This is a genomic window from Thalassoglobus neptunius, from assembly GCF_007859735.1.
In the GTDB taxonomy this organism is placed as follows: Bacteria; Planctomycetota; Planctomycetia; order Planctomycetales; family Planctomycetaceae; genus Thalassoglobus; species Thalassoglobus neptunius.
In genome coordinates, this window is sequence record NZ_SIHI01000001.1 from 152519 (window position 1) to 210189 (window position 57671).

At 52.6% G+C, this 57671-nt stretch carries 43 protein-coding genes (2 of these 43 running past the window's edge); 15 read left to right on the forward strand and 28 right to left on the reverse strand.

Going from position 1 to position 57671, the window contains the following annotated elements:
* From KOR42_RS26380 to KOR42_RS00605, 3 genes are all read right to left on the reverse strand, one after another.
* Positions 1 to 902, reverse strand: partial view of a sigma 54-interacting transcriptional regulator gene (locus KOR42_RS26380; RefSeq protein ID WP_197440735.1) — the 5' portion only. Its footprint begins 2137 nt before the window's first position; only the first 902 of its 3039 coding nucleotides appear in the window; its start codon is at positions 900 to 902; its stop codon lies off the left edge, out of view.
* A gap of 709 nt (positions 903 to 1611) precedes the next feature.
* Positions 1612 to 2388, reverse strand: coding sequence for a 3-keto-disaccharide hydrolase (locus KOR42_RS00600; RefSeq protein WP_146506692.1), 777 nt, complete (start codon positions 2386 to 2388; stop codon positions 1612 to 1614).
* A 283-nt stretch (positions 2389 to 2671) separates the two neighbouring features.
* A complete protein-coding gene (locus KOR42_RS00605; RefSeq protein WP_146506693.1) occupies positions 2672 to 3235 on the reverse strand; it encodes a DJ-1/PfpI family protein in 564 nt (187 codons plus the stop codon).
* Positions 3236 to 3398: 163 nt separating this feature from the next.
* Here KOR42_RS00605 and KOR42_RS00610 point away from each other — a divergent pair, with 163 nt between their 5' ends.
* Positions 3399 to 4916: a PQQ-binding-like beta-propeller repeat protein gene (locus KOR42_RS00610; protein ID WP_146506694.1), complete on the forward strand. Its 1518-nt coding sequence runs from the start codon at positions 3399 to 3401 to the stop codon at positions 4914 to 4916.
* 169 nt (positions 4917 to 5085) lie between these two features.
* On the opposite strand, the gene cydB is transcribed toward KOR42_RS00610, so the two are convergent.
* The 9 genes from cydB to KOR42_RS00655 form a co-directional block, all read right to left on the reverse strand.
* A complete protein-coding gene (gene cydB, locus KOR42_RS00615) occupies positions 5086 to 6102 on the reverse strand; it encodes a cytochrome d ubiquinol oxidase subunit II (RefSeq protein WP_146506695.1) in 1017 nt (338 codons plus the stop codon).
* 293 nt (positions 6103 to 6395) lie between these two features.
* A complete protein-coding gene (locus tag KOR42_RS00620) occupies positions 6396 to 7844 on the reverse strand; it encodes a cytochrome ubiquinol oxidase subunit I (protein WP_231740549.1) in 1449 nt (482 codons plus the stop codon).
* Between the two features lie 298 nt (positions 7845 to 8142).
* Positions 8143 to 8679, reverse strand: a complete 537-nt coding sequence (locus tag KOR42_RS00625) for a hypothetical protein (RefSeq protein WP_146506696.1) — start codon at positions 8677 to 8679, stop codon at positions 8143 to 8145.
* Positions 8672 to 9226 (reverse strand): RNA polymerase sigma factor, encoded by a 555-nt coding sequence (locus KOR42_RS00630; RefSeq protein WP_146506697.1) that lies wholly within the window; start codon positions 9224 to 9226, stop codon positions 8672 to 8674. Before KOR42_RS00630 ends, KOR42_RS00625 begins: the two co-directional genes overlap by 8 nt.
* A 105-nt stretch (positions 9227 to 9331) precedes the next feature.
* A complete protein-coding gene (locus KOR42_RS26385; RefSeq protein WP_197440736.1) occupies positions 9332 to 10270 on the reverse strand; it encodes a hypothetical protein in 939 nt (312 codons plus the stop codon).
* Positions 10271 to 10556: 286 nt separating this feature from the next.
* The gene (locus tag KOR42_RS00640) at positions 10557 to 11684 is read right to left on the reverse strand and encodes an aldose epimerase family protein (RefSeq protein ID WP_146506698.1); all 1128 of its coding nucleotides are present in this window, start codon (positions 11682 to 11684) and stop codon (positions 10557 to 10559) included.
* A gap of 96 nt (positions 11685 to 11780) precedes the next feature.
* Positions 11781 to 12386, reverse strand: a complete 606-nt coding sequence (locus tag KOR42_RS00645) for a hypothetical protein (protein ID WP_146506699.1) — start codon at positions 12384 to 12386, stop codon at positions 11781 to 11783.
* Between the two features lie 171 nt (positions 12387 to 12557).
* Entirely contained in the window at positions 12558 to 13457 is a 900-nt protein-coding gene (locus KOR42_RS00650; protein ID WP_146506700.1) for a hypothetical protein, read from the reverse strand.
* A gap of 314 nt (positions 13458 to 13771) precedes the next feature.
* Positions 13772 to 15184 (reverse strand): trypsin-like peptidase domain-containing protein, encoded by a 1413-nt coding sequence (locus tag KOR42_RS00655; RefSeq protein WP_231740551.1) that lies wholly within the window; start codon positions 15182 to 15184, stop codon positions 13772 to 13774.
* Between the two features lie 257 nt (positions 15185 to 15441).
* Between KOR42_RS00655 and KOR42_RS00660 the strand changes: the two genes are divergently transcribed.
* The 3 genes from KOR42_RS00660 to KOR42_RS00670 all read left to right on the forward strand — a co-directional run bounded on the left by KOR42_RS00660 (position 15442) and on the right by KOR42_RS00670 (position 17664).
* Positions 15442 to 15747, forward strand: a complete 306-nt coding sequence (locus KOR42_RS00660) for a tetratricopeptide repeat protein (RefSeq protein WP_146506701.1) — start codon at positions 15442 to 15444, stop codon at positions 15745 to 15747.
* Positions 15748 to 15769: 22 nt separating this feature from the next.
* The gene (locus tag KOR42_RS00665; RefSeq protein WP_146506702.1) at positions 15770 to 16363 is read left to right on the forward strand and encodes a pyroglutamyl-peptidase I family protein; all 594 of its coding nucleotides are present in this window, start codon (positions 15770 to 15772) and stop codon (positions 16361 to 16363) included.
* A 305-nt stretch (positions 16364 to 16668) separates the two neighbouring features.
* Complete coding sequence (locus KOR42_RS00670) at positions 16669 to 17664, forward strand: ROK family protein (RefSeq protein ID WP_146506703.1); 996 nt, start codon at positions 16669 to 16671, stop codon at positions 17662 to 17664.
* A 124-nt stretch (positions 17665 to 17788) separates the two neighbouring features.
* On the opposite strand, the gene KOR42_RS00675 is transcribed toward KOR42_RS00670, so the two are convergent.
* The 5 genes from KOR42_RS00675 to KOR42_RS00695 form a co-directional block, all read right to left on the reverse strand.
* Positions 17789 to 19213: a proline dehydrogenase family protein gene (locus KOR42_RS00675; RefSeq protein WP_146506704.1), complete on the reverse strand. Its 1425-nt coding sequence runs from the start codon at positions 19211 to 19213 to the stop codon at positions 17789 to 17791.
* 256 nt (positions 19214 to 19469) lie between these two features.
* Positions 19470 to 20714: a lactate racemase domain-containing protein gene (locus KOR42_RS00680; RefSeq protein ID WP_146506705.1), complete on the reverse strand. Its 1245-nt coding sequence runs from the start codon at positions 20712 to 20714 to the stop codon at positions 19470 to 19472.
* A gap of 302 nt (positions 20715 to 21016) precedes the next feature.
* Positions 21017 to 22414, reverse strand: coding sequence for a sodium:calcium antiporter (locus KOR42_RS00685; RefSeq protein ID WP_146506706.1), 1398 nt, complete (start codon positions 22412 to 22414; stop codon positions 21017 to 21019).
* A gap of 297 nt (positions 22415 to 22711) precedes the next feature.
* A complete protein-coding gene (locus tag KOR42_RS00690; protein ID WP_146506707.1) occupies positions 22712 to 23161 on the reverse strand; it encodes a tellurite resistance TerB family protein in 450 nt (149 codons plus the stop codon).
* An 85-nt stretch (positions 23162 to 23246) separates the two neighbouring features.
* Positions 23247 to 23690, reverse strand: coding sequence for a tellurite resistance TerB family protein (locus KOR42_RS00695; protein ID WP_146506708.1), 444 nt, complete (start codon positions 23688 to 23690; stop codon positions 23247 to 23249).
* A gap of 377 nt (positions 23691 to 24067) precedes the next feature.
* On the opposite strand from KOR42_RS00695, the gene KOR42_RS00700 reads away from it, so the two are divergent.
* Positions 24068 to 25471 (forward strand): outer membrane protein assembly factor BamB family protein, encoded by a 1404-nt coding sequence (locus KOR42_RS00700; protein WP_231740553.1) that lies wholly within the window; start codon positions 24068 to 24070, stop codon positions 25469 to 25471.
* Positions 25472 to 25625: 154 nt separating this feature from the next.
* The gene (locus KOR42_RS00705) at positions 25626 to 26459 is read left to right on the forward strand and encodes a hypothetical protein (protein WP_146506709.1); all 834 of its coding nucleotides are present in this window, start codon (positions 25626 to 25628) and stop codon (positions 26457 to 26459) included.
* Positions 26460 to 26507: 48 nt separating this feature from the next.
* Here KOR42_RS00705 and holB read toward each other — a convergent pair whose 3' ends face one another.
* Entirely contained in the window at positions 26508 to 27509 is a 1002-nt protein-coding gene (holB, locus tag KOR42_RS00710; protein WP_146506710.1) for a DNA polymerase III subunit delta', read from the reverse strand.
* A 201-nt stretch (positions 27510 to 27710) separates the two neighbouring features.
* Between holB and tadA the strand changes: the two genes are divergently transcribed.
* Positions 27711 to 28199, forward strand: a complete 489-nt coding sequence (gene tadA / locus KOR42_RS00715; protein ID WP_146506711.1) for a tRNA adenosine(34) deaminase TadA — start codon at positions 27711 to 27713, stop codon at positions 28197 to 28199.
* Between the two features lie 108 nt (positions 28200 to 28307).
* Here the strand turns inward: tadA and KOR42_RS00720 are convergent, their stop codons facing one another.
* Together KOR42_RS00720 and KOR42_RS00725 are read right to left on the reverse strand one after the other, a co-directional pair.
* The gene (locus KOR42_RS00720; RefSeq protein WP_146506712.1) at positions 28308 to 29129 is read right to left on the reverse strand and encodes a DUF3379 domain-containing protein; all 822 of its coding nucleotides are present in this window, start codon (positions 29127 to 29129) and stop codon (positions 28308 to 28310) included.
* Positions 29130 to 29341: 212 nt separating this feature from the next.
* Positions 29342 to 29923 (reverse strand): RNA polymerase sigma factor, encoded by a 582-nt coding sequence (locus KOR42_RS00725; RefSeq protein ID WP_146506713.1) that lies wholly within the window; start codon positions 29921 to 29923, stop codon positions 29342 to 29344.
* A gap of 523 nt (positions 29924 to 30446) precedes the next feature.
* Between KOR42_RS00725 and KOR42_RS00730 the strand changes: the two genes are divergently transcribed.
* Positions 30447 to 31850, forward strand: coding sequence for a DUF1501 domain-containing protein (locus KOR42_RS00730; RefSeq protein WP_231740555.1), 1404 nt, complete (start codon positions 30447 to 30449; stop codon positions 31848 to 31850).
* 102 nt (positions 31851 to 31952) lie between these two features.
* Here KOR42_RS00730 and KOR42_RS00735 read toward each other — a convergent pair whose 3' ends face one another.
* Together KOR42_RS00735 and KOR42_RS00740 are read right to left on the reverse strand one after the other, a co-directional pair.
* The gene (locus tag KOR42_RS00735) at positions 31953 to 35201 is read right to left on the reverse strand and encodes a UvrD-helicase domain-containing protein (RefSeq protein WP_197440737.1); all 3249 of its coding nucleotides are present in this window, start codon (positions 35199 to 35201) and stop codon (positions 31953 to 31955) included.
* Complete coding sequence (locus KOR42_RS00740) at positions 35198 to 37972, reverse strand: PD-(D/E)XK nuclease family protein (protein WP_146506716.1); 2775 nt, start codon at positions 37970 to 37972, stop codon at positions 35198 to 35200. Before KOR42_RS00740 ends, KOR42_RS00735 begins: the two co-directional genes overlap by 4 nt.
* 235 nt (positions 37973 to 38207) lie before the next feature.
* Between KOR42_RS00740 and KOR42_RS00745 the strand changes: the two genes are divergently transcribed.
* Positions 38208 to 39140: a sugar nucleotide-binding protein gene (locus KOR42_RS00745; protein ID WP_197440738.1), complete on the forward strand. Its 933-nt coding sequence runs from the start codon at positions 38208 to 38210 to the stop codon at positions 39138 to 39140.
* Between the two features lie 28 nt (positions 39141 to 39168).
* Here the strand turns inward: KOR42_RS00745 and KOR42_RS00750 are convergent, their stop codons facing one another.
* The gene (locus KOR42_RS00750) at positions 39169 to 40410 is read right to left on the reverse strand and encodes a PDZ domain-containing protein (protein ID WP_197440739.1); all 1242 of its coding nucleotides are present in this window, start codon (positions 40408 to 40410) and stop codon (positions 39169 to 39171) included.
* Between the two features lie 436 nt (positions 40411 to 40846).
* Here KOR42_RS00750 and KOR42_RS00755 point away from each other — a divergent pair, with 436 nt between their 5' ends.
* A complete protein-coding gene (locus tag KOR42_RS00755) occupies positions 40847 to 42307 on the forward strand; it encodes a sulfatase family protein (RefSeq protein WP_146506719.1) in 1461 nt (486 codons plus the stop codon).
* A 166-nt stretch (positions 42308 to 42473) separates the two neighbouring features.
* Here the strand turns inward: KOR42_RS00755 and KOR42_RS00760 are convergent, their stop codons facing one another.
* Both KOR42_RS00760 and KOR42_RS00765 read right to left on the reverse strand, forming a co-directional pair.
* The gene (locus tag KOR42_RS00760) at positions 42474 to 43685 is read right to left on the reverse strand and encodes a hypothetical protein (protein ID WP_197440740.1); all 1212 of its coding nucleotides are present in this window, start codon (positions 43683 to 43685) and stop codon (positions 42474 to 42476) included.
* A gap of 128 nt (positions 43686 to 43813) precedes the next feature.
* Positions 43814 to 46366, reverse strand: a complete 2553-nt coding sequence (locus tag KOR42_RS00765) for an MMPL family transporter (protein WP_146506721.1) — start codon at positions 46364 to 46366, stop codon at positions 43814 to 43816.
* 463 nt (positions 46367 to 46829) lie between these two features.
* Between KOR42_RS00765 and KOR42_RS00770 the strand changes: the two genes are divergently transcribed.
* The gene (locus KOR42_RS00770; RefSeq protein WP_146506722.1) at positions 46830 to 47162 is read left to right on the forward strand and encodes a DUF971 domain-containing protein; all 333 of its coding nucleotides are present in this window, start codon (positions 46830 to 46832) and stop codon (positions 47160 to 47162) included.
* Positions 47159 to 48163 carry a GTP 3',8-cyclase MoaA gene (moaA, locus tag KOR42_RS00775; protein WP_146506723.1) on the forward strand — a complete coding sequence of 335 codons (1005 nt, stop codon included), beginning with the start codon at positions 47159 to 47161 and terminating at the stop codon, positions 48161 to 48163. Before KOR42_RS00770 ends, moaA begins: the two co-directional genes overlap by 4 nt.
* A 111-nt stretch (positions 48164 to 48274) precedes the next feature.
* Here the strand turns inward: moaA and KOR42_RS00780 are convergent, their stop codons facing one another.
* The 3 genes from KOR42_RS00780 to sppA all read right to left on the reverse strand — a co-directional run bounded on the left by KOR42_RS00780 (position 48275) and on the right by sppA (position 52034).
* Entirely contained in the window at positions 48275 to 49690 is a 1416-nt protein-coding gene (locus KOR42_RS00780; RefSeq protein ID WP_146506724.1) for a sulfatase, read from the reverse strand.
* Between the two features lie 197 nt (positions 49691 to 49887).
* Positions 49888 to 50175 carry a YbeD family protein gene (locus tag KOR42_RS00785; RefSeq protein WP_146506725.1) on the reverse strand — a complete coding sequence of 96 codons (288 nt, stop codon included), beginning with the start codon at positions 50173 to 50175 and terminating at the stop codon, positions 49888 to 49890.
* Between the two features lie 41 nt (positions 50176 to 50216).
* Positions 50217 to 52034 carry a signal peptide peptidase SppA gene (sppA, locus tag KOR42_RS00790; protein WP_197440742.1) on the reverse strand — a complete coding sequence of 606 codons (1818 nt, stop codon included), beginning with the start codon at positions 52032 to 52034 and terminating at the stop codon, positions 50217 to 50219.
* A gap of 507 nt (positions 52035 to 52541) precedes the next feature.
* On the opposite strand from sppA, the gene KOR42_RS00795 reads away from it, so the two are divergent.
* The 3 genes from KOR42_RS00795 to KOR42_RS00805 all read left to right on the forward strand — a co-directional run.
* Positions 52542 to 53171 carry a hypothetical protein gene (locus KOR42_RS00795; protein WP_146506727.1) on the forward strand — a complete coding sequence of 210 codons (630 nt, stop codon included), beginning with the start codon at positions 52542 to 52544 and terminating at the stop codon, positions 53169 to 53171.
* 269 nt (positions 53172 to 53440) lie between these two features.
* Positions 53441 to 55285, forward strand: a complete 1845-nt coding sequence (locus KOR42_RS00800) for a chloride channel protein (protein ID WP_146506728.1) — start codon at positions 53441 to 53443, stop codon at positions 55283 to 55285.
* A gap of 197 nt (positions 55286 to 55482) precedes the next feature.
* Positions 55483 to 57671: the 5' portion of a hypothetical protein gene (locus tag KOR42_RS00805; RefSeq protein WP_146506729.1), read on the forward strand. The gene runs 457 nt beyond the window's last position; 2189 of the gene's 2646 nt are visible here — the first part of the coding sequence; the start codon lies at positions 55483 to 55485; the stop codon falls past the right edge of the window.

Consider the following 57671-nt stretch of genomic DNA (forward strand, 5'->3'; position numbering starts at 1 on the left):
CGGAACACAGCCTCCAACGATTCCGCGAACGGTCCAGTTCCCCAATCCGCTGTCAAAAACCAGGTCATTGCAATCAGAGTTGTCAGCACAGCACTGACCACCAACGGAATGCCGTACATCGCCACGAGACACGCCCCCCGATGCCGCCGATAGAAACGGGCTGGGAACGGATAGACGACAAAGAAATTCAGTAAGACAGCCGGAAGAAAACACCCTGAAATCGCAAACACTGAAATCAGGAACGGGCTGGAAGCAATGACCCACCAGTGACTCCCTCCCAGAAACGCAAACGTCGTCACTGACGCAAGAGCAAAGAACGTCCGAACAGGTTGATCAAACGGACGATTCCAATACGCGACTCCTCCAATCACAACGACGAACATCTGGAGTACAAACCAGAACAAGACCATCGAAATTCCGGAGATCGGCTGCGGAATCAACGGCACCCATGTCTCCAGCGGCCGTTCGTCTCCACTTCTCAACAGCCAACACTTCACATAGCGCGACTTGTCGGGATATTCCACGACAGAAAGATTGCCAGCGTACTTCTCCTCCGAAGGATCAAGCCCGAACTCAATCGTTCCTTCCGATCCCACCGTTAAGTTGCGCCACTCTCGCTGAACACGAACGAAGTCGACGAACGAATGAATGCGTCGACCACCCAGTTCGATGATGTGATCTCCGACTTCGGGAATATTGCCCTTCCATCGATCTTCATCGGCGACATAGCGAATTTCGGCGCCAGGGCGTTCGAACTGGTCATCGTTCGAAACAAGACAATTGAACGGAAGGGCAGGTTGTGTCGGGACATACCACAATACGACCAACCCGTAAAGCACCGAAAATGCTGCGAGGGAGAAGATCATCCGAAAGCGGATTGTGGACTGACGAAACACATCCATATTGTTGAATCTTTCGTTGATTCGGCGCCGATTCGGCGCTTCTGTGCGTCACGTTACCGTGAATTCCTCAAGATCACAACCCTCAGAACACATCGATAATCACGGTTTTCGAGCCACTTGAGCGAAAACCCATAAAAACGATGTAATTCGACGGATGATTGGTCCGCTAGTTGCATATCCATCGATCACCCAACCATGCCCCTTGAGCTGGTGAGGTTCCAAACTGCTCGTTTTTGATTGCAGCTTCCCACTCTGCAACCAGCCTCTTTTACCCACGAGCCAACGGCAGTTTACCTCACCCTCAGGGGTTTTTTCTTTTGGTCGATCCGATCGATCGAATAATCTCGCGACCAGCAGCGGGACTGACTGCCCAAGCTTGCAAAGAACGTACGGAGCTATCGCTTCGTGACAAAATGCTCAACAAGTTCCAGAGCGGTCTTGTAGCGTTTACTCTGAGTTCACTTGCTTATTGGGTGAACGAACCATAAATCTTCGCTCCACGAGTTTTCCTTACGGCGATTCTCAAGCCAGCAAGACCTCAGCTGAATTGTTCGAGTTCGTTAGCGCCATCGCTTTGGACAAAGACTTTCAGATTCGGAACCCGCAGCTTCACCGAGACCGCAGTGTCGCCATCGTTCGGAAATGCTCTCATCCCTCGAAGCAGTTTTGATCGAGATTCAGCGATGGCGCTTGATTCGGCGCCACAGAATCAACGAAGACTGGTCAATTGACGGGCCAATTTCTTCAGTTTCCGCCGTGGTCGATGAGCCTTGGCGCCAATTGCTTCAACTTCCTGTGGCGCCTTGAGTTCCCTCACCCAGATCTTGCGAAAATGGACCTCTGAGCCTTCGCTTTGGAGGCCAATGGCTCCGACCTGAGGGTCGCATTCCGTCACTTCCCCAACAGCGGTGTCGTTAATGGTGACCGTCACTGTTCCATTCTGACAGCGGATGAAACATTTGTTCCACTGATTCACCGGTCGAGCCAGCATCTCGACGTTGCGGACTTCGTTCGCCGATTTCGCACTTCCACCTGGAAAAATGCTCCCCGCCACAGGCTGATGAAGTTGAACCTGAACTGCCGTTGGCCAGACTCGATCTTCCCCGGTGGTGAATAATAAGACGCCACTGTTGCCGTTTTCGTCCTTCGGGAAACGCCATTCCAGGCTGAACTCGAAGTCCGAATAGATCTTCTTCGTCCGGATGTAGCCGTAGGGTTGGCCTCGGCAGATGATATAGTCGAGATTCGCTTCCTCGTCGGTAGCCAGACTCCAGGTCTCTGAAAATGGAGCCCCTTTTTTACCAGAGACAAACTTCCAAGCTTCTCCGGGGAAGTCTGAGCTGATTAGGGAAACTTTCGAGGGTGCTTCCTCTGGGCCATCAATTTCAGTGGCTTGGGCAAGCAGCGACTGAACGCCAAGGAAGGCAGTCACAAGGCAAAAGCGACCGGCTCGAGTCAGAACACGATAAGAAATGGAGTCAATCATAGATGTCTGCGCACGGGAACCACACTGAAATCAAGCCTTTTCCCACGCCAACAGTCATAAAGTAACCGCCATTTCATCAAAACGCAAACATCTGACGGCTTAAAGACGAATCTCGATGAAACGTCACTTCCCACGCAGAACCTGTTGAGGCGTTTTTCTCCCGCGACAAAGAGGACTTTTCATTGTCAGCGGGAGAATGCGCAGCCACAAATCAAACAGATTGCGAGAAACAGCCAGCTCCGAGAAGAACTGACGCTATACGCTCAACGAGACGACGAAACGACTACAGTGCCTGTCGTTGCTCTTCGAGAAGTTTGATCCACGGACCAACGTAGTGTCCGTTGTCGTGGAACGTTCTTCCGCTCACGAGATTGCCGTCGATGACACACGGTTCGTCAACAAAAATCCCTCCGCAGACCTCAAGATCAAAGCGACATTTCGCAACGGTCGCCATCTTTCGACCTCGAACGCAGTCCGCATAGGCGGGAATTTCCACCCCGTGACAGACGCAACCGATCGGCTTGTTCGCCTCGAAGAAGTGCTTGGTAATGCGGACGAGATCAGGATCGTAGCGAATGTACTCTGGAGCCCTGCCTCCCGAGTAAAGGATCCCCAGATAGTCGTCCGGATCAATGTCTGAGAAAGCGACGTCGGCGTTGAGCGTGTACCCTTCCCACTCTTTCGTGATGGTCCATCCCGGTTTTACCTCGTGCATCACCATCTGATACTGTCGTTTTTCGGGAGCTGCCACAACCGGCTGAAAACCACTCTCGATGAGTCGATAGAAGGGATACATCGTATCGAGAGTTTCTGCAGCATCTCCAATGACAATCAGTACCTTATGCATTCCAGTTTCATCCTGTTTGGTGGAAAAGAAAAACCTGCCACGCGGTCATGTCTGTTGTTGAGGCTCGGCAAGGTGTAAGTTTCGGCTGATCTTGAAATTCCCGCGCGTTGTCAGTTCAATTTGACAAGTGGCCCCACGACTTTCCTCTCGCCAGAATACCACTATGACATATCCCTTTCTGCAGTTGAACCAACTCCGATCATGGAGCTTTCTCTTCTCTCCGTTTCTTGTCTGCATCCTCTGCTCCGCATGCAGCAACGGACAGGAAACTACGCAATCGACAGAGACTCAACCATTCAAGACAGAAGCAGATGCCCCCGCTGTTCCAAGAACCGGCAACGACTGGCCACACTTTCTTGGCCCAACCCACGACGGAATCTCGACCGAAACCGGACTGCTCGATGAATGGCCGGCCGAGGGACCTCCACTTGTCTGGGAACGTGAAGTCGGAACCGGATACAGCGCCCCTTCGATCCGAAACGGCTGGCTCGTGCTTCATCATCGAATCAACGATGAGGAAGTCGTCGAATGCTTCAATGCCGAAACGGGAAAGCAACGATGGACGTATTCCGCGCCAAGCCGTTTCCGCGACCCGTATGGATACAACAACGGACCACGCTGCTCCCCGATTCTGACCAACGAACATTGCTTCACACTGGGGGCTGAAGGACGACTCCTGTGTCTCAAGCTGGCTGATGGTTCCCTTTGCTGGGAGCATGAACTTCGCAACGAATACGACATCCCCGACGGTTTCTTCGGTGTCGGCTCCACTCCGATTCTCGAAGGCGATCGCCTCATCGTTCCGGTCGGGGGACAACCCAACTCGGGGATCGTTGCTTTCGACAAGAAAACCGGTGATCCTCTCTGGAGTGCTGTTGGCAAAAACACCTGGGACAACGTTCCCACAGGCTGGAGATCCGATGACACTTATAGCTGGACCGGCGAGGAAATGGTGGTCAGCTACTCATCGCCGATTGCAGCGACGATTCATGGCCAACGTCACTTTCTCTGCCTGATGCGGCATGGTCTTGTTTCTTTGAACCCGGAAACCGGCGAAGAAAACTTTCATCACTGGTTTCGATCGAGAACTCACGATTCGGTCAACGCAGCCCGGCCCGTTGTCGTGGACGATACCATTTTGCTTTCGGCAGCGTATCGAGTCGGCGCCACGCTTCTGCGCGTCGCCCCCGATGGAAAGAGCTGCGAAGTTGTCTGGAGTGATCCGCGAAATCTGCTCACTCACTGGTCGACAGCGATTCCCTTAGATGGATGTTTTCTCGGATTTAGCGGTCGGCATGAGAACGAAGGGGAACTTCGCTGTATCGACGCAGAAACAGGAGAAGTCAAATGGTCAACGACTGGTGCCTCAGAAGACGCCTCCTTTCGGCGAGCCCCTGACGAATCGATTATCGACGTCAAGACCGGGGAAACAGTTCCGTTCCCGTTCTATGGTCGAGGTTCGAAAATTCTGGCCGACGGAAAGTTCATCATCCTCGCCGAACGTGGAACGCTGGCATTGTGCAAAGCGACAACAGAAGGCTGGGAAGAAATCTCACGCTGCTCAGCCCCCAGAATGAAATACCCAAGTTGGACAGCTCCGGTTCTCTCACACGGACTTCTCTACCTCCGCTGCGAAGACGCCCTCATCTGCCTCGATCTGAAGAAACCAAATCCACAGTAGTATGTTCCGTACCCAGATCGTGCCTCAGGAAGTGCTGCACTCGATCCGCAGTCTTGCCATTCAAACCAACTTCAGAGGAACTCAGTCGCTCATCGCATTCCATTGCATGGATGGTTCGAGAGTGAACACGAGTTTCAACCTCGGCTGCGACGCGATCGACTGAACTTCTCTAGTAGCTGTGCTTGTCCAATTCGACTCGGCCTCGAAATGTCCAATAGACGGCTCCGGTGTAGCCCAGCACGAATGGCATTCCGATCACTGCGATGAGGGTCATCAGCTTGAGAGTTGTCGTTGACGAAGCAGCATTGTAGATCGTGAGGCTGTTTTCCGGATGCGGGTCGGAAGCGACCAGGTTCGGGAACAGGGAAACTCCAAAAAGAAAGACGAGTGCGGCAATGGTGCAGGCAGAGGACAAGAACGCCTGGCCGAAGGCTTCCTTCTTGACCGTTCGCGAGATATTCAAGATCGCTAAGACATTCAAGATGACGACAGCGTAGGCAAATGGAAATTCATGGAAGTTGTGAAGTGCTTTCGGAATTGTCGTCAATGTCGCGACCGTCAGCGCCAGGTAGAGAGCCAGAAATGCGAAGTAGCCGATCCAGATCCATCTGCGGGCACGTTGTCTGAGTTCTCCTCCAGTCTTCAGGGTCAGATAGATCGCTCCGTGCATTAAGAACATTGCGATCGTGAGAAAACCGGTCAGCACCGGATACCAGTCGATTTGATCGGCCACGCTTCCTCGGAAAACACCTCGACCATCAAGGGGAACTCCGGTCATTGCCCCTCCGACAGCCACGCCGAATACAAACGAAGCAGTCAGGCTCGAAACAAAGAAGACCTTGTCCCAGATCCCTCGCCAGGCTGCGACTTCCAACTTGCTCCGAAATTCAATTGAAACCGCTCGAAAGATCAGCGCAGCGAGAATGACCATAAATCCTTCGTAATACCCGGAGAAGACGGTCGCATAGGCTTCCGGAAAAGCAGCGAACATGGCCCCTCCGAAAGTCACCAGCCAGACTTCGTTGCCGTCCCAGATCGGGCCGATCGAATTTAGAATGATCCGCTTTTCTTTGTCGGTCCTTCCCAGCGGAGACAGCATTCCGACTCCGAGGTCGAAGCCATCGAGAATGGCATAACCGGTAAGCAAGACCCCCAAAATGACAAACCAGAGCAGATTCCAATCCATCTCGAAATCTTCTTTCTAGAGCAAGTTGCTCTTACCTGTGCACTCGCTTGTGCTATTTCATCAAGCAAAAGGCTGTGTTGGCTCGTGCGAGAGAGTGAAAACCAAATCTGAAGGTGCTCTTTCCACGGTGACAGTATGGATTCCCAAGTATCTCTCAACCTGTGACTCGCTGTGACTCGCTGTGACTCGCCCCCCTAAGCAAGCCGCGAATGGTTTCATTCCCGTTTCGACAATGCTTGCGATCATGAATAACGCTCAGCACCCGTCAAGCCGACATTCGAATCGTTGGCAGGCTACGCCAATGACTCTTTACGACGCAGAACGGATTCTTCTTTTGACTCTTTTCCGGATGGGGGCCAGTCCGGTCCCTGTTTGATTTTCTGGTGCAACAGCATGATCCAGAGCACAAAGAGCAAGCTGTAAATCATTCCGAAGAAGATAATCGACGTCAGCACCTGACTCGCTCGAACAACCTCTGACAACGCCTCACTTGTGCGAAGCCCACCCACCGGTTCTCCATCGACAATGGTTGGATAAACGATCCACGGTTGCCGTCCGACTTCTGCGCTCACCCAGCCGACTTCATTGGCGACGAATGCCAGAATGACCGCGAAGACGAAGTACCACAACAGCCACCGCGTTTCGAACAGCGTTCCGCGCCAATGCAGAAACGACGCATAAAGCGTAGACACGATAAAGAGCATTCCGATCCCGACCATGAGATGGAATGCCTGGAAAGTCAACCAGACGGGCGGTCGACCCCATGTCTCTTCCAGATCGTTCAAGCCCATGACGTGGGAGTCCGGATCGCCGGAGATCAACATGCTCAGACCGCCTGGAATTCCCAAGCTGTACTTGACGGTCTCGGTCTCATCATCGGGCCAGCCGAAGATGTATGACTCGGCCCCGTTCGTGGAATGATAAACACCTTCCATCGCGGCCAGCTTCGCCGGTTGATGTTCCGCCACGGTATCTGCCTGAAAGTGGCCGGACACTAATTGTGCCAACGATGAAACAGTTGCCAGCATGAGCGCACCGGTAAACGATCGCTTCGCAAACTCAATATGTTTTTTGTGGAGCAGATACCATGCAGAGATGCTCATCACGAAGAATGCGCCAAGAATAAACGCGCCAATCCAGACGTGAATAAGCCGGTGAACAGAAGACGGGTTAAAGACGACGGCCCAGAAGTCGACAATCTCAGCCCGTTGAAATGTGTGTCCGTTGATCACATGGTCCCGGATTACATGTCCCGCCGGGGTTTGCTGCCAGGAGTTCGCAACTGTGATCCAGACTGACGAGAAGATTCCGCCAATTGCGACCATGAGTGTCGCGAAGAAGTGCGTCCACTTTCCAACGCGATCCCAACCAAACAGAAGCAAAGAAAGAAATCCGGACTCCAGAAAAAACGCGAAGATTCCTTCGGCTGCAAGTGCCGACCCGAAAACGTCTCCGACAAACCGAGAATAGACCGCCCAGTTCGTTCCGAATTCGAACTCCATCACAATCCCGGTGACAACGCCGAGAGCGAAGTTCAGGCCGAAAATCTTCGTCCAGAATCGGGCTGCCGCGTCATAAATCGCCTCGTCTGTTCGAATATGTTTCCACTTGAGATAGACGAGAATGATTCCCAGTCCGATTGTCAGAGGGGGAAACAAATAGTGAAACATAATCGTCAGCGCAAACTGCAGCCGCGATAAGAACAGGACGTCCACGGTTTCCTCGCTTTCCCGATAGACCATTTTCATGGTTCGTTGCACTCACCTGAACGCGTTTCCTCAAGGAATGCAGGTTGGCTCATGCAAACCGATGCACACCAGATGAAGACGCTCTCGAACGAGTCAGGTGAGCGGCTGTGACGCTTGGCTATCGTAAAGGATTGAACCGCAAATGTGTTCTCGAAAATCACAAATGTTCGACTTCCTCATTCATAAAACTGACGATTCTTAATATGAGGGAATCCAGTCGAACCGCACCAACGATTGAGATTCGGGAAATCGTAAAGAGTCGTTTCCGACCGCAGACGGCGAGCAACCCGCGTCAGAGATTTTCCGCTTCTTCATGCGGAATCAGCATGACGTGCCCTTCAAAACTTGCCAGGCCCCACGGAAGCTTCCAGGAAATGATCTCGCGAACGAGCGCATCATCATCGAGAATTTCAAAGACCACACGCCCGGTTGATGGCACAGTCCGATCGATGGCATATCGGTCCAGCACCCCTTCTCTCGTCTCGACGATTTCAAATTCGACTCGCGATCTCTTCGGAGCAGTTTCCTCGTTCACAACAACTTCTGGAACAGGTGAATGTGAGGGGACCAACTCCGGCGGGTCTTTTTCGATGGGAGTGACAACAGGAGTTGTGGGGATCTCGTGATGTGCCTGCTTGACCTGTTGATCGGGAATCGCCATCCACAGACCAAACCCGCAAAGCATTGCCAGACCAATCACCGCCGAGGCCTGTTTTCTCTGTCGGCGACGACGTCGCAGGTCATTCGCTGCGCCAATGACATTGGACAGAATTTCCTGCTTGCGTTGTCGGCCAGTCTCACTGAGTGTCGCGTTTACGTTATCAATCATGTTCAACACCCTCCGCCTGACTCCGTAGCTGTTCCACGATTCGTCCGAGTCGCCCATCCACTGCTCCCGGATTCAGTCCGATCGCGTCGGCAATGCGTTTAAGTGTCCATCCCCAACGGTAGCGCATTGTGACAAGACGCCGGGAGTCCGCATCCAGAAGACTGAGACTTTCGCTCAGCCACATTAGTCTCGCTTCGACACGTTCGAGTTCCTCATTCGAAGCTTCTGCTTCTGAGTTGGCAGCGGCTCGCTGGGCTAACCTGAGTTGCGACCGCCGCTTTCGCAGGAAGTCGATCGCGACCGAAGCGACCAGTTTTTTCGTCCATGCTCTCAGTTTCGAGCGGCTCTCCATGACTCGAATCGACTTCAACATTTTCAACATCGCATCATGGACCAGATCGAGACAGGTTTGTTCATCCGCACCGATCGAGCGCTGGGCCTGATGAAACATCGTCGAAAAGAATTCTTCGTAGTAATTCTCAATCGCCTCTGTTTCACCGGCCATCAGACCCTCGGTCAGTTCGTGCGTGTCATCCGGTCTCGTCATCCCAGAATCCTGCAGGAAACATTTTCATCCGCGTTCGACACGGACTTGAACTGTGAGAATCAATTTCTCACCGACGCGATTGATCTCTGATGAAAACAACGTTGTTCATCTCGAATCGCGTTTGGCTTCAATGACCTGTTTCTGAAGCGAGAGAATTTCGCTCTCGCGCTTTTTGACCAATTCTTCCAACTCAGCGATTTTCTGTTTCGTTTGATGGAGCTCTGATGCGTAGTTCTTCACGTTCTCCATGAGCGCTTTTCGCTCATCATCCATCTCCGTTGCCTTCGCTTCATGCTGACTGACAAGCTTTAAAGCATCAATGATCTGCCGGACAACTTCGAGATCGGTCTCTGTCCCAGCGACAATCATCAACCCCGTCTTGGGATGATACTTCAATCGAATCGGTGTCGACTCTGCAGTGTCCTCCCGGAGTTCGATTGCCGTTTCAATTGTGCTGAGGAGATCATCAACCTCAAGCGTTGAATCGTCCGAGAGCATCGGGCCCACTGGGAATGTCTCGATGATCATCGTTAGTTTTTGAGAAACTCCGCCATAGTCGCCGCCCATCATGCCACCCATACCGTATCCGCCCCCTCCATATCCGCCCCCTCCTCCGTAGTCGACTCCGTAGTCGACTCCCATCCCGGAAGTGGTAGGTGCAGTCCGGAGAAACGCGATCATGTCGGGCTGACTGATCGACACTTCGACGGGAGGAGTGGTCAAAACTCGAAGCAGATCGAGAATGCTCTTCGCCGAAACATTTCGAACATGCAGTTCGTTGACTTTCGCGGAACGGGCCTTTTCATCAACGATCAAATTCAGATCCTGGAAACTTTCTCGCATCGTGGCGGCAAACTCTTCGAGTGTCCCACCTTTGAATGAGACATCTCCTTTTACCGGTTCCGGGCGGGGATCTCCTCCGTAACCATAACCTCCACCTGGCCCACCAAACCCACCTTGCCCCATCGCAGTCTGTTCGAAACCGACGAAGAGCGCCGAAACTCCGAGCAGCCAGACAAATCGAAAACGTTTGATCTGCATCATATGAATCTCCTTGCTGTTTGTGATCATGCCGTGTGATCAACTCACCGAGTGGGCTGCGATTGAAACGATGTGCTCGATCGCTTCTCGAATCACACATCAACTCAACGAAGCACGCCTGCCGATTTCGCGCATGAAGTTCAAAGAATCCTAAGAATCGAAAAGAAAAAGGCTGACACTCACATTGAGGTATCAGCCTTTCGTTCAATCAGAGACGTCAATCACGCCGTTGTTTCGTTGTTTAGGGAAGTTCGATTCTGCCATCGATCATCCTCACATCATAAGCGGACTACTCATCAGTGGAGAATGAAAAGATGCAGACATGCTGGTACTTCTCACCCGGTTCGAGAACGACACTGGGGAACTCAGGTTGATTGATCGAATCGGGATAGTGTTGAGTCTCAAGACAGATGGCGCTGCGATGAGGATAAACCTTGCCCTCTTTGCCGGTCTGCCCTTTGAGGAAATTCCCCGAGTAGAACTGAACGCCCGGTTGATCTGTTTTGACAGTCAAAACTCGACCGCTTTCCGGATCTTTCAGTTCTGCTGCTTTGCGAGTTTTTCCAGCCTCTCCATTGATGACGAGATTGTGATCGTACCCGATCGTCGATGCTTCATCGTATTCGGTAATTCGCTCACCAATTTTGTGCGGCTCACGAAAATCAATCGGAGTTCCCTCAACAGATTCAATCACTCCAGTCGGAATCAATCCTTCATCGACAGGTGTGTACGAATCGCAGAAGAGCGTCAATTCATGATCGAGGACGGTCTCACTCCCTGCACCAGCCAGATTGAAGTAGGAATGATTCGTCAGGTTGATTGGGGTCGCCTGATCAGTCGTCGCTGAGTAGCGAATGACAAGATCGTTCTTGTCTTTCTTCAATGTCATTCGGACGACGGAAGAAAGCGTTCCGGGATAGCCCTCTTCCCCGTGTGGGCTGACATATCGGAAGACAACTCCCTGCCCCGTATCATTTTCAAACGGCTTCGCCTTCCAAACAACCTTGTCGAGGCTTCGTTCGACACCGCCATGTAAATGGTTCGGCTCGTTATTAACAGCCAGCGAATAGTCTTTTCCATTCAGCGAAAACTTACCTCCGGCGATTCGATTGGCGACACGGCCAGCAGTACACCCGAAGTACTGGTTGTCCTCGGACTCATACCCAGCGACATCATCGAAGCCCAGCACAACGTCAGCGACATTGCCTTCTGAATCGGGAACGAAGATGTGCGTGATCGTCGCCCCGCGAGTCATCACGCGGACTTCCATTCCGTTGTCGTTCGTCAATGTATAGCTCTCGACAGCTTCGCCGTCTTTCGTCTTCCCAAGCGGTTTGGCTTCGGGGACGTCAGAGAGCGCGACGGTCGCAGAAAGTAATGGCCAGACAACTGCCAGTTGAAGGCTTGTTCGCCACATGTGAATGATCTCCGGATCTAAGAACACTTCGATAGAGTTTGATCCGAGGATTATTGAAACCACGCGACCGGTTTCACAAGCGTGTGCCTCTCAAATTCATGCAGAGGTCTGATACCGCTTCGCAATCGCAACCAGCCCGAGAACCATTCCGCGCCCGATAGCTCCTGATGTGAACCCGTCACTCAGACAAACGAATGCGAATAGATAGAGAAAGAGAGTGGCCACGCCCCACCGGGTTCGAAACGTCCCGTCACTGGCGAACATCTCCAGAAGTTCGACCGGAATGAGAGCCGACCAACTCTCAGCCGTCTCAGTGACATTCTGCTCAGAAACTCTTGGAACCCGGGCATCGTAGCCGAGTTCCTCCCGGACATCGAAGCGACCGATCTCGTTGCCCAACGCCCCGAATTCACGGTCCGCCAGACGTCGCACAAAATCAGGATCGCTCCGCAAGGCAGCTTCCACCCGTCGCATGTGAGCAATTTCGGCAGACCGTCGTGCCTGTTGCTCTTCCAAACTCAGATATTGCTGCTCGACACGACAGAACGTGGCCAATGACGGAGCGAGTGCGAATGGAGCATACATCGCCGAAGCAACGAGAAACGTCCCCCAAAACAAGAGCGAACTGAGAGTCGAGACGAATCCTTGATCCAACTCCACAGACGGAATGTCAGAGAAATCGTTTGGTTCATTTTCCGACATGAGGAATCAGTTCCTCGCAATCTCTGCGGAAGAGGAACAGCTCATTCGCAAGTCTTTGCTCGACATGCTCAGTGTTGGGCGCAGCCCCGCCCGTCTCTTTCACCAGGAAGCCAACTCCGAACTGAAACACTCGCATGCTTCGCTGCCGGTCAGGCGTTGACCAATTGCGATCTATCGAGCAATGACAACAGCCGGTTTTTCAGGAGAAACTTCCGCCTGTCGGGACTCGACTTCTTCGCGGTTTTCGCTGATCTGCTGAGTCAGTGAGAGATAGTCGTTGACGACTTTACGTCGGAGTTCCTGAACTTTTTCAAGCAGTGAATTCCGTTCAGAATCGTACTTACGAAGCGTTTCGACGAGCCCGTTGAGAACTTCTTCGCTCGCACCGGCCGCAGCATTCCCGTCACCGTTCAGTTCGGCCAGTCGCTGATCCAGAGACTCTTCGGAGTTCTTGATCTGCCGGGAAGCGATCTCTTCGTTGATCTTCATCGTTTCCAGCTTGGAGCCTGCGATGATGATTGCACTCTCAAGCTCGGCAATCGCACTTCCCCAACTTCCAGGAAGCGTTTGACGCAGGTGAACTTTCCCCTGTTGAGGCCATGTCTGGACTTCACCCGGGTACGGATTTCTCAGCAATCGACCGCCAGAACGGGCTGCTTTGAGATCGCCGATTTCGAACTCTCCGAGAAACCGGGACGACTCGCCGGGCTGCGGTTCAACGAAAGCGAAAACTGTCGGAGACTGTGAATCTGGCCCAACGCCCAATCCGGCGTTTTGTCCCACTCCAAAATCGAATCGGGGAATTCCATCGTTCAGAAGGAGTGCCCGTGACCCTGGAGCCTGCCAGACTTCGCCCCAAAGATGAGATTCCTGTTGGAGTTCTTCCTCGAGATTACGAACCGTCAGCCGCATCTCAGCCAACTGCTGTTCGCTGCTTTTCAATTTCTCCTGACGCTCCTTCACTTCCGCCTGCCACTTGCTGCGAACGTCAAGTGCCATGGTAGTCAGAAAGATCGCCGGAATAAGAATGACGACTGCCATCCAAAGGAAGATTTTACCGTACAGATGCATCGCGAGGTTTCCTCGACTTGGCCAGGAACGGCCGAAAACTGGCTCTCGGAGTTGTCGGACCGAATCACTTCATGGTTTCTACCGAGTGGCAGACACCTGAAAGAATCTTCACACACCTCCTGAATAGGTTTTGATGTGAAGATCGGCATATGAACCACTTCAGACGATCGCGACCTAAAAAACACCGGGAATTAGGAATTTAGCGGATCGCCAATCTCTTCTAAAAATATCGCCGGTGATGGTCGATCGTCAAGAAGTCTCCTACGGAAGAGGCCGAACCTTTGAAAAGATCCGGCCTCAGTCCCTCATTATCGTTATCGTTGCGATACCGCAAAAGGAATCTCTCCGTAGAGCGTTTCGCCATCCCTCACGATGTAGAACTTAAGTGGCCCCATCAGCCGTGACTGGTGCTGATTGAGAACATAGTCGATGTCGTCACGCTTCACGGTTTCCCACTTGTCGAGACCGACCAGTATGTCTCCTCGCTGAATCCCTCGCGTCGAAGCGGGCCCCTGCGGTCGCAGATCAACCACTTCGAAACCGCCGTTGTAAGGTCGCGGGAGAGGAGTCGACGAAGCGACTTTCGCCAGTTTGAGCCCCAACGTTTGCCAGACAGATTCGTCTTCTTTATTCAAAGTCGACGATGGCGAAGAGGCAATCGAGTGATCTGGCGATTGAGCCCGGCTGGCGATTTGACCTTGGATCGTCGATCGCTGTCCCGTCAATGAGCCCACCGAAAGTTGCAGATTCTCTTCCTTGCCGTCGCGGAGAACGACCAGGTCGACAGTTTCGCCTGCCCGCTTTCCGAAGAGAGAACGTTCGAAATCAGTCGCGTCGACAACATCGACTGATCCGGAACGAATGATGACATCCCCATTCTCAAGGCCAGCAGCACTGGCCGGTGAGCCAGGCATTGTCGACTGCACGACGAATTTGCGGTCACGACCATTCTTGTAGTCGATCGCTCGCACGCCGTGATAAGTCTGATGATGCCGTTCGATGTTGATCAGTCGAGCAACTGTTCGGCGAGCGTCGTCGATTGGAATTGCGAACCCGATTCGCTGAGCACCAGCCCGAATGGCCACGTTGATTCCGATGACATCGCCATCCACGTTGAGGAGCGGTCCCCCGCTGTTCCCCGGATTGATCGCTGCATCGATCTGAATCAGGTTTTCGTAAGCTTGCTCTTCGTTGACTTCAACGTCGCGAGACTTATGGCTGACGATTCCCAGCGTGACTGTCGACTCGTACCCGTAGGCATTGCCGATCGCGATGACATCTTCACCGAGCATTAAGTCCGATGACGACCCCATCTGGCCAACGATGAGACTGCTTCGCGGTTCAATTTTGATCACCGCGAGATCTTTTTGAGCATCGTAGGCAAGCACGCGCCCTTCGTATTTGGCTCCATCGAATGTCGTCACCCGAAGGCGTTCGACATCCTGCACAACGTGATAATTGGTCACGATGTAGCCGCGTTCATCGATAATGATCCCGGAACCCATTCCGTTGATCTTCGATGCTTTTCCGGCAGAAAAGACAACGTCGAGCGACTTCTGTCTTTTCTCGGTGTGAATATTCACACTCGACTGGAGGGCACGCTGAACAATCCTCGTTCTGTGCGTATTCCGCACGGAAACGAATTCCTCCTCAGCATAAGCTGAGGTGGCTATAGTGACTGTCAGTATGGCCAACCATGTGTGTAATTGGCGAAAGTGATTCGTCATCTGCGGACCTGTTCCAGGTGGGGTACTGAGTCCATTCTTGGGCGAGATCCCTCTGGCCGACCGAAGCCCACTCCTTTGATCTCCACAACTTGCATGATCGGAATGATCTCCGCTGCCCCTTGAAACCCGACAGACGGCGACGCAAAACTTACCTAACCGACACTTGTTGATTTGGGTAAACCCTTCGGCATACAGTCCTCCGCTCAGTCACTTTCTCGCTCTTTCTTCCCGTCCTTATTCAAGTTGAAAGCCACTCGATGAATCGCCGCAAAAAAATCGAAGACATGCTGCAAGATTCGCCAGACGATCTCTTTCTCAATTACGCTTATGCGATGGAATTGGCTAAAGAGTCAGAAATCGAGGACGCACAACGAACTTTCACCAAAGTTCGCGGCATCAACCCGGACTATGTTCCCGCCTATTTTCAAGAGGCTCAGATGCTCGCAGCCGAAGATCGCGCCGACGAAGCCCGAACTTTGCTCGAAAACGGGATTGAGGTCGCAAAAAAAATCGGAGATTCTCACGCCCTCGGAGAAATGACAGAATTTCTCGACAACTTGTGAGTCACAAATAAGCCAACCAATTATGAAGTTTGCCATCACCGGATTCCCCGCTTTTCCCGGGACTCCGTCCAACCCGACTCACGATCTCGTTGACATCATCAATCAAAACACTCCGTTGATCGACGGACACTTCATCGAAGCGTTCTTACTTCCGGTCGAATACAACGGAGTGGAGATCGCCCTGAACCAGATTCTGGAAATGTCCGATCCGGATGTCGTTCTCTCTTTCGGAGTGGGACGACACAAAGAGACTTTGCGACTGGAGACGTGCGGAGAGAATCTCGACGACGCTTCCATTCCAGACAATTCGAATGAACTTCGACAGGGAACTCCGATCCTTTCTGATCAAAGTCAGTATCTCGACTGCCCCCATCGAGTTGATTTGCTCCTCGAAGTTCTTCAGCAATCGGGTGTTCGTTCCGAACTGAGTCAAGACGCAGGTCGATACGTCTGCAATCATCTTCTCTATTACGCCAACCTGCTTGAGCAGTCCTCTCAGTCGCACTTCAAGTTTCTGTTCACACATGTTCCGTCGTATGAGAACGGATTTCAAATGGAACAGACGCTGACCGGGCTGCAGATCATGATCCGCTGGTTTGCCGCTCAGAAGAATTAATTCGCCCGCTGCGACTCACATTTGCACCGGGGAATTGATTAAATTGTTGTGAGACCCTTCTCACGTTTTCTGTGCTCGCTCGGAAGTTTCAAAATGGTTTTCGTCCTGCTTGCTGATGGCAAATTGCGAAAACTATTCGGAAAAATACTTGAATCTGCTCGCAATCCATCCGAACTACGAAACTGCGTTACAAAACAATCAAGAAACCATTCACGATTCCAGCGTGATTAAAAGAACACCGTTTTGAGGTTGGCCAGAGCAAACTCAGTTCTCAGCCTCAGACAAAATCAGAAAAGAGGAAGCTGATGGGAGACGAATCGAAAGCGCAATATTGGATGGGGTTCGATCTCGGCGGAACAAAAATGCTTGCTCAAGTTTACGACGAGGACTGGAAAGTCATCGCGAAAGAACGGAAGCGAACCAAGCCAGGAACGTCCGAACGAGCAGGTGTTGACCGGATCATCGACACAATCAATGACGCTTTAAAAAAGGCAGATCTCAAGCCTTCCGACTTAAAGGGAATTGGCATCGGCTGCCCCGGGCCGATTGATATGGATCGCGGTATTTTACTCGATCTCCCGAATCTGGGCTGGGAAGCGGTCCCGCTCAAGGAACAAGTCTCTGAAGATTTGAAATGCCCCGTTGCAGTCTTAAACGATGTCGACGCCGGAACTTATGCCGAATACCGAGTCGGAGCGGGAAAAGATGCACGCTGCTTGATCGGCGTCTTCGCGGGCACCGGAATCGGCGGCGGATGTGTTTATCGCGGAGAAATTCTGCGAGGAAAACAGGTCTCGGCGTTTGAAATCGGTCACATTCAAGTCATGTCGAACGGACCTCGCTGTGGTTGCGGGCAACGTGGATGTCTGGAATCGGTGGCGAGTCGGTTGGCGATTGCATCTCAAGCAGCCCGAACCGCCTACCGGGGCGATGCACCGAACTTGCTCGATCACTCGGGAGTCGATCTCTCGAAGATTCGCAGCGGAGCCCTCTCCAATTCCATTTCCAAAGGTGACACAGCGATCGAGGAAATTATTCTCGAAGCAGCCCGATATATCGGAATCGCCGTCGCCAGCGCGATCAACCTAATCGGCCCCGATATCGTTGTTCTGGGAGGGGGACTCGTGGAAGCGATGCCGGATTTGTTCATCCCGCAAGTCTTCAAAGCAGCCAACAAACGAGTCATGCCTGCCTACCGGGACAGTTTCACCATCGTCCCCGCCAAACTGGAAGACGATGCAGGTGTTCTCGGCGCGGCACTCTGGGCAGAGTATCAGCTTTCTGATGAGAAGAAAGATTAGTCCCGCGCGGCCGCTCCTCATCAAGAAGCGAGCGGTTTTCTTCTTTCTCTCAAAGCGATCTGCCGAACTCGAACTTCTCTGATTGTCTCTTCAATTGGATTCTGACAATCAGAGAGTTTCGAGTTTACGCTCCGGAAGCGACGGCAGCTTGACTCTCTGACTGTTGCCCCGTGAGTTGAGGATCTTTCAACAGTTCATCGATGGATCTCGACTGATCGTAGGCCAGCCGCAAGAAAGACTCATTCGACGTGTTCTCAAGGAGTCGACGCACAAGATAAGACATCCCGGGCAACAGCTGCCCGAATGGGGTATAGATCCGAACACGGTGGCCTAACTCACTGAACAGTTGCTGCTGTTCTTCTGCCATCCCGTACAGCATTTGGATTTCCCACGCATTCGCGGGAATCTTGAGTTCCTCAGCCCATGCAATCGCATGCGCAAGGCTTCTGAGGTTGTGAGAGGCAATTGCCGGTCGCAAGTATTTGTAATTCTCGAACAGAAAACGCGTCTGGACCTCAAAGTTGTGGTCCGACTCCCATTTATTGGTATACACAGGACACGGCCATCCTCGATATTCGGCCGTAATCGTTTCGTAATCCCAATAGGCTCCTTTGACGAGCCGAATCCCGATTGAGGTTCCTCGTTCTTTGGCAAAACTCAACAACGACTGCAAATCGTCGCCTGCATCGGGCAGATAAGCTTGAATCACGATTCCGCAATCCGGCCAGTCGCGGAATTCGTCTTCCATGAGGATTTCCTGGAAGATCTGGAGCGTCAGTGGTTTGCACTCGTAATTTTCCATGTCGATGTGAACATACGCGTTGAGTTCTCGAGCGAGCCGAAAAATCGGCCGCAGCCGTTCCTTCACTCGTTTGCTCATTCCGTCGGCATCAACTGGTCGAAAATGGCTGACGAGCCCCGAAAGCTTCAGCGACACCTGACACTTCGGAATCCATCCCTGATGATCCTGATCGAGAACAGCATCATCCGGCCATTGATTGACTTCCGGAGCAAGATTTTCAATCAGGTGAAGATAGGCCTGTTGATAGGCGTCAGCTTCACTGTCGCTGATAATCGCTTCGCCGAGCAGATCGAGACTGAATGCCAACCCCTGTTTTCTCAACCGAGCGACACTTTTGAGCACCTCTTCAGGTTTCTCTCCGGCGATGAAGCGTTCCGCCATTTTTCGTGCATTGTTTCTCGCGTTTAACGCCAGCGCTTTCCCGAGAATTGAGTCAGGCTGGGCGACGTCGAGTCCAAGCCGGGCAGCGACCGGAAGCTGATCGCGGACTTCATCGAAGTATTCTTGCAAGTGCTGAGTCACAGTCGCACTCGATTTGAGCATCGGCAAGACATCAACGAATCGAAACATCTGAATCTTGACCGATTCATCCTGCATTGCCCATTCCAGGATGTGATCGAGCCACCATCGTCGTTCAAAAACGGTCGGCTTTCTTCGGCTCAACTGGCTCCACAGTTCTCGTCCGATCCGCTGTGTCGCTTCTTCGACGCGCTCAGTCAGATCGTCTGCTCCACTCTGCTTCGTCATCTCTCCGTCAATCTCTTCTTAAGTTCACTCTGGTCAGATGCCACCGTCCGCCTGACGATGTGAGCCGCATTGACCGAACGTAGAAACTCTTCCGTTCACTTCAATCAGCAATGATATCCTGAACGCCAACCTGACGAACAGCGGCGAGTGTGAATGCCGACTCCTGACACCACTCCCGAACCTGACACGACAATCGAAAATGTGGTGTTCCGCACACCACGATCGAAAATGCGGTGTTCCGCGCATCCGTCCGGGACTATTCGGCAAGCCGATACAACTGCTCGCCAGCTTTGCGAACGAGAAGCACGCCTTCGTCTTCGCGGTTTGCAAAGTCTTCGATATTGATGTCGTCCGGATTTCGGTATCCGAGGTTGATGGCTTCACATTCTTCCGGCGGGACCTGAGATGCGAGAGTCACTTTCACTCGGCAGTTCTCTACACCATTTTCGAAAGTCCCTGATCCGCGAACGTGAGTCGAATGCGCCAGAACTCCCCACGGCAGATGCTTGAACTGATCCCACTGCTTGATGAAGTAGTCACGACAATGGTAACCGATTTCCCGGATGGTCTTGTCATGAGTCACTGAGATTTCTCTGAGATGGGGAGCGTAGATGATCAACTCTCCCCCATCAGCAACTACGGGTTCGAGTTTGTACATGCACTTCCCAGCCGTCCAGAGTTCGTCATACATCTGAGGCGAACAGGAAAGCACGGTCTGAAAAGGTTTATCGAGCCGTTTAATATGTGTCTGCGACGAGACATCTGCCGCTCGACTCCATGCGTCTTCCGGAGTTCCATAGAACAAACCATGCAGATTGGTTGTTCCGTCAGAAGCCACAACGAACGTAATCGCACGACGCTCCACGGGAATGCGCGTCGCTGCCAGATCGACAACTTCGCGGACCGGAGTTTTCTTGACTCCAATAATCCCGACATTCGTGATCAAGGCTCCCAGCCAATGGAAGAAATTCAAAAGCTTGGGACCAGAAATTCCCGGGAAGAAATACTTGTTTCCACCGGAAAAGCCGACCACTTCGTGTGGGAAGACAGGACCGAGCACCAGCAGGATTTCGTAATCGTGAATGCATCGGTTGATCTGAATCGGAACATTCATCGAGAGCAGCCCGTCCGAAATTCTTTCGGTTTCCTCCGGACTCAATTCGCCGATCGTGCTGAGAGCCTCATCGCGATCCCAATGGTGATTCATCAGCTTGACATCACGGTACTTCGTCGAACGTTGTTCCGCCGTTATTCCCAGAAGCGACATCATCTGAGTTTCCGGCATCGGCTGATGAGTTCCGAGCGCAAAGATGACATCGATTTGGCTGACATGCGGGCTCAATTTCGAGTGCACGCAATCGAACAGAAGAGGCATCGGAGCCGTTCGAGTCGCATCCGGAACGATCAGCAGAACTTTCTTGCCTGAGAACTCTTCGCTCGGGAGCTCTGTCTCAAACCACGAGCGAACCTCGTCTTCTGTGAGCTGCGGAACTGATGTCATTCGATCTTTTCGTTTGAAGAACCAGGACTTGTCTCAATGAGGAATCAAAACCTCACGATTCCGAATCGTACTTTTCGACGGATGGAATCCGGAAGTATAGCGACCATCAGCCAGGGACGTCACCAGAAGTGGTCTCAAAACTGGCTCTGAATGCGTAAGGTTCTCGAATGCTTTCAGGTTGAGAAATTTCCGAATCACTCCCGCGGACCACCATCCAGCGACGTGAGAGATTCGCCACTCGAATGTCAGTCGACACCGATTCAATTGCCAACTTGCAGCCGGAAAACAATGCCGAAAACCTCTTAGAATAGCACTCCCAACGATCCGAGAACCGCGTATGCAAGAAACACTCCGTACAGCCCGCACAAGACGAGAGACTTCCGAAACGTCAGCTGACGGTTGTGCCACATGATCGCCAGAGTCAGGACAGTCAAAACGACGAGCAAAATTCTGAGCCCCACCAGCCCCGCGATCGGACGACCATCCTGCAACAGTGCGACCGGTTGCCATTCTGTCAGATAGGAGTTTACGAGGAGCGGAATCGAAAGACAGACACAGATATCGAAGATGTTCGATCCAAAAGCATTCGAAACCGCTCCAGAATCGTCACCGCGTCGAGCAGCCCCAATCGCCAGAAACGTATCCGGAACTGAAGATGCCGCCGCTGCCAACACGACAGCCACAAAGAAAGTAGGCACCGACAGCAGTTTCGCTGTTTCAAGTGTGACCTCAACCAGAAAATAGCAAGCCCCCGCTGCCACAAGAGTCGAAAGCGATAGCACAAGGAAGACTGTCAACGGGTTGAGCGACACCGAGAAAAGACCGAAAAAGATATCCGCGCTCTCGGTCTCATCGTCGTCGGTTTCGCCGTCGTTAGCCAAATCGTCACGAATTTCTGCAAGCGTCGTCATGACCAGTTCTCGCGAGACTCTCCATCCCGCATGAGCCATCGCATCCATGACATCTCCAACCCCGACATCCGCTCCATTCTCGGCCACGTATTGTCGAATCGCAGAAACCTTCTTTCGGTAAGTTCCTGCATCGCGATAAAGCTGAAAGATGTAAACCGCGTACAGACAAAGAAACACGATGGCCATCCACCAGTGCATCGTGTTCTGAAACAGAAAGAGAATAAGCAGCATTTCGCAACCGACGAACCACATTCCGTCTCGCGAAATGACTTCGTCTTCGACATCAATCGTCGGTCGACTCTTGCGAGAGAATGCAATGACGAGTCCGCAAAACGCCGGAATCAGAATCATGTTGTAGACAGCGCTGCCGGCACATGTTGCGATCGTCGAGCCGTAGCCTTCCGATCCAGCTGCAACTCTGTCTTCGGGAATTCCCCCCTCAACCGCCGCAAGAGCCACAACGACGAAGAAAATTCCACTGAACAGTTCGGGCATGGAACTGGCCACTGCATCGAGAGTAGCCCCCCGAACAGATCCGGGAAGCTGAAAACGATCTCCAATCCATTGGGCTGCATCCGCGAAGGGATCGCAGGCTTGCCAGATGACGACCGAGATCAAAGCGACCTGACTGATGAGCAAACCGATTTCTGCCCAGTACGCACCCGTCGACGCTTTCACTCCCCACATGATCAGACACAACATTGCGATCAGTGAGCTAACCAACAATCCGACGCGGTCGAGACCGTCCTCTTCATCGTTCGATTCAGAGTGCGTATTCTCATTTAACATGGTGAGGAAACCGTTGGGAGGCAGGCGCAATCCGTCGACAGATGACGGCAGGGTGAATCAAGTTAACCGAAATTTGGTCAATCACAACTGAATGAGTCACTCGCAAAGCTTGGCCAAGACCGTGACTGCCCACTCCCCCGACAAAACGGAGACCGTCGTCCGCGAATCCGCGCACGAAGTGGTCCGATCTGTGGGGTGATGGGGAATCCCGAACTCCGCGAGAAGTTCGTCGAACTCCAGCGAAAAAGTTCCTGCTGGTTCGGTCCTCACGAGCAACTCGACTCTCGTGAGAATGCCCTACCCTTTATTCTTGTAGACCATGACCTTCACGATGTTCTTGGCTCGATCTCCGTCAATTTCCAGTCGCCGAACCAGTTGATCGATGAATTCCTTCTCTTCGCTATCGACAACTCCGTCCGCCAGAACGATGTCGCAGGCATTCGCGAAAACAGTCTCTCGAAGTTCTGGAGGAACTGCGGGAATTGCCTTCTCAAGCAGCTTCTCCGGTCCACCTTTCTTGAGCGTCCCCATGAGACGATCCATCATATTTCCGAAGTGTTGTCCCGACAGGCGAGAGTAGAGGTTCATCCGCCCGAGAATTGTCATGAGGCTCTGAACCTCTTCGTCAGCGATATGACCATCGCACGCAGAAGCCCCCAACAAGACACCGGCGACTCCTTCCTGCGGGCCGAACGGTTTTTCAGTGAAGGAACTGGAATCGCCAAGAACATCGTCAAACAAAGACATAGTTGAATCCTGAATCGTGGTGAAAAATGCTGGATTGCCGTTGTCAGCTCAAGAAAGATCGCTGACGGCGAACAGGCTCTCGTCGTTAACCCTTGTTCTTGACGACCATGATTTCAGCGATCAACTTTGCATCGCCGCTGTCAATCTTCAGGCTACGTCGCAGATTCTCGATGAACTGCTTTTCATCGTCTTCTACCACACCGTCGGCCAAAACAATGTCGCAGGCATTTGCAAAAGCAGTGTTCCCCAATCCTTCCGGCAACCCGGCAGCACACCCTTCAATCAGAAAATCAACACCCTTCTTCTTGATGACTCCATGCAACTTGTTGAGCATCGAATTGAACTGCTTCTCGTTCATTCGCTCATAGAGCTTCATCCGGATCAATGCTGTAACCAGCCCCTGGACTTCATCATCAGCAATGTGACCATCGCACGCGCTCGCGCCCAAGAGAATTCCCGCGAACGCCTCCTGGGAGGTTAACTTGCCACCACCCTCCATGCCGCCAAACAACGAATCAAAGATACCCATCGAAAGATGTCTCCTCAGGAACGGACTTTGTTGAACCAGTCACCGCCTGCGAAAAAATCGGAAACGATGTCTGCCGGAATCGAAGTGTTGAAGCGTAAATCGGAAAGGTCATTGCGAACTCACATGGGATGCACCGGGTGATCACCGGATCGCATTGTCCACGCGAGAACACTGAAAAGAGCAAGGCGTTCAGATCGACAAATTGGCTTACTCTTATGTTTGTACGGTATCTCTCGAAACGCCGTCGTTCAACCAAAGTCTCCATTCTGATTGAGACAATTCCCCGCGAAATTTGACTTTTCTCGGAACTATTCCGATTGCACGTCGTTTCAACCAAGAATGCTTATCGCCATCCATTCGTGCGGAAAGGAATCGGGATGATTCGACGCGGACTTCTTGCTTGGTCAATGTGTGCTTCTCTGGCCGTCACATTAACTGTTCATGCTGACGACTGGATGCGTTTTCGGGGTCCCAACGGATCAGGAGTCAGCGACGACGATTCCATCCCCACCGAATGGAGCGACACCGAAAACATGTCCTGGAAGGCCGAACTTCCCGGTCCCGGCTCTTCCAGCCCGATCATTGTGGGAGATCGTGTCTTCATCACATGCTGGTCAGGGTATGGAACGGATTCCGACAATCCCGGAAACAAGGAAGACCTCAAGCTTCATCTTGTCTGCTTGAATCGCACCGATGGAGAAATCCTCTGGACTGGCGATATTGAGCCGACCGGAAAAGAAGAAGATTACCGGGGAATGTTCGCGCAGCATGGGTATGCGTCTCATACACCAGCTTCGGACGGAAAAAACATCTACGCCTATTTCGGCAAGTCCGGCGCTGTCGCTTTTGATCTCGACGGGAATCGCTTGTGGGATGCGTCAATCGGAACAGAGAGTGACCCGCGCGGATGGGGGTCAGCTTCCAGTCCGGTTCTTGTCGGCGATAAAATGATCATCCCCGCAACTGCAGAAAGTCAGGCACTCGTCGCGCTCGACAAAGAGACCGGAGAAGAAGTCTGGAGACAGGAAGCTCAAGGGTTCACTGGCACATGGGGAACCCCGGTCGTCTGTCAACGAGAAGACGGACTCGAAGACCTTGTTATTGGAGTCCCGTATGAGGTCTGGGGATTCAATCCCGAAACAGGCAAAATGCGGTGGTTCGCCGAGTCAGTTGAATCCGACTCCATGTGCTCAAGCGTGATTGAACACGAAGGCACAATTTATCTCATCGAAGGACGAAGCGGCGGCTCCATTGCGATCCGGTCTGGCGGCAAAGGAGATGTCACCGACACCAACGTTCTTTGGTCCGGTCGCGAACGGGGACGGATTTCGACACCAGTCTTTTACAACCAACGGATCTACTGGATCAGCGGGGGCATTGTCAGTTGCATCGATGCCAAAACCGGCGACCAACTCTTTCAAGCTCGCCTCCAAAGTGGAGGAGACCGTGGCAGAGATGAACAATCCGCCGACCGGGATGGCTCACGAGAAAGTGCCCGCGGTGGCCCCGGCGGAGGATTTGGCCGGGGCAGCGGAGGAGGACGCTCTCGCGGCGGAATGGGAGGTCAAAGCTATGCCTCTCCTGTCGTAGCTGGCGACCAGATGTATTACGTCGACCGATCAGGCACGACATACGTCATCGGACTGGGCGACGAATACAAGCTACTCGCTACGAATCAGTTCTCCGACGACGACAGCGACTTCAGCGGAACTCCCGCCATCAGCGACGGACAGTTGTTCATCCGTTCGAACAAGTACCTCTACTGCATTGCTGAAGAATAAGGTCATTCCAGCAGTTCTCCCGGCATAAGACCAACTGAGGGAGAACTGTGTTTTCTTTTATGGGTGTCGATTTACGATGGCCTGAGGTCATAACTTTCCACTAGGCTAGAGGAGAATTTCCAAACGGGACCATCTCAGCCAGGCCAGGGCACTGATGAAAATTCTCTCAGAGAAGTCAACGACCAACGAACTCGTCTACGTGATTCGGGTCGAACGCGGCGATTCGATTTCGTTGATGGCGTCGAAACTGACAAACGTTTCGCCAGAAAAGACTCGACACCTTTGGCCGAAATTTCAGCGCATACGAGATGGTCGTCCGCAAAAAATCACTGACTACAATCGAATCCTTGCGGGCGAAAAACTCCAATTTACATGGTCTGGTGCAACTGTTGGGGATGAGTTGGCCGATTCCTCAAAACTCTTCCATGTCTCCAGCAATGCCACAACTCGTCCTCTCAACGAAACAGAACTTAAGACGTTGGCAGACGATAGGGCAGTCGCAAGCCGAATGCTCAATCAATCGATTCGAGTTGTCTCCATGTATCGCAAAAACTCTCGGGCGAGAGAAATGGTGAACTCGGTCTGGGGGCTCAACTCAATGCGAAAATCTGAGACAGGAAAAGCCCTGGTCGCAATCCATGCAAACTTTCTGGCTGCGAAGTCTGCATTGCATAAGGCTGAGTATCGAGGTTCGGATGACAATCCGACAATGGATGGAGCATGTGCCTTCGCAGTGCAAGGGATGTACGTCGCATTGCGTTCTCGATGTTACTTTATGCGAGTTCACAACAGATCTCTTCGCGCTGCGATCATTATCCATGAATTGATGCATTACTCCGCCGGACTCCCCGACATCGAATACTACGACTTGCAATCAGGCACTCTCAGTTCAGGTTCCTCGCAAAGTTTCCTGTTGCATTCATTTCAATCGCTTCTCAGAAACGCAGACAGCTACGCCCTCTTTGCCTATCAAGTCAATCAAATGTAGTGTCAGTCAGATATCGCAGCTGCTCAGTTCGTGTCGTTCGGCTCTGCGTTACACAGGAACCGGGGTACGGGCCAGTCTTCCGAGATCATCGAGAAGCGACGCACGACAAAGCGGGACCGGCATCGTCTGATTGAGATGTGATTCCGCTTCGATGCACCGGTCGATCATTTTTCCGAGACGGTCGGCACTCATCGGATCCGGACCGGCTCGTAAGCGTTTTCGCATTCCGTCGATGAAGAAGCGATTCGCCCAACGCATTGTCTGACGTTGTCGAGAAGCATCGCCGCCAATTTCGTCGAAGACGGCATCAAGCATTTTGGAAGCTTGCAATGGATTCGTCTGCAGAATGGAAAACGTTTGCTCGACGACCGAGCGAAGCTGTAGCAAAGATGGATCAAGAAACTGGCGCGCGGTTGTCAGAGATCCTTCAGCAAACGGTACAATCTTGAGAGCTTCTTCGATCGTCTCAACGTCCTTCGCTTCGACCAGTAACTCGGCAAGATCGTCATCCGTCAATGGAGAAAACCGCACAGGCTGACAACGCGAGCGGATCGTCGGAAGAATGAGGTCAATCTCGGTCGCGATCATGAAAATCATCGCTCCGGGTGGAGGCTCTTCAAGCGTTTTGAGAAACGCATTCGCCGATTCCGTATTCATTTTCTCGGCGTCGTCGACAATGGCAATTCGTCGGCTGGCGGTCATGGGCCGCAAGGAAATATCGTGACACAATCCTTCTCGACCGCGGTTTTCATCCTCACCGACGATCAAGCTGATCGGCAGGATGTTCTTTCCTTCCGGACACCCGACCGTCAATAAATCCGGGTGCGTGTCTGCGATAACCTGACGGCAGGCCGAGCATTCTCCGCAGGCTTCGAACTCATCGTCGCTGTGCGTCGTGCAGAAAAGAGCCTGGGTCAACATTCTGGCAAATAGCCGCTTCCCGATTCCCGACGGACCGACCAGCAAATACGCATGTGAGGTCCGACCTCGCTGAATCGCGCGGCGGAACATCTCCACTTGTTGTTGATGACCACGAAGTTGTTGCCACATGGCGAAATTTCAAGATTGAAGTGATTGACAAGCTCAATGGAATCGGGCAAGGTGCCAGCAGTTTCCTATCTTAGTCGATCACGCTGATTTCTGTAGACCTCACCGGACCGGTTTGAGACCTGTTTCTGAAAGGGATCACTGGGAGCGGCAACGAGAATGAATTCCAAAGCTCACCAGAAGTGCAGACGGTATTGAGAATTGATGCTGAACACGACAATGACCATTGACGAAATCCATCAAAGGTGGATGTGGCAAGCGATCGATCAGGCACATCGTGCGTTTGAACAGGACGAAGTTCCAGTCGGTGCCATCGTTGTGCATCAAGACCGCGTGATCGGTGAAGGATACAATCTGCGGGAAACTCTCAAAGATCCAACAGCCCATGCTGAGATGATCGCGATCACTCAGGCAGCCGAAGCACTTGGATCGTGGCGGCTCATCAACTGCACGTTGTACGTCACTTTGGAACCCTGCCCGATGTGCGCCGGGGCGATCGTTCAATCACGTCTCCCGAATGTCGTCTACGGAACGGATGATCCCAAGGGAGGAGCTTGCAACACGCTCTACCAGATCACCGATGACCCGCGTTTGAATCATCGCTCGACCGTGACGGGAGGAGTCCTCCGCGATCAATGCCGTGCTCTGCTGCAAGAGTTCTTCGCAGAACAGCGAGCCAAAGGCAAGAAGTAGTCGTCACCACTCAAAGCGTGCAACCGCGAAGAAAACATTGCCCAAAATAAGTGACCGGAAGTGCACAACTGACCGAGAGTGCAAGCGAAGCGGAATGATGGAAACGGTCTAAGCGAAGTTTCCAAGAATCTCCGTCAGCAGTTCTTCCGCTGAACCCTGTTCGACAATGCAGACATAAGCGAGATCCCCACCCGGTGACCGCCATTGCAAAACGGATTGCCCGGAAGCGGAATAAGATTGTTCGGGAACGCCGTCAAATTCGTCCGCACTGAAAGTGATCAAAACTCCCGACCACTGACGAAATCGAAACTCACAAATGGCGACTTCATGTTGAGGATCATCGTCGAGACTCATTCCGACAGTTTCTGACCGAGTCCACTCGGAAAGCTGTGGATCCACAATCCCGAGCGTTTCGAAACTCTGGTCGAAGGGCGACAATCGATCCCACTCTTCGGGACTCATCTCCTGAAATTGGGCGAGCAACAGATCCTTCGCCGCATCATAGGTCAGTCGCTGTTGAGGATCAGCAGGAGTCCACTGAAACATCATCACAACGATTACACTCGCGACAGCCGTCCCCGCGATCACCCATTTCAGCAGTGACGACCCGCGTTGATGCTGACGAACCGTCGCCGGTCGAACGAGTTCCGCCTCGACTTCTGCATTCTGAACTGAATCTTCTGACTCCGACAGATCACAATCGTCGAGTGCCGACGTCGATTGCAGAATCTGTTCTTTCAAACCCTCAGGAATCGCAACTTCAAGCAGTTGAGGCCGAAGCTGGCGATCAAAGGAATTCTGGAATTCTGCGTATTTGTGACACTCCGGACAGTCCATCAAATGAGACGACAGAACGTCATCGGTCTCGCGCTCCCTGGCGGGGAGGCAATCGATCCGTTGACGAATTTCGTCGCACTCTTGATTGTTCACCAGTTGTCCTGTCCAAAACGAGAGAGATAAGCTCGACTCGATCTCCGCTTGTCGTAAGCCTCTTCAACTTTGCGTTTTCTCAACGCTCTAATGATGTGACAGCTCCGATGATGTCGCAAAACTGACCATCGAAACGACTCATTCTATAAGTGTTATCTCAGAATCACGGTCTTGGGAATCCGAATCGACGCAAAATGCTCAATCGAGACTCCCTATTGATCTTTTTGTTTGGCCGAAACTTCCGATGCAGGATTGTTCCGGGAATCCTCTGTTTCGGAAATCTCTGAAGTCTCATTTTCCCTGCAAAGACGCTCACGAAGCACACTTCGCGCTCGTGAGAGACGGCTCATCACAGTTCCAATGGGAATCCCGAGAAGCTCTCCGATTTCCTTGTATCCGATCTCCTCAAAATAGTAGAGAAGAAGCGGTGTCTTGTAGTGTTCCGGAATTTCGTTCAACGCCTTCTGAAGCGTTTCCTCATCGAAACGAAACGTGTCAGAATCAAAGTCGTTGGACGAAACGGCAACGTCCTCGAACGCAGCGATCATTCTCTCGTCCCGTTGCCGAGTTTTGAGAAAGGTGTTGCGGACGATTGTCAGCAGCCAGCCGCGAATCCGGTCCGGATCTTGAACCTGATACCGCTTCCGACACGCTGTGAGGAATGCCTGTTGAGTCAGATCTTCCGCATCTGCATGACTGCCGGAGAGTCGATATGCGAATCGATAAACGTCTGCATAGTGATCTTCAACGAGATCCCCGACAGAGTTCAGATGTGATGAGCGCTCTGACTGCATGTCCTCAATTATCTTGATCCAATCGCACGGACGTTTATTCCACAGAATCTTCCGAATTTGAGGATTTCATTGATCCTCAACAATTCGCAATGGATTTGAGGACGTTTTTGCCTCGATGATCACAGTTGGAAGGCGTCCTCGCGACGCGTATCTCACGCGCCAGACAGTAGAACACTTTTTCGGTCAGAATGGCACTCTCTCACTCAACTGATACAGCCTCGACCCCATTTTTCGAAGTGATTTCCCCAACGATGTGCGTTCGACCGCATCGCAAACCTTGTCAAACATTCAAAGCAACTGCTCAAGGCAAGCCCATTGCGTGAAGGATCACGATCGACAAATGCACTCTCGACGAAAGTCAAAGTCAAATTTTGTTGATGAATGTGTTAGGATTGTTCACGGACTCATCCCACGAGTCTTCCCACCTTTGATCTTCGACTGTTGACAGAAGGCCACTCACCCAATGCACATCAATCGTCGACGTTGGCTCCAATCAACCGCGTGCGGATTCGGATCGCTCGCGATGCACAGTCTCCTCGCACAACAGACGCGTGCTGACCGCCCTCTTTCCTCCCTCTCAGCGGATGCGAACTCACAACACGGCCAGTCGCTCAGATCCAATCCATTGACTGCCCGGGCTCCGATGTTTGCCCCGCGAGCAAAGCGAGTCATCTTTCTCTTCATGCAGGGCGGGCCCAGCCAGATCGACACTTTTGATTACAAACCTCAACTCTTCAAACATCACGGAGAGTCATTCAAGTTTCGCGATGCGCGGAAAATGGCCAAAGGCAACGCAGACACCGAAGAGAAATTGATGCAGCCCATGTGGAAGTTTCGTCAATACGGCGAAACAGGCCATTGGGTCTCTGATCTCTTCCCCCATATCGGAAAGCATGTCGACGACCTCTGCTTTATCCACAGCATGCACACCAACGGTGTCGCGCACGGACCGAGCACACTATTCCTTCACACCGGTGCTCTGAATCTGATCCGGCCGTCAATGGGCGCCTGGATCAGCTATGGGCTCGGCACCGAAAATGAAAACCTCCCCGCGTTCGTCACCATCTGTCCGTCGTCCGCAAACGGAGGCCCTAGAAACTATTCCAACGCATTCTTGCCGTCCTGCCATCAGGGAACACCACTCGGGAGAGCAGAACAGCCATCTCGAGATGCCGACATTCGTCACATCGAAAACTCAAGCCTGTCCGCTTCTCAACAACGCGAACAGTTTAAGATGCTCCGCCGATTGAATGCGAAGCAAATTGGCACGCAACCTGACCCGGAATTGGAAGCAGTGATCGCGTCCTATGAGCTCGCATGGCGAATGCAACACCATGCACCTCAGTTGCTCGATCTCTCTCAAGAACCGAAATCGATGCACGAAGCGTACGGACTCCTGAATCCGGAAACCGAAGACTTCGGTCGACAGTGTCTGATGGCTCGACGAATGACGGAAGCGGGTGTGAGATTCGTTCAAGTCAACTATTCCGACAATGGATCGAACCCACGTTGGGATCAGCACAGCAAGATGGAACGTCACGCCACTCACGCAAAAGCGACCGACCAACCGGTTGCAGCACTCATCCAGGACCTGAAGCAACGAGGCCTGTTAGAAGACACACTCATCTGGTGGGGTGGCGAATTCGGGCGAAACCCGTTTGCTCAAAACTCAGATGGCCGTGATCACAACCCCAAGGGATTCACTCACTTCCTCGCCGGAGGCGGCGTTCGATCCGGTTTCAGCTACGGCGCGACAGACGAATTCGGACATGAAGCTGTCGAAAGCAAAGTTCATATGCACGACATGCATGCCACGATTCTGCATCTCCTCGGAATCGACCACGAACAACTCACCTATCGACACGCTGGGCGCGACTTCCGATTGACCGACGTCGAAGGGCACGTCGTCAAAGAGATCTTCGCTTGAACAGAAACCGCAAACATCAAAGGATCGGCGACTCAACGTCTCGGAGAAAGCTGTGACACAGATCGTCCGATGTAACTGATGCGATTTCACAGTTCAATTCACTCACGGATCAACAGGAATAACGCGTCCCGCTGCGAGAAGCACAATCCTCGCAGCGATGCATTCCTGAGGAATCCCATACAATTTCTCGACAGCCCGACGATAACTTCGCAATTGCGGACGATAGACCTGCATCCGGTCTTCAAACTCGATCACGTCGTTCCCGATTCCGTCGGTTTTGAAATCGATGATATCCGCCGCCACAACCTGACCATTAACGCGGAAGGTGACGAGCCGATCGAAGCTTCCGACCAGCAAACCGTTTCTGTCGGGAACCGCAAATTTTCGTTCATTTCGAACCTCAATCACCAAATCTTCGTTCCGAATGGCGTCGCGAAGTTTCTCAGGAAACAGTGACGGTGCAGAGTTTCTGTATTCCTCTTCCGAGAGCAGTTGCTTTACTTCTTTTCGCTTGAGCATTTTCAGGAAACCTGCGTACACACCCTCCAACTCTTTCGGTGAGAAGCTGTAGGCGATGGAACTGTTTTTCAAGACCTCTTCCGGCGGCTGACGCTCCATCCAGGTGAGTTGTTCCATCCACGAATGGATCAACGTTCCCCGTTCACGAGCACCAGATTTCGTCGTGGGAAGAACCGTCTTCATGGGAACTCTCAACGACTTCTTCGTTTGAGACGGTGTCACTCGAGCCAGATTTCGAACCGTCGGTTTCTTGGCGAACTCAACTTTCGTCAGGGTTTCAGGTTCTGGTTTCTCTTCGGGCTCCTCGTCCTTACTGACAAGGCTTGCGAACCAGTTGGGATCACCGGATTCGTAGAGAATGGTTTCAGCAGTTCGCCGTTTGCCCGGAGCGAGAGCGGCCCGGAGAATTCCAGCGAACGTCTTCGGCAGGGAACTTTCTTTACTGCTCGGTTTGCAGGGTTGAACAACGACCTGCAAGTTGTGAATTGCTCGCGTCAGCGCGACATACAGAAGACAGAGTTGGCCCGTGACATCACGTTCGATTGTTTGTTCATAAGCACGTCGAACAGCGCTCGGAAACAACGGTTGATCGTCGAGTCTTCGAGCAGTCACAACAACTTCGGCAGGCTCAGTGGGATGAGAACGCAGGGAATAAAACTTGGGTGCAGGCGTCGACCATAAACCGTCTGCCTCCGCAAAAATCACCGTGTCAAACTGCAAACCTTTCGACTGATGAATACTCATCACCCGGACGCGCGCGTCCGTCGGTTCTTTGACTTTCTGGTTCTCAATGAATTCGACAAACTCGCTGGGACGAAGAGTATGCGGCAACGTGTCGAATTGATCCGCCAGACTTGTCATTTGAATGAGTCGACGGAGTTCTCGCCGGCTGCAGTGCTGAGCCAGCTTCGGAACAAGAGAGGAAATGAAATCTCCGTATCCCCGCTGGACCAATTTTTCCCGCAAGCGTTCTGCGAATCGATGAACATCTTCTTCGCTGTCATCGAATGACAAGTTCAAAATTTGTCCCAACGGCGAATTGGCCACATGAAACAGTGCGATTGTGTGCCCGGGATGGTCCGCCAGTTGAAACAACGAAAGAAGCAACTGAACCGCTGCTGAATCGGTGAGCGGATTTCCGCCTTCTTCGCTCGCATCAACACCAAGTCGATTGAGTTCGAAAATGATCTGACCGATTGCGTCGTTCTTTCGCGTAAGAATCCCGATTGTTCCTTGCGGATGCTTTTCAAGAGTCTCTTTCGCCAAGTGTGCGACGTGCTCGAACAACTGACTTCGCAGATTTTCCCCGTCTTCGTTCTTGTCGGGAGACGTTCGCAAACAGAAATGTCCCGGGAGTTCCGTCCGAGCGGTTTCATGCTCCGGAAACGCACCGGACCAATTCTGAATGGTGTTCTTCTCCCGATCAAAATTATCGTGCGCAATCATCCCTCGGAAGATCTGATTGACAGCATCAATCACAACGGGCGACGACCGAAAACTCTTGTTGAGTGGTTTCTGTATGAGCCCACTGAGCTGCGAGGCGAGCGTATCGAAAATCGCTGCCTCACCCCCGCGCCATCCATAGATCGCCTGCTTGGCATCCCCGACACAAAAGAACGACTTTCCATCAGCCCCGACAGCATCACGTGCAAACGGATAGAGGACGTTCCATTGATCGGGTGATGTGTCCTGAAACTCATCAAGCAGAAGATGATCAATGCGCCCATCAAGTCGATGGGTCAGATCAGACGTCGCCTTTTCTCCCAGCGACTGAGCCAGACAGCGCGTCACGTCATTGAATTCCAGCCCCCCTCGCTGTCGTTTCAGTCGACGATATTCGGCGTCAAATTTTTCAATCAGCCGGTAAGTCGCTTCCGTCTTGCGTCCCCAGACAAAGAGTTCATGCCTGCGGACGAGTGCGAAGATATCCAGATAGGCCTGCTTGATGTTCTCCGGGAGTTCCTTCCGATAGTAGGTCTCATTATTGACCGCCTTCATGAGCAAGCCGCCCTTCAACATCCCTGCCCAATCCTGATTTTCCATTCGCTCAAGATCGCCAATGCGAGCTTTCTCCATGCGTTTGTCGCTGAGCGGAGTTGTACGGAGACATTCGGCAGCGGCGTCCCATTCTTCTTGTGATGGAGGTTTCAGGTCGCCAAACGGGCGCCAAGCTTCGCCGGTCGAATCACAATAGATCCCGTAAAAATCACCGATCGCGTCCAGAATCACCGAGTGAACACTTCTCCCGGGATTTCCCGATGCAATCTGCGTCACGAGAGTTCGCAGCTCCTGAACTTCCCCGGCGTGCAGCACCGAATTGATGGCTTCTTCGCGAAGCTGTGCTGCTTCGAGATCGTCGATCATTCGCCAATTCGGAGGCAGCTGCAGTTCCAGTGAAAAACAAGTCGCGAGCCTTGAGAAGAATCCGTCGAGCGTGCCGACGCGGAGACGATGAAGATGGCTGGTCAAACTTGTCAGCAGCCGGGAACATTCCTCACGATCGAGCTTTGGGGCGCCTGCGAATTCCTGGAGGGAATGAAAATCGTCTTCCGAGATGACAGCTTTCGCGAGACGCAAAAGAATGCGATCGAGAATCTCACCGGCAGCTTTACGAGTGAATGTTGATGCAAGGATCCGGTCGGGAGGAGACGTTCGAAGTAGCGATACAAATCGGTTCGCCAGTTGGAAGGTCTTCCCGGTCCCGGCAGATGCCCGAATCATCAGACGCTGTTCTTCCACGGGGATGGCAAGACGCGAACCTTCTGCGAGATTCAAACTACTCGCGTTCGGTGTTGAGTCAGAAAAGAGTGAGCCCTGTTTTGCCCGGTTCATACAATTGCCCCACGCTCGAAGATGTAATCCTGACAGATTGCCGAGAACTGCTCGTACCAGTCCGGAGTCTTCTCCAATTCCACCCAGAACTCTCCCGCCAGAATTTTCGCAGCTGTTTCTCGAGTCACTCGATCCGCTTCGGAAAGCTCTTCCTCGGTCCATTCAGCGAATTGAGCACCGATGAGTGTCTCTGTCTTGGGAAGTGTGACGTACCCCAGCTTGACTGTTCCCTCGACTCCAAGTGGTTTGGCAAGATGCCGGTAGAGCGGCAATTGTAAATCGACCCATTCATCCTTCCACCGATGGGTCTTCTCCGGCGCAAGCCCTGAATCCCCGGTCTTGTAGTCCAGAATCGCCCATTCACCGGTTTTCTCGTTGAGATCAATGCGGTCAATCCGCCCCCTCAAGGAAATTTCTCTTCCATCATCAAGTGGAAACTGAACGTGCTTCCTGTTTCCGTACTCGGTATGACGAATCCTCCATCCCATGCGGAACCAATCCGCCTGCCAACGGGCGAATCCATCCAGGCGGTGGCGAATCTGTTCGACCTGAACTGCGATGGGAAACAGCGGATCGCTTCCGTATTCGGCTTTGACTTTCTGATCGAGACGGTCGTTTAAGAATTCCGAAATCCTCGCAGGATCTGTCTGACGGGCTGCGTCACTTCGACCAAAGTCTTCAAGAACTGCATGAATCAGGCTTCCGAATCCCGCCGGGTCCAATTCAACGGGGTCGTCTGTGACTTCATCGAGTCGGAGAATTTGATTCAGGTAATAGCGATAAGGTGACGCCAGATAGTGTCGGAATTCTGTCACTGAAAAAGATGTCTTCTCAGGAGCATTCTCCGCAGGACGGGGAATGTGGAAGTCCGACTCATTTCTATCAGTCGTCAGCCCGATTGGTGCTCGGTTTAAGGCCTGATGATCTTCATCGAAATAACGCACGACCCGTCGAGCGATTTCGTGAGGGTCCGTTGCGAAGAGCAGACGACTCGGAGCCAATGGCTCTTGACGAATATCATGCTTGCAGGAAATCAATTTGACCTGTGCCCGGGAGGCGAGAATCGAACTCAATGAATGCGCATCGCGAGCATATCGACGATCGTTGTCTTCCAGCCCAAGATGCACTCGCAGCCGATTCGGCAAGAACAAATCGTGATTCACGGACGACGGAATATAACCTTCATTCACAGATGTAATGATCATCGCCGGGGCGTCATCGAGCGCAAGATCGAGCCAACCGAACAGCTGGATTGAGGGCTCGTCGGAACTGCTCGCAAGAAATTCCTGTTGAACCTGAGTGAGCGTTAACCGGATCGCATCGGCAGCACTCAGAACGGGAACGAGCGATTCCGGGAGTTTTTCATGCTCAGTCCAGGCGTTGAAAATGGTTTCGATCGCCTGACGGAGTAGCTGGTCTTCGCTGTCATCGATATGAATTTCACGCTCCGCGTAGACAGCTTCGAACAACTCTCCGATCGGTTCGATCCAATCCGTCAGCGGCCGCGGAGCACGATTGAGCGGTTTGATGAGATCAGAAACATACCGGACGAGTTTTGATGCGAAGTCGACCGCCCGTTTGCCTCCCGGAAGAATTCGGGTCGTTCGTTGTAAATGCTGGGAGACGTATATGTCCCACCTCGTCAACCAATCGAATGGTAAGTCATGTTGTGAAAGCCAATGAGCAATATCGGGATGGCGGATCAGTCGGGAAAAATCATCGACGGACTCGCCTTGAAGATAATCTGCGATCGCTTCCAGAAGCTGATACGGAGCGGAATCGGGGAGAGTTCTCTCAATCCCCCAATGAACGGGAACATCGACTGCGGCGAGCGTTCTCCGCAAGTGCGCGACAATCCGATCGTCAGGGATGCCCAGCGTGATTTCGTTCATCGCGAAGTCGGAAGAAAGTTCCGAGAGCGACCAGGCGACAGCATCGGATTGTTCTTTCATTCCATCGACAATCTGCACCTGTGAATCGTCGATGGGAATCGAAACACTCTTCCAGACGCCCGGTTTCACACATCCGAATTCATCGAATCGTTCTTCAGCCCATTCCGGGGACGCATGGACCATGACTGTCAGTCGATCCGCAACTGCGGCGAGCATTCCCCGCTGAGTCTGATTGAGATCGACCATTCCGACGAGAACGATCTCGTCATCAGTCGCGAACTCCTGATTGTCGATGGCAAAAATTCGGGCAGACTGCTGATCCCAGAGATTCAACTCATCCAAAATGCCCAGATACAAATCCTGAACCTGAGCCAACACCTCCCAACGGCGGGTTTCGTCAAACCCTTCGAGACTCTCTCCCAACTTCGCGACATCTTCGAAATTGAGCCGATCGGCAGTGAGTTCCCGGTGCTGACGTCTGAGGAGGTCCCCCAACCGAAGCCAACCGTCGACATCGTCTTCGTCAGGCGGACTCGGAATGACCTTCCGGAGGTCTGAGGGATTGAGACTCTTCAACGCCTGAGCCCAGGCAGCCTGTTGGGTCAAAAGAGTTGCGAAAGGTTTCTTCGGTGTATAGAGCCGTTCCGGAAGTTGTCCGACCGTCAGAATTTCCGGAGGAATGAATCTTCCCTCGGTGATTTCGGCGAGAATCTCCTGGAAGCGGCGGCCTGCCTGTTTTCCGGGAAACACACACATCACACCGGATAGATCTCGATCCGGCCCCGCCGCAAAACGATCAATGACCTCACGTGCCGCAGAGTGAAGAGCTGGCCGGGACCAGTCCAAAACCGCTCTGCGAACCTTCTTTTCAGCATTCATCTGTGCCCTACCACTTGTCACATGTTCACTACCTAAGAATAGGATTTGCCCCACTTCTATACAAGCGGCACTCTTGCGTCTCTCTTGCAAGATCTACAACCACGGCAGAACCGCTGGCAAATCTTGCCGATTGATCTTGGTCCGAAAATCTCAACCGGGATATACTGCCCCCACGCTCACGGAATCGAGCGTTATTCCAAATTCGACGTTTCAGCGCAAGGCATGGAGGCATAGCGTGAAAAAGTTTCTCGTCGTCGGAGTCGACACAGTCGTCGGAGCCAATCTCGCGCTTTGCTTGTCCGAAAAGTACCAGGTCGCCACCTGGCATCCCACTGACAAGTTTGACATCGCAGGTTGCGACGCATTAGATCCAGACGCTGAACCAGCAAGCGTCATCGAGCAATCACAGGCCGATTGGGTTCTTTACTGCGGACCGGAATCACGTTCTGCCTGGGAAGAGAGCACCGCCGATCGAATCAACGAATCGATCGTTGCAGAAGCTGCAGAATGGGCATCTGCTTCGAAAGAACACGACGCTCGATTTGCAATGGTTTCATCGGATGCCGTTTTCAGTGGTCCCTGGATGTTCCACGACGAAGACAGCATCGGAGAATGCCAGACTCTGCAGGCAATGACGATTCGAGCATCGGAACAAGCTGTTCTTGAACATGCTCAGGACGCACTCCTGATTCGCAGCAATGTTTTCGGTTGGTCAGCAGATCCCGAGGAAACATGCTGGGTCGAAAATCTGATTCAAACCGTGCGAACACACCGCGTCGTCGAGCAGGATGCAACGCGTCATGCGACTCCGATCCTCGCGACCGATTTCGCCGCAATCGTTGAACGAGCTTGTGCAGAGAACCTTTCCGGAGTCTTTCACATCGCGGGAGCAGAACGGGTGAGCCCGTTGAAGTTCGCGCAGCGACTCGCCGACCAGTTTGGCTTGCCGTGGCTTTCTGTTCGCAAAGAAACCACTCTCATGGCTCCGCCGCGTGAGTTTGCTGCCGGAGAAACCTCGCTGCAAACGAAACGCATCCGCAAAGCTTTGTGCGTCGCGATGCCACTTCTCTCCGAGGGACTGATTCGACTTCGCGAACAGCAGGAAAACGGATACTGCGAACGACTCATCGGCTCACCTGGAAAAGGTCAGATCGCGAAAGCTGCCTAATCAATTTCGATTCGACAAAAGAGATCGCTCACTCCTCCTCATTTGAGCCCTCTTCTGATTCGACCCCAGACGGCTCTGTTGCCCCCTCGGCAGAGTCGTCCTTTTTGTTCTCACCTGGTTCATTCTCATCGGGTGTCGGGACCGGTTCTTCATCACCCTCAATAGGAGTTTTGGACGGCAGTTCCGGGCTGGGCGGACGAGTAGTCGAAGGGGCTTCTTCCACGATTTGTTCCGGAGAGGCGAGCGGACCGCCAAACGGCTCAGGGGGACTCGCAACATACTGACTTCGCTGCGAAACGGATCGCCACGATCCCAACGTTACTGGGATGACCAGTCGATCCCTGCCTCGAATGACCGCAAAAACGACCTGATCGCCGACGTCGAACGCTTTCAATTCTTCGACGAGATGCGGAAAGTTTCGAATCGGCGTTTTGTTGAGCCCAATGATTAAGTCGTTCGGCTGAAGTCCTGCATCTGCGGCAGCACTCCCTTCAACAACCTCTCCGACAGCACAAAGCCCGCCGGTATTGTCTCCCTGAATTCCAAGGCACGCCCCACGTTCCTGAATCGACAACCCCGGCAAAGATGCAGCCAGAACGAACAAATCATTGACGGAGACACTAGCCCCTTCGATGAGGTAGACCGTCAAATCGCGGTGATTCGAAAGCCGCTGAAGATGCCAGAGATCTTCTTTCGTCCCTGTCCAGTCTTCGTGAAGATACACAGACTTCAAGACCGACGGTGGACCGAACCCGACTCCAATTCCGGGAAGGACGGCAACGCTCGATTCAAACAGCCAGAGGCCCTGAATATTCGCATCCGGGGCATAGTAAACAAATTCGCCCCCCAGTTTTTCAATCGCCTGACGCGCCCGCGATTCGCGAAGTCGAGCATTCGCTCGAAGCACCTCACCTGCATCGATTGAGGCGACACCTCCTTGATTCCGAATGTCTTCGAGCATTCGTTCGGCGAGTTCTCCACGTGTTCCGTCATCAGCCAGAAAAATCACTTCCAGAATATCAACAATTCTCCCGGCCTGCTCGGAGTCTGCATCTCGAGCAACTTGACCGAGGAGCGGGATTTGATTTTCCGAAACCGACGCCAATTGACGACGTGCGTTTTCACGCACCGGAAAGGAGTCGCTTGAGAGTTGCTGAATCGCAGTCTCAATATCTGCACGCTCAGAGACAACCTCACCAGCAGGTGCATCTTGAGCGTCCATGTTCAACGCGAATGCAATCGTAGCGAAAGCCACAACCTTCCAGTTCATGCAACCCTTCCCGCTGAACGCGACGATTCGACAGTGATGATCAGACATCGACATTTCACACAAAACAATTCTTGCTTTTCATTCTCGGAAACGCCGACTCGTTGGCAAGTGTAAACCCCTATTTCTCCTCACTATGCCAGCTTTGTCGCCGGAACTCAATTCGCTGATGAAATCCGGCAATGACAGACTCAACGTTCGAAAAGACATCCATGTCCTGATCAATCGGACTGCGGACCTCAACTGAGGGCCGAAGGACAATGCCTTCCCGCTATCGATTTCAGACCGACAGCTGCCGGAAAGTGGAACTGATTTCAATTCGATGATGGGGAATCTCAATCTGCGACATCAGTCACTCCCGCCGGGAATGCATGCATGCTAGTTTATTGATTCATCCAAACCGAATCACACTTTCGCTTTCTCCTGCCGAGGACTGACAATGTTCACAGTTCAACTGCTAGGCAATTCTCAGCGAGGACTCAGATCCTTCGTGCTGCTGGCCGCCGCCTTCATTCTTACAGGAGGAGACCGGCTCACAGCAGACGAACCTCCCAACGTTCTCATCATTATGGCGGACGACTGCACTTACCGCGATCTGCCGATGTATGGGGGCGAAAATGCCAAGACTCCGAATCTCGATCGACTCGCTTCCCAGAGTCTTGTCTTCAATCGCGCTTATCTCAGCGAAGCAATGTGTCAGCCATGCCGAGCTGAATTGTATACGGGGCAATACCCGATGCGGAACGGTTGTGCCTGGAACCATTCATCGAGTCGCCCCACGACTACCAGTCTGCCGCAACATCTCCAACCGCTCGGTTATCGAGTCGGTCTGGGGGGAAAAGTGCATGTTCTTCCGAAGAAGTCGTTCCCGTTCGAACACGTGGCGGGTTTCGACAAGAGCTGTGTTCGCAACCCGACAATGACTCATGACCTTTCGGGCGTCAGCGAGTTCATCAATCGCGAAAAAGTGGAACCGTTTTGTCTGGTCGTCGCACTCGTCGATCCACATGTCCCGTGGGTGATGGGAGATCCCTCGCAGTATCCTCCTGAGAAGCTCAAACTTCCGCCGAACATCGCTGACACCGAACGGACACGAGACGACTTTTCGCGGTATCTTGCCGAAATCACTTATATGGACTCACAGGTCGGCGAGTTGCTGCAAGTTCTCGAAGCCTCCGGCAAAGCTGACGAAACGCTCGTTCTGTTCACATCCGAACAGGGAGCACAATTTCCGGGATGCAAGTGGACGAACTGGGACACTGGATTGCACACGGCACTCATCGCTCGCTGGCCCGGAAAAGTCTCTCCGGGAATCCGCACAGACGCACTCGTCCAATATGCCGACGTAGCCCCGACACTCATCGACCTCGCTGGCGGAAATCCTGACGATCATCCATACGACGGTAGCAGCTTCGCCGCTGTTCTCACGGGCGAAAAGGACGAACATCGTCAGTTCGTATACGGTCTTCACAACAACATTCCGGAAGGCCCTGCTTATCCCATTCGAACCATCAGCGACGGGACATTTCGACTGATCGAAAACCTCACTCCGGACGCCATCTACATCGAAAAACATGTGATGGGATCTCGGGGGGACGGGTCCCTCAATAACCCCTACTGGGCAACCTGGGTTTGGGACAGCACCGAGAATCCCGAAACCTACAATCTGGTGAAGCGGTTTACTTCGCGGCCAGCAAAGGAACTCTACAAGACTTCTGATGATCCGTATGAGATGACAAACATCGCGGACCTGCCGGAGTACTCAGCGATTCAAAATCGACTCGAAACGGAACTCGAACGCTGGATGGTGGAACAGGGAGATCCGGGAATCGCACAGGACACGAAAGAAGCCCATCGAGCTGCAAAAAAAGGCAAGCATCTCTACTTCCCGGAAGACTGAGACCGCGTCGCGTTGTGTTCAGCCAATTCGGACAGGCACTCTCCAGTGAAGTTCACGTCCTGAACTTTCGGAGAGTCGTCGGTCGGAGTAATCAGCTTGTCTACACTTCGAAGTGATGGCGTTCCCCGTGTTCCTCAAGCGCATCTAAAATGGACAATCGAAGTCCTCAATCGTTTTCGCTGCCGGAATCAAGTTGAACCCGAAGTTCAACGAATCCGTCATTGTCGTCCAGCGATCCCCAGTCGTCTCGACAACGTACGAAAAGGTCGCCGTCACTCGGAGCGGTCCATGTGCTCACCGCACCGATTTCGAATTCTTCCGAGAGTTCGTAGTCCGAAAAGATTGCCCCAACGAGAACTCCCGATCCGGTTTGATCTCCCCCCGCTCCAAGAATCGGCCCGTCGCTACTGAGGCTCCATTCCCCTTTCGCGACGAATGAATAGGTCTGATCTTTCTTGACAGCCACACCGGTCGCTTGCCACCCACGACCGGCTCGAACTTTGGTCGTGGGTCGGGATCGGCTCGAGAGTGGTCGAAATTTCGTCTTCCAATCCCAACTACAAAGATCACAGCGATAGTTCGTCGTCAGATCTTTCAAGAACTGCCGGTATTCGAAGTCGATCTCCGGAATCTGTGGTCCGTAAACCTTCGCGAAGCTGACGTTTCTCTCCGCCAACAACGCCAATCCAAGCGGACGAAACTTCGGGGAATAATTTTCGTTGAACCCCAGCAAATGGCAAAGAGCCCATCGCCATGAATAATTCTGCCACGAGTCGCCCGTCTGTTCGAGCGGATTGTCGACAAGGTCACGCAGCGGCTTTGGCGGATGAGACGTCAAATAGTCGATCACGTAATCGCTCGCGTTGACTCCCTTCTCCCCTTCGCGCCAATACTTCCCGACTTCGGCCATTCCTTCGGAATACCACACTGGGCCTGTGCTGCCGAAAGTGCCCCCGCAATACGCATGAACAGCTTCGTGCTGCGGGTTCTGCCGGGCGGCAGTTGCATAGACGATGGTCTCCGCATCGACTTTTGGTCCACCCACAATGGCTTTGTAGCGGGTCATCGTCACTCCTCCGCCATTCCGGACGAACTGCACTCCTTCCGGAGGCATTCGAGAGATTTCCTCGCTCGACCAGTTAGAGAAATCGTCGATCACGAACATGCGGATCGGTTTCCGATTCGGGCGTCCCCAATACCCGGAGACCAGAACGATCATCTTTTCCAATCGATCGGCAAGCTCTTCAGCCTTCTCCTCCGAAAGGTCGGTGTAAATCTGAAAGTTCCGCGACTCAACCAATCGTGTTTCTGCGTATCCACGAAGACCGGGAAAACTTGCGAAGACTCCCAGCGACAGCAATCCAATGAGCAATGGCACCTGTCTTCGCGTTTCAGTTCGATTCACAGTTTAACCTTTTTGTGTCAGTAGTGTATCAGTCCAAAACGACTCGGTGACAATGATAGACAGTGATAGATGGACAGTGTTTGTTTGAGTTGAATCTCGGCTTATGTCGCGTCGTTATTCGACTCAGGAGGAATCATCCCCAGGTACTTTCCAAACATCCCGAATCGTCCTTGATGCAGCAGCACAAGATACGTCGGGACGAGAATCGGACGGACGAGAAACGTATCGAGCAGGACTCCGAAAGCGAGAGCGAAACCAAGTTGAACCATGGCCAGCAAACTTCCGAACATCAACGACGCAAACGTCCCCGCCATAATGAGTCCGCAACTCGAAATGATATTCCCAGTCTTTGAGAGGGCAACCAAAATTCCTCGAATGGTTCCGTGTCTGGCCTGTTCTTCCTGAACGCGAGCCATCAACAGAATGTTGTAATCTTCCCCCATCGCCACCAGAATTGTGAACAGGTAAATCGGGACTTTCCAATCGATTCCGGTAAATGCTGAGGGGGCGCGAAGGTAAAAAACGACGAACGTCACACCAAGCGTGACAAAGTAGCTGAAGACAACACTTACAATTAAATACGCACAGATCGCTGGCTTTCTCAACAGCAGAACCAACAAAAAATAGACGACGAGGACAACGAGAACGTCAATCCGCCAGCGATCACGATCGGTGGTCGACTTCAAATCACGAATCCCCGCCGTTGACCCTAGCGAAAGCACACTCACGCCTTCTCGGAGAGATTCGGGAATCGATTCGTAGACGATCTTCTCAATCTCGGCGAGCTTTCGAATCGAGATGCGATCGAATGGATCGGTACTGAAAACAAACTCCAGACGAACGACATTTCCCGCGTGCGGCCCTTTGGTGCTTGTATAAGTTCGATGCTGATAGTTTCGTTTAGCGACCCGCTCTGGAATGCTCAGTCCGTCCAGATAGGTTTGAGCCACTTCAGACCGTCCAAGTGGATAGGTCTGACTTCGGACATCGACGATTTCGTAATCGGATTCGCGCACCTGATCGAGTGACTTCGTAATTTGGTCGGTGATCTGCTGACTCAATTTCTCGGAAGCCACCGTGTTCGTCAGATCTTCACCATCCAGAGACCGCTTCAAGACCTCTTCATCAAACTTCACGAGGACCGTCGCTGGCCCGGTGATACCTGCAGGAAAGTGTTTCTGAATGGCGAATGCACCCTCAACACTCGGTTCATCCTTCGGAAGATCACTCAGCAGGCCGTAGCTGAGATTGCTCTCCTGCGTCCAGCCAATCACAGCGAAAGGCATCATCACAAGCACAGTCACTGCGAAGATTGTCCCCGGCTTTCGATGAAGCGTCTCCGCAATCCGATTCCACACCGCTTCAGGAAGCTGTTGGTCTCGAAGCCGGTTCCAAAGCGTCGATGAGGGCAACCAGGAGTCGGACGAATTGAGTTCCTCGCGTCGAACATCCGGCCAGAAAACCCACTTTCGAAAAAGAAGCAATAACGCCGGCATGAACGTTAACGAACAAAGCAGAGCAATGAACAACCCGAAGGAAATCGCAAATCCCGCCTGACGAAACTTGCCGAATTCTGCAAACCCCATCATCCCGATTCCCAGGATGCTCGTCGCGGCGCTCGTCGCCAGAGCCGATCCGACCGAAGAAATCGATCGCGAAATCGCCTGCTCAAATGTCGATCCCTGATCGAGTTCCTCTTTGTAGCGAGAGATCAGAAAGAGGCAGTAATCAACACCCGCTCCGTACACGACCACGGTGACGTATATCTCAAGCCCGCTGAAAAAACCAATCCAGTTAAGATTGGCAAAATGCATCAACATTGAAAGGGTCAATTCGACGGCCAATCCGACCGACAGAATGGGAATCAATGCCAATAACGGAGCCCGATAGATCAACAGAAGCAGGACGACCACCAGAATTTTCGTGATCACTTCCGTACGGCTCACACTCTCCGCTTCCGCCCGCAGAATGTCCCGTCCCACCGTCGCTGAGCCACTGAGTGCCAGTGCCAGTCCAAACGGCTTTTGCCGGCGAATCTCGGAGGAGTTAATCAGTTCTTCAATACGACTGATGATCTGGCTGTTCTGACGATTGAGGAATTCCGTGTTCAGCTCGATCACCACGAGCGTCGAGCGGCCGTCTCGACTCGTTAGCAGTGCGCCCATCCGCTTGTCATCCGGGGCTGAGATGCCGCGCATGACCTGATCTTCCGGATCGACGATGCGAATGGAATCGACCTCGACCGCTTCTTCGCCTGACGAAGAGGCTGATGAGGAAGATTGACCAATTTTGCGCAGCTGGGGAACAAGAACATATGCAATGAAGTCCCGGTCTTTCTCCGAGATTCCTTCGGGCCGATTCTCTCGAAACAGCACAATAACGACATTGCTTCCCAGCGGATCTTGTTCGACCGGAGTTTCGATCGCCTTTTCTTCGTTGTTTTGAGTTCTCTCTCCCGATGCAGGAAATGCTTCTCGAAACAACGTTTCAGCACGGCGACTCGGAGCCTGGTCCGACAGGAACGCGAATTCTCCATCTAAAGAGACGCGGTCCGCACGGGGAGCTGTGACAATCGCAGCGAGCCCCACAATTGCCCAGAAGACAACCAGGGCGACTGGGTACGACGAAACGAACTCTCCGATGCGACGGTACATCACTTAGAAAACAAGACCTGTTGATGCGACCGATGGATGTGGCCCGCTCATCCATACGGCCAGAAGCGAACTCCGACTGGGATGATTCCAATTCGAGTCGGAGTCGATTTCTATTCGGGCTGACCAGGTGGGTTATGGAAAGCTTAACAAGTCGCTGAGATTGTCCAAGGAACTGCCGATTTCCAGAATCTCTTGCAAAGAACGGTTTGAAGCAAGTCCAGACACGGCCGCGATTGCGACTGGATAGCAGGGATTCCATGTGCGTAGAATAGCAGTCGGCAACGACCGGTTGTTTCATCAGAGTCGTGTGAGACTGGAGCGAGTTGCCATCCCAAGACTTTTCACTTATTGACAGCAAAACCAGCGTTTCAAGTCGTGACGTCAAGAGTCATTTGATTTCAGTTTGACTGGTCACGAGTTTCAGAGACGTCAAACCAGCCCCTGTTAGAGGATTCCTTCGGAAATGGCGACAGCGCCTCAGAACATACGTGCAATTCGAGATGACGGAGTCTTGGAACTTGTCTGGAACGACGGTCGAACAAACCGCTATCCGTTTCACTTTCTTCGTTGCCAGTGCCCCTGTGCAGCTTGCGTCAATGAGTTCACTGGAGAACGAATTCTCGATCCCGAAACCGTTCCGAAAGACATTCAACCTGTCGAAATCGGACTGAGTGGAAATTACGCTCTGAAAATTCGATGGAGTGATGACCACTTCACCGGTCTGTATTCCTGGGACTACCTGGAAAAGCTTTCCGGAAACAACGTGGTCACCTCATCAACGGAGGCCACCACGTGACGGCCGCAACAGGTCCACTCGTCGACAGCTTTGGTCGTCGACACAATAACCTCCGAATCAGCGTCACTGACCGGTGCAACATACGGTGCTTCTACTGTATGCCCGCCGAAAATGTTCAGTTTCTAAAACGGGACAAGCTTCTGACATTCGAAGAAATTGTCGAGTTCGTCCGGCTGATGGTTCCACTGGGGATCAACAAGATTCGCCTCACCGGCGGTGAACCGCTTGTTCGAAATGAACTGCACGAACTCGTCCGCATGATTGCCGAAATCGACGGAATCAAAGACATCGGCTTGACGACGAACGGAATTTTTCTCGCCCGGGATGCACAAAAGCTTTATGACGCAGGCTTGCGGAGGCTTAACGTCAGCCTCGACGCATTGGACCCGGTCAAGTTTCGCGAAGTCACCCGACGCGATGGTTATGAAGAAGTCCTGAAGGGAATTCAGAAAGCGCAGGAAGTCGGCTTTCATCCCATCAAAATCAATGCAGTGGCCATCCGTGGAGTCACCGAGTCGGAAATTGTCCCATTCGGTCGATTCGCCCGCGAATCAGGCTGCGAAGTGCGATTCATCGAGTATATGCCGCTCGACGCGGATGCTGCCTGGGAACGCAAGAAAGTTCTCTTCGCGGACGAAATTGTGGAAACACTGTCCCGCGAGGTTCAGCCTCTGGTCCCCATTAGAGAGATCGAAGCCGAGCAACCGTCTACAGATTTCGTCTTCGAAGACGGCATCGGGCGAATCGGCTTCATCCCGTCAGTCAGCAAACCGTTTTGTGATCACTGCAACCGCTTTCGACTGACCGCTGACGGCAAACTCCGGAACTGCCTGTTCAGCCTGGAAGAGACCGACATCCGTGACCTTCTCCGCACTGGAGGCATGGAAGAGAAGATCGTCGCCGCTGTCCGCGAATCGATTGCAGGGAAGTGGGCCGGACATCACATCAACGATCCCGACTTTCAACAACCAGAACGACCGATGTACTCCATCGGCGGATAGCTCTTCGTCCTCGGTCTCGACTGAACAAATCTTGTTTTCATCAGACGAGAGCTTCTGCCCAGATGCGAGTTTTTACACTCAGCACTGGGCACAAGCGACGGAAGCGAGAAGTCAATTTTTCGACTCGCGACCATCTTCATACCAGTACGGGCCTTCTTCGATAATCTCGCTGTACTTCTCTTTGGCGAGTTTGGTGAGTCGGGCGAAGACTTCGGGATGACTCGCAGAGACCTCGTGTTCTTCGCCGATGTCTTCCGAAATATGGTACAGCTCGAACTCTTCGAGAGTTGAAGACTTCAGCTGAGGCACAACTCCCGGCCGCAGGGAACCCCCAGTGGGAAAATCCGCCCCTCCGTTCCATTGCGCTACGATTTTCCAGTCGCCGTCACGAAGTGCGAACTGACGATTCCCGGTCCCTCCGTAGTAATGCCAGAACAACGGCTCTTCTCGCTCAATTTCGGAACCGTTCCAGAGTTTGACGAGACTCGTCCCATCCAATGTTTTCGTGGACGGTAATTCGATGTCGACAAGTTCACAAACGGTTGGCAGCAGATCGACGCTGCCGACGGGAACATCACTCACCTGACCGGGAGAAATGGTTCCCGTCCAGCGAACAATCCCCGGGACACGAATTCCCCCTTCGTATACGTGCAGCTTCATCCCCCGAAGCGGACCGGGCGAGCCATGAGATCGCCACGCATTTCGATAGCGGTTCAGCGTTTCCGGTCCGTTGTCGGATGTGAAAACAATCAGCGTTTCTTCGCCCAAATTCTGTTTGTCGACAGCTTCCACAATACGTCCGACTGCTTTGTCCATATTCGAGACGTTGGCGTAATAAAGAGCTTCTCCCCGCTTTTCTGCATCGGGATATTTTTGCACGAGTTCTTCAGGCGAAGCGATTGGTTCGTGCGGTTCATGGAAACAGACGAACATAAAAAACGGAGAAGCTGCATCACCTCGATCGTCGAGCCAGCGAATCGCTTCATCGGCAACAAGTTGGCAGGAAAACCCCGACTGTTCTCCGACTGGCTCTCCGTTGCGAACGAAGTTATTGGGATCCTGATGCGAAGGCCCAGCGTTGTTTTGCGTTGAAAACCAGTGATCAAAGCCGTGATCGTTCGGTTGTGTCTGGGCCGGATTGTTAAACAATCCGTTGAGATGCCACTTCCCAACGTGACAGGTTTCATACCCCGATTGCTTCAACAACGTCGCAATCGTGGTTTCGTCCCGTTTGAGGTACATCGGGTTCTTCGGAGCAATCCACGAATAGATTCCCGATCGAGTCGGAATTCGCCCGGTCATCAAACCGGCTCGGGCGGGGGAACAGAGTGGCGAAGCGGAATAACACGACGTCAGTCGCATTCCCTCTTCCGCAAGCTGATCGAGATGGGGCGTCTGAATGGTTGGATGGCCAAAACACCCCAAGTCCCCATAGCCCAGATCATCGCAAAGGATCACAAGCACATTGGGAGTCTTCTGATCTGCGGCAGACGACCTATGCCCTGCCAGCGAAATGAAGAGAGCCATCAAGCAACTGAGCGAGCGCGAATGCAACATATCTGTGTCGACCTTATCGAGAAGGAAACTTCCGTCAGCCTAAAGAGATCCTCCAAGGCTGACATTGAAGTGACGCAATGTTCTCAGAACTACGATGCAATAGACGTACGATCCAATAAACGTACGACGCTATGGACAAGTGTGGGGCAACATCCCGGGCTTGCCGCTCACAAGAGCATCACCAAACCTTCGAGGTCACGAAGTCGTGAGTAGACAGCAATCACATGCGACGCCGTCTCCATCGTTGGTTCAACGGTGACACTCACATGCCGTCCCCCTGTCGTCGTTCGCGTCGAAAAACGGGGTTCGCTGTCCTCTTCCAATTCCTGACGCACGGCAGCAAGCACACGACCAACAAAGTGGTCATCAGCTTGACCAATCACCTTGAACCGATATTCACACGGGAAGGTATGAATCGATTCCAGCAATTCGACTGTCGGGAGTCCTTCTTCCATTTTCGTAACCTCTGGTCCCCAGCACGTATTTGTTGTGGTGGCTATTGAATCCAAAAGATGGGGGCAGTCAGCATGACTCGTTCTTGCGCGAGAAAATCGAGCTGCAGCAAGACTTGTTGAAGCATGCGAACACGTTCTGGATCGACGTTCGAAACAGTTGGTTCAATCGCGGACCAGATCCCAAGCGAAAGGCGTTTGTTGTTCTCTTTACGCTGTGGGTTCATCTCGTCGACGAGTTCTTCGACGAAGTTCTTCACACGCGGAATCGTTCGAACTTCGTAGTCGTCGAGTTCCAATTCCTCGGCCAGATCGGAAATCGCATCTTCCAGTGAGCCGAGTTCATCGACGAGACCAAGTTCCAGCGCCTGCTTTCCTGTGTAAACACGTCCGCCAGCGATATCGTCGATTGGCTTGGCCAACTTGCCTTCACGACCTGTTGTCACATGATCTTTGAAGACTCCGTAGATTTTGTCCATCCAAGACTGAAGCTCTTCCCGTTCGCCATCTTGAAATGGCTGGGACGAACTCAAAATTCCGGCACGTGCTCCCCGTTGAACCGGTTCGAAGTTGATGCCAATTCGTCCCCACATATTCGCTGTCGCCAGTTTCCCAGCCACGACACCAATTGATCCAGTGATGGTGTTTTCACTCGCATAGATCTTGCTCGCACGGCAAGAAACGTAATACCCGCCGCTGGCCGCATAGTCACCCATGGAAACGACAACCGGCTTTTTCTCCTGAAGTCGCATGATCGATTGAAGCATCACTTCACTCGCGGTGGCCGACCCTCCCGGAGAATTGACCCGGACAACCACTCCACGAACGCGAGGTTCATAGACGAGCGAATCGAGTGCTTTCCGGATTTCCTCACTGAACGCCCCGCTGACGGACCCGAACGGGGAGACACTTTTCTTTCCAAGCATGATCGGTCCATCGATGTGGACCACTGCAATGGCGTCTTTCGTGGAACGTTGTGTTTTCGGTCCCGAGAGAATCTCTGCCCACAACTGAAGAGCAGCAAATGGGTTGTTGAGGTCGATTTCCGGTCCGGTCTTTTTCTTGTAGCTCTTGTCAAACTTGACAGTCACACCGTGCTTGTCTTTCACGAAGGCGGTCAGTCCGTCGCGAGTTTCGACCGCGTCAGTCAGCCCAGCTTCTTTGGCTGATTCGGCAGAATACAATCCCTGATTCACCCACTCTTCTACTTTCGAAACATCCACTCCGCGACCATTCGCGATGGTTTGTTTTAGACCTTCGTAGAGGCCGTCGTACAGCCACTTTGTCATTTCCTCATTCTGTTCACTTGGCCCTTTTCGCATGAACTGCTCGGCCGCACTTTTGTACGCTCCGCATGTGAGGAACTCTGGCTCGACACCGACGAGGTCCAACAGGCCCCGCAGGTACATTTGCTCTCCGTAAATCCCGTTGATCCAGGCATCGCCCGTTGGGGAAATACTGATTCGGTCTGCCCCGCTGACAACGGCATACGCCCCCATGCGTGTCGAATCTGCATGAGCGTAGACAGGCTTCTCTTCAGCAACCTTCTGAATCACGCTTCCCAACTCAGTGACCTGAGCCATTCCGAAGCTGGAACTTCCGTAAAGCAGAACGATCGCTGCGACGTCGTCGTCTTTCGCTGCTTCATTCATCCGAACAGTGAGGCCGCGAAGCGATTCTCCGCCCACTTCGCCGAAAATCGGATCGTCCGGAGTCGGCTTATCAGTGATCGGAAGAGTCAAATCAAAGACAGCAACCGTCCCCGGGAGCTTTTCCTTGTCTTGTGCAAATCCTGGATGTGATGGCAACAGCTGAACCGCGAATGCGGTCAGGGCGAGCATAACTGTAGTTCGACGAAGCATCGATTCACTTTCCCAACGATGATGAGACGTTGCAGTCAGCGACTGCGATGACTCAGATTTTATTTGAGGAGACTTCGCTTGCGACTGAAGCCACAAGTCTGATTTGAATAACGTCGTTCTGATTAATCCATTTTCCTGGGATGCCTGCGTTCTTCCATCCTTGAATCGAAGCTGCGTCAACTGCTGCAAATCCCCGACGGCCAAAGATGGAATTCTCTCAGGTCTCGGTCGGCATCGTGAAGGTCGCATGACCCGAAGTGGATCCCCATCACTGTAGCTCGACATCTCTGCAGATACTATCTTGAGGCAGAGACATTGACACTGACAAGTCCAGAATCAAATCAAGCCGAGGATTCGCCCCGATGACAGCAACTCGGCAAAGGCGAATCAAACAGTTGCCCCAACCCAGCAACGTTTCGAAATTTCGTCTGCGAACGAGTTGGACGGAAGCGTGTCATGCTATTGGTTTCGTACCGGAATGAATGAATTGAAAACGAGGAAAGCCACATGGCAGAATTGATCGAAGCGATCTTTGAAGAGCTTTCCGAACACTGGTCGAAGATCGTTTCTGCGGCGTTGTTTGCACTGATCGGTTGGGTCCTCGGGAAACGAAAAGCCGCTCAGGACTGGCAGAAAAGAGAGTTCTACGACCGGCTGAATATCTCTCTCAATATTCTTCAGGACGGCAAACTCAAGCTGCGGACGTTGAATGAGACGCTTTGCAAATCGGTCTTTCCGAACTCGCAGGCTGCCCAGGCGGTGATCGACGCAGCCAAGAAGACAACTCCGGACAATCCGCTTCTCGATCTTCCGAAGGAAGACTACTGGTACTTTCTGAACGCGGTCCTGAATGAGATTTCTGAACAGTTCGCCGCCGGTGTCATCCGTGAAGACCTCGGAATGTCAGTCGTCTGCGATGAATATCTCATTTGCCTGACCAGCGAAGCTGATGGAGGGATTCGAATGCGAAAGGTTCGCGTTCTGATGATCAAGAAGTCCCTGCTGACCTCACTTCCCGAAGAGACTCCGAAACTCGAACGCGAAACACACATCACGCGTTGGCAGACTCTCAAAAAACTCGCTGTCGCCTACAAGAAAACGCCGCATCAGTTTTTGTCGATCTTCATCAGCCAATAGACCGTGGCAATCCGCGATTCCAGATCGGGGCTGCAGAACAATCCAAACTGCAGAACAGCCGATAGTGAGTCAAGTATTCGTCCGCACTGATCTCATGACACGGACCTCTTCCCCTATCCTCAGTCTAGAAACTGAGATGTTTGAGAGTTTGTGTGCATCACTCTTGAAGAAGTCTGCAAATCTCCAAACAATTCGCCGTTATGCGCGATCAATCGCGTTAAGATCTTTGAAATTGTCGATTGAAATCTCCCTAAAGTACTGACGGAATAATGCTTGCGAAATTTGTGACCGGTCTGGACTGGAAGGTTTCCGGAAAGTGGACCTTTCTTTCGATCGTGGTCGGCATCGTTGCAGGTGTTGGGGGAATCATCTTTCAAATCCTCGGCCAGCTCGTCATCCACTACACTCTTTACCAAATCGCTGGGTACTCTCCGCCCGAAGCGATGGGTGAGAATTCGCTTTTCCACCACGAACACACCGGATTCTCTCCGTGGATGATCGTGGCTGTGATGTCCATTGGCGGACTCGTTTCCGGATGGCTTGTGTATACGTTTGCTCCAGAGGCAGAAGGACACGGGACCGACGCGGCCATCGACGCCTTTCACAATAAGCGTGGTCGCATCCGAGGACGAATCCCTTTCGTCAAAACGCTCTCGTCAGCAATTACGCTTGGAACAGGCGGATCGGGCGGACGGGAAGGCCCCATTGCTCAGATCGGTGCGTCGTTCGGATCGTATCTCGGAAAGGTTCTTCAACTTCCTTCGCGCGACCGGCGGATTCTTCTCGCAGCCGGAATGGGCGCGGGGGTTGGAGCTGTCTTCCGTGCTCCTCTCGCAGGTGCGCTGTTCGCAGCTGAGATCCTCTACAGCGAGAGTGATTTCGAAGCTGAAGTCATTATCCCGGCTGCTACTGCGTCGATTATCGGATATAGCGTTTATGGACTTTGGCTTCCGGAAGGGACTCATCACACTCCATTGTTCGGCAACGATTTGACCTACACTGCCGGGCATCCGATGGAATTGTTCCTGTACGCGGTTCTCGCAGTCTTTCTCGTTGGTTTCGGAGTGGCGTATATCAAGACGTTCTACGGAATCCATTCGCTCTTTGCGAAGCTGCCGATTCCAAGAGTGTTGCGACCGGCCCTCGGGGCAGGATTAGCGGGGACTCTTGGAGTTATTCTCTTCTATTTCTGGGACAGCGAAGAACACACACTCGCTGTTCTCGCGACAGGTTACGGCACACTTCAGACCGCTTTGACTTCAGCATCGGATGTTGGAATTCCGCTGCTACTGGCCATTGCCGGAGTCAAGATTCTGACGACGTCACTGACGATTTCATCCGGAGGTTCGGGGGGAGTTTTCGGTCCCTCGATGGTGATTGGCGGATGTGTCGGTGCGGCTGTGGGCTTAGTTTTTCATGACATCTGGCCCCAACTCGTTCCGAATCCGGAATCTTTTGCGATCGTTGGGATGGCCGGATTCTTCGCCGGGTGTGCCCACGCCCCCTTCTCGACCATTATTATGGTCTCCGAAATGACCGGAGGATACGGGCTGCTTCTTCCGACGATGTGGGTTTCAACATTGGCATTCGTGATGGGGCGGCCGTGGAAACTCTATTCCAAACAGGTTCCCACCCGACTCGAATCCCCTGCCCATCGCGGGGACTTTCTCGTCGATGTCCTCGAAGGAATTTCTGTCAAAGACGTTTTCCATCAGAAACGGCGTTTGGTGCTGATTCCCGAAGGAATGCCACTGGCTGATATCGTTCACAAAATTGCCGAAACGAGACAGCACTACTTTCCGGTGGTCGACTCGCACGGAAACATGATTGGAATCTTTTCAGGTGACGACGTTCGTTCTTATCTGTACGATGAAACACTGTGGAAGCTCGCCAACGCGCGAGACGTGATGACTTCACGCGTTGTCTGTGTCACCCCTGACGACGATTTGAATACCGCTCTGCGGTGTTTTACAGCTGTCGCCATTGATGAACTTCCGGTCGTCGATTCCGTTGATCGAGGAAAACTGCTGGGAACACTTCGGCACAAGGAAGTCATCGCCTCCTACAATCGCCGCTTGATGGAGTACAAAAAGGCGGTCGAAGAACAGGACTGACCCGTTCTCGTCAGTCAATCATCGAAGACAGAGACGACTTCGATCACGTTTCAGAACTTTTTCACTCGAACGAACCAACTCATCGAACTGCAGAGTGAAACCGATTCGGCGATCGGACAAGAGTGAGGCACTTGTTCGGGCTGTCATGAACAGCGAGTTCACCAAAGCGAGTTCACCGAAGCAGGAAGAATTCATTGATGCGGTGGTTGAGATTCGTGTTGCTCAGCATCGGGTTTGTTGTCGTTGCATTGTGCACAGCGACGGCGATCTCGGCGATTGCCGACTCAATGTTCGACAAGTGGCAACTCGTCTTTCTGCGAACAGATTCGATTTCTGAAACACTTCTTCTGAGTTTGGGATGCGGAACCGCTGTCGGCCTGATCGCCATCTTGCATCAATACGAACGCCAACTCATTTCCTCCTGGCTCGGGCGGACGTTGCTTTTGCTTCGGCTGTTGCTTGTTCTGATTCTCTTCCTCACCCTTCTCGAACCGATGTGGACGTGGAGTTATGACGACGAGCGTTCGGGACGAGTGCTCGTCGCTTTGGATATCTCCGAAAGCATGGACACGCACGACAGTCACGCCAGTCTCAAGGAGAAACTGAGCTGGGCCCGGTCGATGGGAGTCTTTGGAAACGAAGAGGCACAAGAGCGTGTCGACCGCTGGATGGAAGAACTCGAATCGGGCAACTCCCCGACCTGGGTGAGTGTTGAAGAAGAACCCGATCCGGAAAAACGGCAGCAGCTCGCGAAACTCCGTAAGGCGGATATCGACCAGACGCTGGAAAACGTCACGGAGTATTCCCGGCTGGAACTCGCTCTGCGTTCCCTCGCTGGCCCTCAAAACTCATTTCTTGATCAGCTCTCTCAACTTGTCGACGCTGAAGTGGCCATGTTCGCGGTCGATTACAACTCGACGGATCAGGCTGCTCTCAAAAAACTGATCGCTGCTCCGAAGATTGAAGTTCCTCGCAACTCCTCGTTTCTCATGGAGGCCATGCGGGCAGCACTTGCCAGCCCTAACGCAGAAACGCCCCTGCAGGGATTGGTCGTATTCTCAGATGGACGCGACACGTCCGATCTCTCGATGGACCAGTTAGTCCAACGGATCGCCGACCTTAATGTTCCCGTCCATACTGTCGTCCTTGGATCAGAAGTCCGACCGAGAGACCTCTCTGTCACTCATGTTGAAGCGAGTGAAACAGTCTTCAAGGATGACACTCCGACGGTTAAAGGAATCCTGCAATCGTTCGGATTCGACAACGAAGATGTCACCGTTTTCATCGACTGGGTCGATGATCCACAGCGTGATCCCATCGAACAAACCGTGAATATCAACACCCAGACGACGGAAGTTGACTTCACTTTGGACCAACTTCCCGTGGGAAGACATCGTTTTCGATTGCGAACGAGCCCAGCCGAGGATGAACTTCGCGAAGACAACAACGCACGTGAATTCGCAATCGACGTAATCGACGACAGTGCACAAGTCTTACTGATCGATAACTCTGGACGATGGGAATTTCGGTTTCTCTCGACGGCTCTGGAACGAGACAAACGCGTCACTGTTGAGAAGATTCTATTCGAACAACCGTTCCTGGGAGTCCTTCAGAAACCATTCTTTCTCAACGACATCCAAGGCCTCCGCCCCGAAAACGGAGGGCCTGGGAATCTCGCCACGACACGATATTCCAACTTCGATTGCGTCATCGTTGGTGACGTCTCTCCTCATCACATGCCCGTGGAGGAATGGAAGCAGCTCGAGAAATACGTCCGAGAAGAGGGCGGCACTCTTGTTCTGACCGCAGGCAAGAAGGAATTCCCGAACAGCTATCGAGGAACCATTGTCGACAGTTTACTTCCGATTGAACGTCTGCGAGTCATCGATCTTCATGGTGTCGACCAGGCAGAACCTCCAGAACGGCGAGGGTTTCGACTTTCCATCACACCCGACGGACAGCGACTGGGGATGTTTCAGCTCAGCGACGACTGGAACCTGTCACGCCAGATTTGGGCAACTTTACCCGGACACAGTTGGGGGATCACTGGTCGAGCCAAAGGGGCTGCCACGGTGATGGCGACAGCAGCGATTCCCGGAGCAAATCGTACTCTCGAAGATGAACGAGATTCCGGTCTCATCGTGCAGCAACATATTGGGTCCGGGCAAGTCTTGTGGATTGGAATCGACAGTACATGGCGATGGCGATTCCGTGTCGGCGATGAATACCATCACCGGTTCTGGGGCCAGCTGATTCGATGGGCGATCAACTTCAAAGCTTCCGGAAGCAATGATCTCGCCCGGATTTCCTTATCTCCGTCGGTCATCTCAGAAGATGAAACGACCGTCTTTCAAGCACGATGGGTCGAACAGTTTCTTCAGCAAAA

Bases quoted from the DNA above. Each gene is read 5' to 3' on its own strand.
- KOR42_RS00600 (WP_146506692.1), bottom strand. From the start codon at position 2,388: ATGATTGACTCCATTTCTTATCGTGTTCTGACTCGAGCCGGTCGCTTT.
- KOR42_RS00605 (WP_146506693.1), bottom strand. From the start codon at position 3,235: ATGCATAAGGTACTGATTGTCATTGGAGATGCTGCAGAAACTCTCGAT.
- KOR42_RS00610 (WP_146506694.1), top strand. From the start codon at position 3,399: ATGACATATCCCTTTCTGCAGTTGAACCAACTCCGATCATGGAGCTTT.
- cydB (WP_146506695.1), bottom strand. From the start codon at position 6,102: ATGGATTGGAATCTGCTCTGGTTTGTCATTTTGGGGGTCTTGCTTACC.
- KOR42_RS00620 (WP_231740549.1), bottom strand. From the start codon at position 7,844: ATGGTCTATCGGGAAAGCGAGGAAACCGTGGACGTCCTGTTCTTATCG.
- KOR42_RS00625 (WP_146506696.1), bottom strand. From the start codon at position 8,679: ATGATTGATAACGTAAACGCGACACTCAGTGAGACTGGCCGACAACGC.
- KOR42_RS00630 (WP_146506697.1), bottom strand. From the start codon at position 9,226: ATGACGAGACCGGATGACACGCACGAACTGACCGAGGGTCTGATGGCC.
- KOR42_RS26385 (WP_197440736.1), bottom strand. From the start codon at position 10,270: ATGATGCAGATCAAACGTTTTCGATTTGTCTGGCTGCTCGGAGTTTCG.
- KOR42_RS00640 (WP_146506698.1), bottom strand. From the start codon at position 11,684: ATGTGGCGAACAAGCCTTCAACTGGCAGTTGTCTGGCCATTACTTTCT.
- KOR42_RS00645 (WP_146506699.1), bottom strand. From the start codon at position 12,386: ATGTCGGAAAATGAACCAAACGATTTCTCTGACATTCCGTCTGTGGAG.
- KOR42_RS00650 (WP_146506700.1), bottom strand. From the start codon at position 13,457: ATGCATCTGTACGGTAAAATCTTCCTTTGGATGGCAGTCGTCATTCTT.
- KOR42_RS00655 (WP_231740551.1), bottom strand. From the start codon at position 15,184: ATGACGAATCACTTTCGCCAATTACACACATGGTTGGCCATACTGACA.
- KOR42_RS00660 (WP_146506701.1), top strand. From the start codon at position 15,442: ATGAATCGCCGCAAAAAAATCGAAGACATGCTGCAAGATTCGCCAGAC.
- KOR42_RS00665 (WP_146506702.1), top strand. From the start codon at position 15,770: ATGAAGTTTGCCATCACCGGATTCCCCGCTTTTCCCGGGACTCCGTCC.
- KOR42_RS00670 (WP_146506703.1), top strand. From the start codon at position 16,669: ATGGGAGACGAATCGAAAGCGCAATATTGGATGGGGTTCGATCTCGGC.
- KOR42_RS00675 (WP_146506704.1), bottom strand. From the start codon at position 19,213: ATGACGAAGCAGAGTGGAGCAGACGATCTGACTGAGCGCGTCGAAGAA.
- KOR42_RS00680 (WP_146506705.1), bottom strand. From the start codon at position 20,714: ATGACATCAGTTCCGCAGCTCACAGAAGACGAGGTTCGCTCGTGGTTT.
- KOR42_RS00685 (WP_146506706.1), bottom strand. From the start codon at position 22,414: ATGTTAAATGAGAATACGCACTCTGAATCGAACGATGAAGAGGACGGT.
- KOR42_RS00690 (WP_146506707.1), bottom strand. From the start codon at position 23,161: ATGTCTTTGTTTGACGATGTTCTTGGCGATTCCAGTTCCTTCACTGAA.
- KOR42_RS00695 (WP_146506708.1), bottom strand. From the start codon at position 23,690: ATGGGTATCTTTGATTCGTTGTTTGGCGGCATGGAGGGTGGTGGCAAG.
- KOR42_RS00700 (WP_231740553.1), top strand. From the start codon at position 24,068: ATGATTCGACGCGGACTTCTTGCTTGGTCAATGTGTGCTTCTCTGGCC.
- KOR42_RS00705 (WP_146506709.1), top strand. From the start codon at position 25,626: ATGAAAATTCTCTCAGAGAAGTCAACGACCAACGAACTCGTCTACGTG.
- holB (WP_146506710.1), bottom strand. From the start codon at position 27,509: ATGTGGCAACAACTTCGTGGTCATCAACAACAAGTGGAGATGTTCCGC.
- tadA (WP_146506711.1), top strand. From the start codon at position 27,711: ATGCTGAACACGACAATGACCATTGACGAAATCCATCAAAGGTGGATG.
- KOR42_RS00725 (WP_146506713.1), bottom strand. From the start codon at position 29,923: ATGCAGTCAGAGCGCTCATCACATCTGAACTCTGTCGGGGATCTCGTT.
- KOR42_RS00730 (WP_231740555.1), top strand. From the start codon at position 30,447: ATGCACAGTCTCCTCGCACAACAGACGCGTGCTGACCGCCCTCTTTCC.
- KOR42_RS00735 (WP_197440737.1), bottom strand. From the start codon at position 35,201: ATGAACCGGGCAAAACAGGGCTCACTCTTTTCTGACTCAACACCGAAC.
- KOR42_RS00740 (WP_146506716.1), bottom strand. From the start codon at position 37,972: ATGAATGCTGAAAAGAAGGTTCGCAGAGCGGTTTTGGACTGGTCCCGG.
- KOR42_RS00750 (WP_197440739.1), bottom strand. From the start codon at position 40,410: ATGAACTGGAAGGTTGTGGCTTTCGCTACGATTGCATTCGCGTTGAAC.
- KOR42_RS00755 (WP_146506719.1), top strand. From the start codon at position 40,847: ATGTTCACAGTTCAACTGCTAGGCAATTCTCAGCGAGGACTCAGATCC.
- KOR42_RS00765 (WP_146506721.1), bottom strand. From the start codon at position 46,366: ATGTACCGTCGCATCGGAGAGTTCGTTTCGTCGTACCCAGTCGCCCTG.
- KOR42_RS00770 (WP_146506722.1), top strand. From the start codon at position 46,830: ATGGCGACAGCGCCTCAGAACATACGTGCAATTCGAGATGACGGAGTC.
- KOR42_RS00780 (WP_146506724.1), bottom strand. From the start codon at position 49,690: ATGGCTCTCTTCATTTCGCTGGCAGGGCATAGGTCGTCTGCCGCAGAT.
- KOR42_RS00785 (WP_146506725.1), bottom strand. From the start codon at position 50,175: ATGGAAGAAGGACTCCCGACAGTCGAATTGCTGGAATCGATTCATACC.
- sppA (WP_197440742.1), bottom strand. From the start codon at position 52,034: ATGCTTCGTCGAACTACAGTTATGCTCGCCCTGACCGCATTCGCGGTT.
- KOR42_RS00795 (WP_146506727.1), top strand. From the start codon at position 52,542: ATGGCAGAATTGATCGAAGCGATCTTTGAAGAGCTTTCCGAACACTGG.
- KOR42_RS00800 (WP_146506728.1), top strand. From the start codon at position 53,441: ATGCTTGCGAAATTTGTGACCGGTCTGGACTGGAAGGTTTCCGGAAAG.